The following is a 55,859-nucleotide window of genomic DNA, read 5'->3' on the forward strand; positions in this document are numbered from 1 at the left end:
AGCGCACGGAGTTCGTTGACGTGGGAAAGAGGCGTTTGCATGGGACGTATGGGAGTAAGCATGGCGTGCACTCAGCCGCGCAGCCCGTCGCGGGCGAGCGGCTTGTGCGTGTCGAAGCCCGCCTGCGCGCCGCTCGCCTCGATGTCTTCGAGCGAGCGATTGCGGGTTTCGATGCCAAGGAAGAACACCACGCACGCGCCCGCCAGCAGCACGGTGGTCGTCATGGCGAACACGCCGAAAAAGCCGAACGCCGGGTACACGAGCCCAACCAGAATGGGTGCGCTCACCGAGCCGATCCGACCGAACGACGACGAAGAGCCCGTGCCGGTCGTGCGCACGGCCGTAGGGAAGACCTCCGGCGTATAGGCATAGACGCCCGCAAAAGCGCCATTCATGAAGAACGAGAGGCACACGCCTGCCACCGTGATCTGCACGCCTGTATGCGAGAAAGCCAGCGCAATCGCGGCAAGGCCGCCGAGCGTCATGTAAGAGGCCACGACGCCTTTGCGGCCAATGCGTTCGTTGAGCCACGCCGCCGAGAAGTAGCCGGGAATCTGCGCACCGTAGATGGCGATCGAATAGCCAAAGCTCTTCGTGAGCGTCAACCCTTCCTTGACCAGCAGGCTCGGAATCCACGAGAAGAACGAGTAATACGCGAAGGCGACGGAAAACCACATCAGCCAGCTCACCGCCGTCGTGCCCACGAGCCGGCGCGAGAACAGCGTCAGCACGTTTTGCAGCGCACTGCCACTGCCCTGCGCCGCGGCCGGAATCGCGCCTGGCGAGCCAACCGGCGCCAGTGCAATGCCCTCTTGCTCGAAGCGCGACTCGATGGCCCGCACGATAGTGTCGGCCTCGGCGGAGCGTCCGCGGCTTTCGAGCCAGCGCGGCGACTCGGGCAGCGTTCTGCGCCACCAGAGCAGCATCACCACCGGCAGCGAGGTCAACACGGCGAGATAGCGCCAGCCGTCTGCGAAATTGCGCACGACGGTATAGCCGAGAATCGATGAACTTAGATATCCGAACGACATGAAGCCGACGAGCGCGCCACAGAACATGCCGCGATAGCGACGCGGTACGAATTCCGCGAGAAACGGCGCGATCACGACCGTTTCCGCGCCCGAACCAAAACCCGCGAGTATGCGCAGCGCGAAAAACGTGTGCCAGTCTTGCGCGGTGGCGCTCGCCATGGATGCCGCGCAATAGATGGCCAGCGCGCTCATCATGATGCGGCGTCGGCCGATCACGTCGGCCAGCACGCCGGAGAGGAACGCACCGAAAAAATAGCCGATATACGTGCTGCTGGCGACGAGTCCCGTTTCGGCGCTCGTCAAATGCCAGAGCTTGCTCACGACTGGCAGCAAGAAAGCAAGCGACGACGAGTCCAGCCCGTCGAACATATAGCCAAGCCCGCCGATCAGCAGCAGTTTGCGGTGGAAGCCAGCGAGCGGCAGTCTTTCGAGTCGGGCAGCGACGGTGGACATGGTCAGTCGGTTCCGGTTGAGCGTGGCACGTGTTTAGCGGCCAATCGCGTAGGCCTGCATCTGGCGCGGCGTGGCCGCGCTGCGCATCAGGCCGTTGCGGATGCCCACCGCGCAGACGCGCCCGAGCCCCCACGGCTCGGCCACGGTGAGGTCGTGGCCACGTGCGCGCAGTTCGGCGAGCGTGGCCTCGGGAAAGCGCGACTCGGCCGACATCTTGCCGAGCTGCATCGAGCGCGGATAGAACGAGCCGGGGAAATGCGCCGTCTGGAACGAAGGGGCGTCCACGGCGGCCTGCAGGTTCATGCCCGCATGCACGTGACGCAGGAACAGCTGCATCGACCACTGATCCTGCTGATCGCCGCCCGGCGTGCCGAACGCGGCATAGGGCTTGCCCTCGCGCGTGACGAGCGTGGGCGAGAGCGTCGTGCGCGGACGGCGGCCAGGACCGAGCGACGAAGGCAGGCCCGCTTCCATCCAGAACATCTGCGCGCGCGTGGTGATGTTAAAGCCGAGGCCGGGCACCGCGGGCGACGCCTGCAGCCACCCGCCCGATGGCGTGGCCGACACCATGTTGCCCCAGCGATCGACCACGTCGAGATGCACGGTGTCGCCGCGCAATTCGGGCAGCGGCGCGAACGTCGGCTCGCCCTGGCCGAAGCCGCCGGGCTGCTGCCGCCCCGCGTTCGCCAGAATGCGCGCCGCGCGCGCTTCGCTGTCGAGCAGCGCGCCCGGACGGAATTCGAATGAGGCCTTGTGCGGATCGACAAGACGGCGGCGCTCGTCGTTGTAGGCGTCGCTTAGCAGCGTCTCCATCGGGATGTTCGCAAAGCGCGGATCGCCGTAGAACACGTCGCGGTCGGCAAATGCGAGCTTCGACGTTTCGATGACGGTGTGGACGAAATCCGGACCGAACGGGTCCATCGCGTCCAGATCGAAGCCCTTGAGCAGCGCGAGCTGTTGCAGGAACATCGGCCCCTGACCCCACGGTCCGGTCTTGTGCACACGCAGGCCCTGATAGTCGTACGAGAGCGCTTCCTCGTAAGTGGGCTCCCAGCGCGCGAGATCGTCTGCATTGAGCAGGCCGCGATTGCGGCGGCCCGAAGTGTCGAGCACGTCGGTCGAGCGGAAATACTGGTCGATGGCGTCGGCCACGAAGCCGCGGTAGAACGCCGAACGCGCGAGTTCGCATTGTTCCGCGCGATCGCTTTTCGCGCTCGCCTCGCGCAGGATGCGGCGGTACGTGGCCGCAATGGCGGGATTCGCAAACAGCTCGTTCGGTGCAGGCGCGTCGCCGTTGCGCAGCCACTGCTCGGCGGAGGTCGTCCATTCGCTGAGAAAGAAGTCCTTGATCGCGAGAATCGACGCGCACATGCGCGGCAGCACCGGATAACCGTGCTCCGCGTAGCCGATCGCGTAGCTCAGCACGTCTTCGAGCGGCAGTTGCCCGTAGTCGCGCAGCATCGTCATCCATGCGCCGAACGCGCCCGGCACCACGGCGGGCAGCAAGCCGGTGCCCGGCACGACTTCGAGCCCGAGCGCGCGCATGCGCTCGATCGTCATGGCCGCGGGCGTCACACCCTGGCCGCACAACACGCGCACGCGGTCTTCCCGCGCGCTGTAGAACACGACCGGCAACTCGCCGCCGGGACCGTTGAGATGCGGCTCGACGATCTGCAGCACGAAGCCGGCTGCGGCGGCCGCGTCGAACGCGTTGCCGCCCTTCTCGAGCACCGCCATCGCCGACGCGCTGGCAAGCCAATGCGTGGAGGCCACCATCCCGAAGGTCCCGATCAGTTCCGGACGCGTTGTAAAAGACATCTTCCACTCCCTGTGCGAATGGTTCGATTTTTTCGAACCATTCACTATTGGTTCCAAAATCCTTCACGATCAGCTTACGAAGGAAGATTTTTGGCCGCACCCGGTGTTAACCCTTAAATTTGCCCGCCTACCCCAGCTTTCGTCAGTCCCTGAGACCTCGTTGCTTGCGCGCCGCAACCTGGCTGCTAGAATCGAACCAATCCTTAATGGTTCACATCGCATCATGGAAAGATCCGCGCTCGACAGCCTGCTTGCCTACATCGCACAACACCGGTTGAAAGACGGCGACGCGTTGCCGCCCGAGCGCAAGCTCGCCGAGGACCTGAGCGTGAGCCGCCGGGAACTGCGCGCGGCGCTTGCCTCGCTGGAGGCGTCGGGCCGAATCTGGCGCGGCGTGGGACGCGGCACCTACCTGGGCGCGCGGCCGCTGAAGTTCGCGCCCACGCTGCGCGGCCTGCGCTCGCGCACGAGCCCGGCCGACATCGCGGAGATGCGCCTCATGTTCGAACCGGCATTAGCCGGTCTTGCCGCGGCGAAGGCCACGCCCGAGGATCTGACCGAGCTGGAGAAGTGCGCGAAAAGAAACGCGACGGCGAAAAACGATGAGGAGTGGCAACTATGGGACCAGCGCTTTCACCTGCTGATCGCGCAGGCCTCGCGCAATCCCGCGATCATTGCCCTCATGGAAGTGATCAACGGCATGCGGGTCAAGCCAACCCAGCGTGAGAAGACCACGGACCAGGCTACGCGCCATCATTTCGCGCAGCAGCACCAGTCCATCGTCGATGCGATTCTCGAGCGCGACGGCGAAACCGCCGCGCGCTGCATGCGCGAGCATCTGCTGAACGTGCAGGGATACGGTTCGCCGCATTGACTGCGGAAATGCCAACGCGTCGAGCGCTCACTTCACCGTGGCCGCCGCGGCCTTGCATGTTACGGCGTCCTGATCTCCCGTGCCACCGCTGCAGCCGATCGCTCCGATCAACTTGCCGTCCTCGACCAGCGGGAAGCCACCGGGCGAAGCCACGAGCCCATGGTCGAGTGTGGCCACGTAGGCATGACCGCTCTCGAACTGGTTGTAGAAAACGCGCGTCTCGCGGCGAAAGCGCGCGGAGGTGCGCGCCTTGTTCTGGGAAACCTCGACGGAGGCGTATTGCGCGCCATCCATGCGTTCGAACGCGACGAGATCGCCATGTGGATCGACCACGGCGATATTCATTTTCCAGTCGTGCTTGCGCGCCTCGGCTTCTGCGAGCGCGAGCAGATGCTTCGCCGCATCGAGCCCGATAGGCAAACCGTAAGGAATATCGTAAGGCATGCGCTCCGGCACAGCGGCATCCGGCGGCGTGGAAGCTGACGTTTGAGCCTGCACGGTGGTTACAAAGACGAGACAGGCTGTGGCTGCGATCTGAACAGAGTGATGCATTGCCCCCTCCTACGTCGGCGGGCCCGGGGCGAAACGCGCGGCAAGCCCAAGCCAACCAACATACTCGCGCAACACGCTGTGTGCAAGGCCGAAGGATCAGCCCTCCTTACCATCGGCACGCGGCGCGATGAGCCAGCCGGCGTAGCGGTAGCAATAGGCCGCGAACGCAACGACCCAGCATGCACCTGAAGCTTCGATCCAGAACGTGAGCCACTGTGGCGCGAGCCATGGTCCCGCCACACGCATCAACGCGGCGATCACGAGCAACCCATAGGAGGCGATATCGAAGCCGCCAGCCACCAGCTTGCGGCCCGTATGTCCGCGCGCCGTGCGCGTGATCATCGCCATGATCGCGCAGCCGATAGCGCCCACTGTGAACGCGTGAATGGCAAGCGTATGCGCGACGAAACCCAATGCGGCGAGCGCAAGCAGCACGAAGCCAACAGGTATCCACGCATAGGCGATGTGCAAGATGGTCAGGATCGGCCGGTTGCCGACTTGCCACGAACGCCAGCCCCAGATGCGCGCGCCTTGTGCACACGCCGCCGCAAGCGCGGCTAGCGCGACGAGCACGCCGGAGCCGAACACCGCGTCGAGCACGAACGCCAGTGCGCTTAGCGGCAGCACCGCGCGCTCGACCCCATTCCAGCGCTGTGCCGTGTAACCCGGCACAGCGTTGGCCGTGAAAGACGGGATGATGCGCCCGCCGATGATCGTAATGAACAGCACCAGCATGCCCACGGCGAGATACGCGCTGTGCAGCGCCCAGTCCGCGCGGCCCGCCAGCATCGAGAGATGGAACGCCACGTTCAGCGCGGCGAGCATGCCGAGCGCGACCGGCAAGAAGATGTTGTGGCTGTTCTTTGCGCCGATAAGTACACGCAGCAGCACGATCGCGCACGCGGGAAGAAAGAGGCTATCCACCACGGCGGCCACGCCGGGCGTTGCGTAGGCAACGGTAATACGCCCGGCGAGCCACAGCAGCCAAAGCGCCGCCAGCGACTTGCCCTGTGCTGGCGTGACCGACGTCCACGCGCGCACGGCGGTCAGAAGAAACCCCGCTACGATCGCCGCGCCGAAGCCGTAAATCATCTCGTGCACGTGCCAGAACATGCCCGGCAGGTATGAAGCGAGGCCCGGCAACGGGTGGCCGGCGTAGGCGGCCATCCAGACCAGCACCGCCGCGCCGCCAAAGAGCGCACCGCCAAGATAGAACGGCCGGAAGCCGAGCGCCCACAGCGCGAAACCACCGCGAGCCGCGGGGGTGGGTTCTTCGATTCGAAAGACGGTCATGATCGCCCTCGCCAATACATACATTTTCAATGCATGTTATATGGACTGGCGAAGAAATGCCGCTGCAAAGCTGAAAACGCGATGTAATGCCGCAGGCGCGAGTCCGGCCGCTCCCTGCCGGCGCCACGCTCGACGAGAAAACGGGCGCGGCCCGCGCCGCGTCTCTCGCTCAGAACATATGGCGCAAGCCCACCATCATGCCGAGCTGCGTGGTGCTTGCCGCTGCACTGACGCCAACGAAGCCTTGCAGTTGCGCCCCGACCAGGCCGCCGCGGTACAGCGAATAATCGGCTTCCGCATAAACGCTCGTCGCACGCGAGAGATCGTAGTCGGCCAACAGCTGGAATTGCGTGGCGTTGCCATCGCCGCTTTGTTTCTTGCCTTCTTGCAGCGTGCGCCACACGTTGGCGGAAAGATGCGTATTGTCCCCAACCAGCTGCGAAACGCCGCCAAAGAACATCTCACGCGAAGAAAACGTATTGAACTTGAGCGCAGTGAGTTGCGCGGCTGTGAACGGGCCGTTCGGAAAATTCCCCATAAAGCCGGCGTCCTGCCGGTTCATCGCCCAGCCGAAGTTGACAGTCGTTTCCGCAAACGTGTACGCCGCGCCTGCGGTCCACGCCTTGAAGTGCGCGGAGCTGTTGATCGCGTCGCGCGTGTCCAGATAGCCTGCGGCGAGGCGCAACGGCCACTGCGGAATATAGGTGACCGAGGCGCCGATCTGGCTGCCGGCGCCGAATGCGCCGGCTTGTCCGCCGAAAGCGTATGAGAGTTCAAGCGTGATGTCCTGCCAGCGCGCAATGTATTTCGCCATGTTGCTGGCCCAGACGCCCTGGGCCATCGCGACTTCCGGGCGGAACTGGTAGACCGTCGGCAACCACTGCGCACTCACGTAGGTTTTCAGCACGGCATCCGCAAGCGGGTTGGTCTGGCGCCCCAGCGTCAGCCGGCCGAGCGTGGAAGACTGCAAACCCACATACGCCGTGTTGAAGAACGGATAACCGGGATCGCTCATGCCGGAGTTCGGGAAGAACCGGCTCTCCAGCTGGAAAACAACGCGATTGCCGCCGCCGAGATCCTCCGCGCCAAGCAGCCCCCAGTTGCTTTCGCTGAGACCGCCGTTGGCGAGTTGAACCTTGTCGTCCCCGGCAGCATTGGCATGGGTCGTATAGCGCACGGCGGTGTCGACGATTCCGTAAAGCGTCACCGACGATTGCGCGTGCGCCGCCGAACCAAACGCAGCCATCGCCACGGCAACGGCCATCCGCGCCGCCCCGCCGAACTTGAGCTGCATTGTGTTGCTTGATTGCATCGAGTCTCCTGTCGCAGTTATCACGTAGTTATCAATTGCTGGCCGAACGTCGACTTCAGTCGAGAACGACAATTCGGAATGCTTGACATCACGCCGCAATCCGGCGTGCGATGCGCTCGATCGACCGCTCAGGGTTGAGCACCACGAGGCCGCCCAACGCAAGCACCACGAGCAGCGCCCCGGTAAGCAGCAGGCCTTGCTCGAAGCCCACCGCTACGTTGTCGTGCGCGCCGCGAATCAGCCAGCCCACTACGGGCGGCGCGACGATGCCTGCTATCCACGCGACCGAATACTCGATGGCGAGCGCCGCGCCGCGTTGCGAGGCTGGCGCGATCTGCGCGACCATTGCGGGACCGAGCGAATAAATGATCGGCGTGGTGGCGATCGCCAATGCGATCAACGCGATCTTGACGAATGGGCCGAAATCGCAAACCGCAACCCCGAGCAGCAGAACGCCGCCAACGGCCAGACACCCGCAAACGAACGCACCGCGCGCAATACGTGATGGCACGCCACGCGTCATGAGCCGCTGCGACCAAGCGGAAAGCACGAGGCTCACCGGCGCACTCGTTACGAGCACCGCGGCGAAGAGTTGGCCGGCGCGCTGCGGCGCAAAGCCGAGCCCCTGATTCAGGTAGGCGGGCAGCCAGGTCAGGGCGAGCGCCAGCGTCAGGAAGGCCGCAAAGTGCAGTGCAATGATGCACACCACGGTGCGGTCGGTCAGGAGCGCACGATAGCGCACGCGCGGCGCGGGTTCATCCGCATCCGGGCCCGTTGCCACGTTCGTTGCGTGTGCATCGAGTTGCCCTTCGCGCCCGACGATCAGCCACAAGACAGCCCATGCCAAACCCAGCGCCGCCAGCACGATGAAGTTGGTGCGCCAGCCCCACCGCGCGTCGATCCAGGGCACGGCAATGCCCGCGACGACCATGCCGAACACGCCGCCCTGCTGGAACACCGAGACAGGCAGATTGCGCTTTGCATCGGGAAACCACTTGTAGCAAGCATGAATCGCGATGGGCTGCGCCGGCCCTTCGCCCGCGCCCAGCAGCACGCGGCAGGCGATCAAGGTGGCAAGCGACGCGCTGTACGCAATCGGAAGCTGCACAACGGCCCACAACACGGCCATCGCGAGCAGCAGCCAGCGCGTGGGCCAGCGGTTCGAGAGGAAACCGCCCACCACGCCTGTCACCGCGAACAGGAAGAAGAAGCTGCCCGCGAGCAGTCCGTATTGCGCCGGCGAAAGGCCAAGCTCTTTCATGAGCGGCGCCGCGACGAGACCGAGCACGACCTTGTCGATGAAATTGATCGCAACGAGCAGGAACAGCATGAGCGTCATGAACCAGGCGCGCGCGGGTTGATAGGTGGGTTGCATGCTTGTGTTTTCTGGAAGTGAGACGGCGCGGCTTAGCGGCCTGAGCCGAAGTACCAGCGCAAGACCGCACGCTGAACCGCACGGCCATAGGGCGGATGAAACAACTCGACCAGAAACCATCGATGCTCGGCGAACACGGCCTTGGCATGCGAAAGCTCGCGAAAGCCCTCTTCGCCGTGGTAATTGCCCATGCCCGACATGCCGGTGCCGCCGAAAGGCAGCGAGTGGTTCATCGCGTGCCATCCCCAGTCGTTGAGCGTGACACCGCCGGAGTGCGTTTCCTGCATCACGCGGGCGCGCTCGCGCGCATCGGAGCCGAACCAGTAAAGCGCGAGCGGACGCTCGCCCCGGCGCACGTAGTCGAGCGCATCGCCGAAGGTTTCATACGCGATCACCGGCAGCAGCGGGCCAAAGATCTCCTCGCGTGCAATGCGCATCTGCGGACGCACGCCGGTGACGATGTGCAGCGGAATCTGGCGTCCGGTCGTCGCGCACGACCCGCATACGGTGACCTTCGCGCCAAGCGCGCGTGCGTCCTCCAGCAGTTCGAGCATGCGGCTGTGTGCACGCGCATCGATCATCGACGTATAGTTCGCGCCGTCGCCCACCCATCCTTCGAAGGCCTGCGCGGCCGCTGCCACAAACGCTTCGACCGATTCGCGGGGAACCAGCGCATAGTCGGGCGCAACGCAGATCTGGCCCGCGTTCACCGTCTTGCCGTGAACGATGCGGCGCGCCGCACGCGCGAGATCGGCCGAGCGCGAGACGAGCGCCGGAGACTTGCCGCCCAGTTCCAGCGTAACGGGCGTCAAGTTGTCGGCGGCGGCACGCATCACCTCGCGCCCCACTGCCGGCGAGCCGGTAAACACGAGATGATCGAAAGGCAGTGCGCAAAAGCGCTTTGCGCACTGCGCGTCGCCCTCGATCACCTCGACTTCGTCCGGGCCGAGTGCGTCCGCAAGCAGCGCGCGCAGCGCACGTGAAGAGGCGGGTGCGTATTCCGATGTCTTGATCAGGCAGCGATTGCCCGCGGCGAGCGCGGTGGCGAGCGGCCCGAGCGCGAGATAGAACGGAAAATTCCAGGGCACCACAATGCCGACCACGCCCTTGGGCTGGTACTGGACCGCGGCGCGATTCGTGCTGAACAACAGTTCGGGCGAGCGCCGCGAAGGCCGCATCCAGCGCTTCATATGCCGCAACAGGTGGTCGATATGCAGCAGCGAAGGCAGCAGGTCGACGAGCATCGTCTCGCCCGCGGCGCGCACGCCGAAGTCCGCCGCTGCGGCTGCGGCGCAATCGGCGGCGTGACGGCGCAACGCGTGACGCAGGCGCTGGAGCGTGTCGCGCCGTTGCGCGTAGGCCGGATAAGGCGCGGCGGCGAAGGCCACGCGCAGCGCTGCGAAACGTGCCGCCAAATGGAACGCAACGGGATCGTCCGCGTTGTGCGGCGTGCGCCATGCCTGATCGATCAGCTTCATTGAACGAGTCTCCCGGGATTGTCAGTGGCCTGCGTTCAAACCGGCACGTCACCGATAATCGTCGCGCGCAGCATGCGCCGGCGAGCTGGGAAGTAGTCCTGAATAGCGTAGTGCTGCGTCGAGCGGTTGTCCCAGAACGCAATCGTGTTGGGGCGCCACTTCAAGCGCACCTGATACTCGGGCACAGCCGCCTGGCGATACAGGTATTGCAGCAAATCCATTTCGGCCAGGCGGAAATCGAAGCCAAAGCGCACCTCATTCTTTTCGATGAAATTCGCCAGGTGCGTTGTGAACGCTTCGTTCACGTACAGCACGCGCTCGCCTGTTTCCGGATGCGTACGCACGACGGGGTGCATGACCGGCGGAAATGCGGCGCGGCGCGACTCGCGCTCCTCGGGCGTCATGCGCGTGCCAAATGCGGGCAGCAGATCATGGACCGCGATAAGGCCTTCCAGCGCGTTGCGCGTGGCCTCAGGCAACCGCGCGTACGCTTCGGCCATGTTCACCCAGATCGTGTCGCCACCCACCTTCGGGCACTCGATACAGCGCAGCATCGAGCCCATCGAAGGACGCGCACGCCAACTCACATCCGAGTGATAGACGTTTTCGCGGCCGGGGATCTTGCTGTCGCCGCCCAGCACCACAAGCTCCGGATGATCGGGGTGATGCGGAAAAACCGGATGCACTTCCAGCTCGCCAAAACGCTGCGCCAGTGCCACCTGCTGTGCGGCGCTAATGTCCTGATCGCGGAACACGAGCAGCTTGTGCTTGAGCAGCGCGGCGCGCAATACGGCGTACTGGTCGTCGTCGAGCGGCTGCGTGAGGTCGATGTTGCCGACCTCCGCGCCAATCACAGGCGACATCGGCTCGATGCTGAACGACGTCTTGAGGGCGCCCGCACTGACAATCGCGGGACTTTCGGGGGTGGCGTGCATGACTCTCTCCATGGTGATTCGAACCCGGTGCACAAAAGATACTCACGGGTATCGTTTTGAAAGATACTATTGGGTATCATTTGACGGGTCAACCGAGGGTTTTCCCATGTCACACCACGATGAAAAGCCGTTGTCCGAGTCTCTGGAAAGCGGGGACGGGTTCGTCGCGCCGCGCTACCGCAGCGGCCAGCGCTCCGCCGACGCCCTGCTGGAAGCGGGCCGGGTCCTGCTTGCGGAGATCAGTTACGAGGCGCTGAGCATCAACGAACTGTGCAGTCAGGCGAACCTCACGAAGGGCGCGTTCTATCGACGCTTCGAAAGCAAAGACGCCTTCTTTCACGCGCTCCAGCGTCTCGCGCTCGACGACGCGGCGCGCGTGCAGCGCGCGCTCACAGTCGAGTTGGATCGGAGTGGCGCCAGCACGACGACTGCCGCCGAGTATCTGCGTCTCGTGGTCGATAGCGTGCGCGTGTGGCACTTGAGGCATCGCGGCATGATTCGGGCTTCGCTGCAGCGGCGCGACCATACGGCCGACGGCTGGCAACCCATCAAGCAGTTCGCGCGCGGTTTCGTCGACGAGATCGCGGCGCACCTCATCCGCATGCCGGAACTGCGGCGCAACAAGGAAGCGGTGGCGCGGCTGAAAATCGGCTTCCAGAGTGTTATCGCCACGATGATCAATGCGGCGCTGAACGACCCCGGCCCGCTGCGGCTGGAAGATACGGCCATGACCGACGCACTGAGCCGCATGCTCACGCTCTACGTGGTGACGCCCGAAACCGATACCGCGGCCTGAGCCGTTCCGCAGGCGGGCTTAAGAGGAGGTTCTTTGGGCTGAGCTTCCGGCGCGGCCAAGCCTCGCCACCCGCGGCTGCGGGTGAGGCGCACGCCCTCGCGCCACATCGAGCGACTCGCCGGCATAGGGCAGCCACACCGTGAAGGCCGTTCCGCCCCCTTCGCGCGACGCCACTTCGACGCTCCCATGATGGGCCTCTACGATCGAGCGGACGATAGACAGACCCAGCCCCATGCCGTGCGGCTTGGTCGTATAGAACGGCTCGAACAGGCGCTGCGCCGAAACGGCCCCGCAGCCGCTGCCGCGGTCGGCCACGGTGAATTCAACGCCGTCGGCAAGCCGTTGCGTGCTTATCGTGAGGATACGGGTGGCCTGGCCGGTATCCTGCATGGCGTCCATGGCGTTGATCGCGAGATTGAGTACGACTTGCTGGACCTGGACCGGGTCGCCCATGATCTCCGCATTGCCTGCGGCGTAATTCTCTTCCACGCTAATGTTGCGTCGTTTCGCTTCCGGCGCGATCAGCTTCAATGCGCATTGCAATGTGGCGTCGAGCGGCAGCGGACTGAACGCTACGCTCTGCTTCTGCAGCAAGCTGCGCAAACGCTGCACCACGTCATTGGCCCTCAATGCATCGCGCTTCACATCGGAGAGGATTTCCCTCAACTCGTCGGCATCGAGATGCGAGGACTTCATGAGCAGTTCCGCGGCATCCGCATTGCTCAGGATCGCGCCCAGCGGCTGCCCCACCTCATGCGCAATCGAGGCGCTCAGCTCGCCCACCGTCGCGAATCGCGCCGCCCGCGCGAGTTCGCCGCGCCGCGCAGTGACTTCGGCTTCCGCAAGCCGGCGGCTGCGGCGCTGCGCCAGCAACGCGACGATGGTGAGCGTCTGGGCCAGCAGCACCGCCAGCGCGATCAGCACCACCCCGCGGTATTCGCGGAAAATAGACTTGGGAAAGTCGATCAACCGGCACTCCGCTGGCAGCGCCGAGGCAGAAAGACCATAGCGTTCCAGTTGCGTGACGTTTGCCGTGCACCACGCGGGCAGCGCGGGGAACGCCGGCCCGTCGACGCGGCCTGGGCTGCGCAGGATCGACAACGCGGCTTGCGCGGTCAAGCGAGCGTTTTCTTCGAAGTCGTACATGGCGCCCGCCGTCACCCCACCGTCGAGATAGGTCGAATACCACGCGTAGATGGGCGCACGCGAAGCCGCGACCAGATTGGGCACGATTTGATACGGCAAATATCGGTGACCCTCGCTGTCCCGATACATGGTCGTATAGACCACGGCCGTTTGCCTGTCGAGGCGCGCGAGCCGCTGCTCGATCTCGCGCAACGGCAGCCCCCGCCATGTTTCGACGTTGCTCCAATGAGCGCCGTGCAACGTTGCCACTTGTGCGACGCGATCGATGAATGAGTAATCGGTGTCAGTTGCTCCCCCGATCACCACGAGTCGATGCGCGTCGGGTTGGAGGTCCTCCGCGATCGCCAGCGTTTTCGTGATGTCGATCCGAAACGGCACGCGATTGAAGCCTGCGGGCAGCGTGTGCTGCGCAAACCACTCTTCAGGCACGCTCGTCAGCAGTACGGGGGCGCCGGGCCATAGCTGCGCGTGATTCTTCAATGCGAAATCGGCGGCATGGTTGCCTATTCCCACCACGAGATCGATGCGCTGATCCGCATACTTCTTCTTCATTAGCGCCAGAAATTCGGGCGCGAGGTCGTCGGAGCCGAAGCGAAAGCCGTCGAGTGCGTCGAGATACACTTCCGCACCGTTTGCAGCGGACGTCTCCAGTATGCTTCTGAGCGCCTTGATCTGCACCAGGACAGCCGGCTGTATCGGGTCTGCGCCCGCGAGGATCTCCACGCGCGCGGGTTCCGCGGCGAGCGCGGCCGCCGCGCCAATGAGCAGCCACACGAGCGTAATTGTCCCTGTCACTTCGGCAAGCCCGCGCACCCGCGCCAAAGCACTCGAAAGCGCGGCGAGCACGCCAGCCCGCCGATGTCCGCAAACATGCATCGACAGGCTTCCATGAACGGTGCGTGGCAAAGCGCCTTTCTCCATTTCAGGCACGGCGTGAGATTATTCGCTGAAACATGGTCGTTCTTCGTCTTTAAATCCGGATATTCGCGAATGCCGACTAGTGCAATGCGTCAATTAGCAAGCCGGTAATTCATTCGTTTCACGCCATCCCTTAAAAAGGAAGATCTTCCACTCCGCCGATTGCCCCATTTGACCTTGAAAGCTGGATTTGGAGGCTTCAGGTTTGCAGCAAGCGACTGACGCAGCTCATCCACCCCTTCATGCAATGCGTTATAGCAATTTCCCCACTTTCCCGGCTCCTGACTGTACAGAAAGGTTGGCAACCGACGTTATCAGACACCTCATGTTTAGTATGGCGAATATTCAAAATGAATCGGAACAAGTGAAATGAGAGCCCGTATTGGCCTGCCCTTGCGGGCAATCCCGTTGCCCCTTCTACCGATAGCGAAACCGTGTGGCCGCTCCGATACTGAACGCCGGTACGTCAACGCTCCGGCTGACCATGGCCCATCCCGCACCTGAAGCGACCAGTGACATCCGTGACACCGCCTCGCCAACTGGATCGCCAGATATGGTCCACATTGCGGGCGGCACATTCCTGATGGGCTCGAATCAGCACTACCCGGAAGAAGCGCCGGCGCACAAAGTGCGCGTTCGCAGTTTCTGGATAGATCGTCATACGGTCACGAATGCCCAGTTCAGGCAATTCGTCGACGCGACCGGCTACATCACCTCAGCCGAGCGGCCGGCGAACCCCGACGATTATCCTGGCGCATTGCCCGAGATGCTGGAGCCCTCTTCGGTGACGTTCGCCAAACCCCCGCGCCGCGTTGATCTGCGCAATCACTACAACTGGTGGGCCTACACGCGGGGCGCGGACTGGCGGCATCCACGCGGCCCGGCCAGTTCGCTGGAAGGGCTCGAGGATCATCCCGTCGTGCACGTCTCCTATGAGGACGCCGCCGCTTACGCGCACTGGGCGGGCAAGGACCTGCCCACCGAAGCCGAATGGGAATTCGCCGCGCGCGGCGGCCTGGAGGGCGCCGAGTTCGTGTGGGGCGATGAGTTCACACCCGAAGGCCGGCAAATGGCCAATACGTGGCAAGGCGAGTTTCCGTGGCAGAACCTGCTCGAAGACGGCTACGAATGGACTGCGCCGGTTGGCTCGTTTGCGCCCAACGGCTACGGCCTCTACGACATGGCCGGCAACGTGTGGGAGTGGACGAGCGACTGGTACCAGGATCACGGCAAGATCGTTAAGGCGTGCTGCACACTGGACAATCCGCGCGGCGGAACCATCGAATCCAGCGTCGACCCGCGCACGCCGCAACTCACGATACCGCGCAAGGTCATGAAGGGTGGCTCGTACCTGTGCGCACCGAATTACTGCAGGCGTTATCGGCCCGCCTCGAGAATGGCTCAGCCTGTCGATACCTCCACGTGCCATGTGGGCTTTCGTTGCGTGGTCCGCGATAACGCTTCCGGTTGAATCCCACACCGCTACCGTCGACGGTAGCTCTACGACAAGGAGTGTTCCATGGCGGGCAAGAAGAAACCCAACTTCCTGATCCTCTGGGGCGACGACATCGGCCAGTCCAATCTCAGCATCTTCACGAAGGGGCTGATGGGCTACCGCACACCCAACATCGACAGCATCGGCGAGGCCGGCGCAGTGTTCACCGACTACTACGGCGAACAGAGCTGCACCGCAGGCCGCGCGTCGTTCATCACGGGACAGTGCGGCTTGCGCACGGGACTGACCAAGGTCGGCCTGCCCGGTGCGCCGCTCGGTATGCGCGCCGAGGATCCGAATATTCCGGAACTGCTGAAGGACCTTGGCTATAGCACCGGACAATTCGGCAAGAACCATTTCGGCGACCGCGACGAGCATCTCCCCACGATGCACGGCTTCGACGAGTTCTTCGGCAACCTCTATCACCTCAACGCCGAAGAAGAGCCGGAACTACCCGACTACCCCGATGCCAACGAGTTTCCCGACTTTCGCAAGAAGTACGGCCCGCGCGGCGTGCTGCACTGCTGGTCCGACGGCAAGGGCGGCCAGAAGATCGACAATACCGGCCCGCTCACCAGAGAGCGGATGAAAACGGTCGATACCGAATTTCTCGCGGCCGCGAAGGAGTTCATCCAGAAAGCGCATAAAGAAGACAAGCCGTTCTTCCTCTGGTTCAACACTTCACACATGCACTTCCGCACGCATATCGAGGACCGCATCCGTGGCCAGGCGGGTCGTTGGCAGTCCGAATATCACGACTGCATGGTCGAGCACGACAAGCATATCGGCGAGATGCTCGCGTTGCTCGACGAACTGGGCATTGCGGACGACACCATGGTCATGTACAGCACCGACAACGGTCCGCACATGAACTCCTGGCCCGACGCCGGCATGACGCCGTTTCGCAACGAGAAGAACTCCAACTGGGAAGGTGCATACCGCGTGCCCTGCCTCGTGCGCTGGCCGGGGGTAATCGAGCCGGGCACGGTGTGCAACGAGATCGTGAGCCACCTCGACTGGCTGCCCACCATCGTCGATGCAGCGGGCAACCCGGATATCAAGGAGGAACTCAAGAAGGGCTTCAAGGCCAACGGCAAGGACTTCAAGGTCCATCTCGACGGTTTCAGCCTGATACCCTACTTCACCGGCAAGGCGAAGAAGCCGGAGCGAAAAGGCTTTTTCTATTTCACCGACGACGGCGACCTCGCGTGCCTGCGCTTCGACAACTGGAAAGTGGTCTTCATGGAGCAGCGCACGACCGGCACACTGAGGATATGGGCCGAACCGCTCGTCACTTTGCGGGTGCCGAAGATATTCAACCTGCGAACAGACCCCTACGAACGGGCCGATATCACATCCAACACCTACTACGACTGGCTGCTTGATCACGTCTTCATTCTCGTGCCGGCACAAGCCGGCGTCGCCGAATTCCTGCAGACCTTCAAGGAATTCCCGCCACGCCAGAAAGCGGCGAGCTTCGGCGTGGACCAGGTGGTCGAGAAGATGATGGACGCCGCAGGCGGCGGTCACCGCTAGTCGCCGCTAGCCACCGCCAGTCAGCCCACGCGGCGCGTGTTTTCGCGCCAGTGCATTAGTGCAGCCCTCGGGTGGCGTTCGTCCGCACGCCGCCGAGGGCACGCCGTGCCAGGATATCCATGGACGCCAAGGCCCTGACTCTCCTCGCGCTCCAGTGCGCCATTGCAGGAACGGTCTTCACGTATGGCTTGCAGGCCACGCGCGACGACCTGCTCTACATCGCACGCCGGCCCGGCCTGCTCGTGCGCTCGCTCATCGCCATGCTGGTCATCATGCCGCTCATCGTGGTCGCGTGCGTGTATTACCTCCAGTTGCCGCAGCCGACCGCCGTCGTGCTGATCGCGCTCGCCATCTCGCCGGTGCCGCCGCTATTGCCCAGAAAACACAAGAAAGCAGGCGGCATCGCGCCCTACGGCCTGGGTTTGCTCGTGGTGCTTGCGCTGGTTTCCATCGTCACGGTTCCGCTCTCGGTGGCACTCCTGAACTGGCTCTTTGCCGAGGCGATAGCGGTCGGCCCCGTCGCGATCATGAAAATCGTGCTGACCATGATCATCGCCCCGCTCGTGGCGGGCGTGCTGGTCTCGAAGCTCGCTTCAGGCGCCGCGCAGCGCCTGCTCGCGCCCGTTCGGCTCGTGGCCACCGTACTGCTGTTTGCGGGCATACTCGCCCTGCTGGCAGGCACCTGGCATGGAATCTGGGCGGCCACCGGCCACTGGACGATATTCGCCATCGTTGCCTTCGTGCTTGCGGGGCTGATCGTCGGGCACTGGCTCGGCGGGCCCGAGCAGCAACACGCATCGGTGCTTGCGCTGTCCACCGCCTCGCGCCATCCCGCCATCGCGCTATCCATCTCCGCTGTCAACTTTCCCGGCGAGCAGTTCGCACCCACGCTGGTGCTCTATCTGATCCTATGCACGATGCTGGCCATTCCGTACGTGAAATGGCAACGTAGCCGCTCAGCGCTTTCATCCGGCACGCCTTAAAGGTCACGCCATGCCTACCTCACATGACCGCGACAGTCCTTTGATACCAGACACGGATTTATCGGCGCCCGTCAAACCCGACGAAGGCACGCTGCAAACGCGCGCGCGCACCTCGCTCGCGATCGAACGCACCTTTCTCGCGGCCGAACGCACGCTCATGGCCTGGCTGCGCACCGCGCTGTCGATGATCAGCTTCGGCTTTACGCTCGCGAAGTTTTTCGAATACGTGGAAAGCCAGAAGGGCGCGCCCATTGTCGGGCATTTCGGTACAACGTGGTCGCCGCGCGCGGTCGGCACGGCGATGGTCGTGATCGGGACGGTGGCCTTGCTGGTCGCGGTCGTGCAGCATAAGCGCCGCGTCAATGCGCTGCGACGAGAGGGCCTGTTGCCGCAATGGAATCTCGCCTACTGGGTTGGGATTGCGGTTGCCGCGCTCGGCGCATTTGCGCTCGGCACGTTGGTGCTGGACTGATCGCCGACGGGGACCGGCAACGCCGGCACCCGCGTCAAACCGCTTTTTCTTGACGACAACCACCTTATCTTTATTCAGGATGCCAAATAATTTTAATTTCAATCAGCGCGTCCTCCCTCTTTGATCAATCAACACCCCCACGTCACGTGCGAATTCAGTCCCTCACGCAATTCGCATAGAACCCATTATTTGGGACACCGGATGATCAGTGTTTACACGAATGGGTTAGGTGGCCGCTCTTTTCATAATATCAACGCACTAAAAGCGGCGGTACGAGACTACTCCACAGGAGGCACCGTGACGGGCATCCGACTGAGCGGCGTAACGAAGCGGTATGGCGAAACCGAGGTGATCACCGGCCTCGACCTCGACATTCAATCCGGTGAGTTCCTTGTCTTCCTTGGCCCCTCGGGCTGCGGAAAATCCACGTTGCTGCGCATGATCGCCGGGCTCGAAACCGTGAGCGACGGCCAGATCAGCATTGGCGAGCGGCGCGTGAACGAACAGCCTCCGGGCAAGCGCGGCGTGGCGATGGTGTTTCAGCACTACGCGCTCTACCCGCACATGACCGTGTACGACAACATGGCGTTCGGTCTGCGCAATACGGGTGTGAGCGCGGGCGAAGTCGACCAGCGCATCAACGAAGCCGCGCGCATGCTCGAACTCAGCCCGCTGCTGCAGCGCCGCCCCGCCCAGCTTTCGGGTGGCCAACGCCAGCGCGTTGCAATCGGGCGCGCCGTCGTCAAGGAACCCGACGCGTTCCTGTTCGACGAACCGCTTTCCAACCTCGACGCCGCGCTGCGCACCCGCACGCGCCTCGAACTGGCGCGCATTCATCAGCGCCTGCACTCGACCATGGTGTTCGTCACGCACGACCAGGTGGAAGCCATGACGCTCGCCACCCGCATCGTGGTGATGAACCGCGGGCGTATCGAGCAGATCGGCGCGCCGCTCGAGATCTACAAACGGCCCGCCACGCGCTTCGTCGCGGGTTTCATCGGCACGCCGGCCATGAACTTCATCAATGTCGAGCGCATGGGCGACAACGGCGGCCGGCTGATCGTCGGGCTGCCGTTCGACGGCGTGCAAGCGCCCACGGCCATTGCCACAGCGAGCCTGCCCGCGGGCAAGCTCACGCTGGGCGTGCGCGCCGAACACGTGCTGCTGGACCCGCAAGGGCCGCTGGTTGGCCGCGCCGAAGTCATCGAGCGTCTCGGTGACCGCTCGCTCGCCCACGTGAGCATGCCCAACGGTCAATTGCTCGTGGCCGAGTTGCCGCGTGCGCGCGAGCTCGATATCGAAACCGGAGACACGATCCGCATGAGTCTCGACGCGGCGCACCTGCATGTGTTCGATGAAACCGGGAAGGCGTGGCATGGCCTCTAACCGCTCGCTCGCCATCCCGCTGCCAAAAACGCGCGACGGCCGGCGGCGCAACCTGCGCGCGCCATGGTCCAACGCGCTGTTCGTGCTGCCGTTCGTGATCGTCTACGTGCTGTTGCTGATCGTGCCGTTATGCCTCGGCTGGTGGCTCAGCCTGCAGCGCGTGGACCTGCTCGCCGGCACGAGCGAGTTCATCGGCATGCGCAACTATCTCGACCTCACGCTCGATCCAATTTTTCGCGGCGCGTTGCGTAACACGTTCTACTTCGTCATCCTAACGGTCCCGATTTTCGTTCTGCTTGGCCTGGCGCTCGCGCTGGTGCTGAACCGCCCCGGCCGCTTCGGCGCAGCGCTGCGCGCGCTGTTTTTCGGGTCCTCGGTGTTATCGGTCACAATTGTCACGCTGGTCTGGAAGCTCGTGATGATGCCCGGCAACGGCCTGCTCGCCGACGTGAGCCACGCGCTCCATTTGCCGGAATTCGTTCCGCTGATGCACGAGGCCACCGCGCTGCCCGCCATCGCCGTCGTCACGGTCTGGTGGATCATGGGCCTGCCGATGATGCTGTTTCTCGCGGCGCTCCAGCAGATTCCGCAGGAGCTTTACGAAGCCGCGGCGCTCGACAGCGCTTCGCGCTGGCGCACGTTCACGAAAATCACACTGCCTTCCATCTGGCGCACTGTCGCGCTCGTGGCAGTGATCGAAGCGGTGCTGCAGTTCCAGTTGTTCGGCCAGGCCCAGCTGCTCACAGACGGCGGCCCGAACAACTCCACGCGCCCGCTCGTGCAATTCATCTACGAAACCGGCTTCCGCCAATGGTCGTTCGGCTATTCCGCAGCAGCGGCGCAAGTGCTTTTCGCGCTGATGCTGATCGGGGTGGTTGCGCAGGCCTGGCTTCTGCGCAAGAAGGAGAAGGCATGAGCACGCTGGCTTTCGAAACGCGCTCGCGCGGCTCGCTAACGGGCCGCATGGGCGACCGACTGATGCTCGGCGCCGTGGTGGTGCTCGCGCTGCTGTGGATCACGCCGCTCGTCTGGGTGCTGTGCCTCTCGTTCAAACCGAACGCGTTTCTCGAGCAGCACACCGACGTGCTCTTCTCGCCGCCCTTCACGCTGCGGAACTACACGAACATCCTCAACACCTCGGCGGTGGGTGGGTGGCTCGTCAACAGCCTCATCGTTTCGATCGGCCAGACGCTGCTCACGCTCGTCATCGCCTCGCTCGCGGGCTACGGCTTCGCGCGCACCGAGTTTCCCGGCAAGCGTTATCTCTACGTGCTCTGCCTTTGCGGACTCGCGGTGCCCGAGCAGGCGCTCGTGATTCCGCTACACCATATCTTCGCCTCGCTCGACTGGCACAACACCTATGGCGCGCTGATTCTGCCGCGTCTCGCCTCTCCGTTCGGCGTGTATCTCATGACGCAGTACTTCAAGGCGGTGCCCATCGAGATCGAAGAGGCCGCGTTGCTCGACAATGCTTCGCGTTTCAAGGTGTTCTGGCGCGTCGTGCTGCCGCTTTCGCTGCCGGCGCAAGCCACGCTCGCCATCTTCACGTTTCTCAGTGCGTGGAACGACTATCTCTGGCCGCTCGTGTCCGCATCGAAGCCCGAGATGTACACGCTGACCATCGGGCTCGCTTCCACGCAAGGCAATTTCGCCCAGTCCGAAGGCATTGGTTACCTCATGGCCCAAGCCGTCTTCGCCGGCTTGCCCATCTTCGTGCTGTATCTGTTCTTCCAGAAGTACATCGTGGCGGCCGTGGCAGGCACTGCGGTTCGGTAGACGACGCCCTCGAGTCACGCTTCGATCTGTTGCGCTTTATTTTCAATTAATTCGTAGTACAAACAACATGATCCACTGGGAGCGCGCAAGCAGCGCGCCAGCAGGATCTTCCACAGGAGAGAGACATGAGAAGATCGTTGGTGCGCGGCGTACTCACGCTCGCAGCGCTCGGCCTCGCGGCGGGTTTGACCGCGCCGGCCCAGGCCAAAACGGAAATCACGCTGTCGCGCTTCTTCGGCGCTTGCGACGCCGAATACGGCAAGGTCAACGACGTGAGCCAGGCCTCGGGCGAGTGCGGCATCATCACGACGCTCGTGAACCAGTTCAACGCGACGAACAAGGAAGACATCGTCGTCAAACCGCAGATCATCGAGTGGGCGCCCTACTATACGCAGCTCGACGCGCGCATTCTGAGCCGCGATGTGCCGACCATCTCGGTCATGCACGAAGCGGTGCTGGGCGACTACGTGAAGCGCAATCTGGTCGAACCGCTCGACGACGGCTTCAAGTCGGTCGGCGTGGACAAGAACGACTTCACGGCCCAGGCGCACCGCGCCGTGACGTTCGGTGACAAGACCTATGCGCTGCCGTTCGACACGCATTCGTGGCTCTGGCACATCAACGTGAACCTGTTCAAGAAGGCGGGGCTCGTCGACGCGAGCGGCAAACCCATCCTGCCGAAGACGCCCGACGAACTGCTCGCGCAGGCGAAGCAGTTCAAGGACAAGACGGGTCTGCCCTATTTTGCCGTGCCGATCGCCAATGAATCGGCCGCGCAAACGCGCACGTTCGACACCTGGGTCTATCAGCAAAACGGCACGCTGTTCCCCAATGGCCCCACGAAGATCGACATGCACACGCCGGCCGCCACCAACGCGCTCACGCTCTACGACAAGCTCATGAAGGCGGGCTCGATCACGCCGGGCCTTGACTACGGCGCAGCCAATCAGGCCTTCGAAAACGGCAAGGCGGGTGTGCTCATGTGCGGCACATGGATGATTGAGGACTTCACGAATCTTGCGAAGAAGCCCGACTCCCCGCTTGCGAACGGCTACGACGTGGTGCCGTTCCCGAACCTGTACCAGAAGAAGGCCGTGTGGGCCGACGGCCACTCGTGGGTCATGCTCAAGGGCGGCGCGAAGGACGAGAAGACCCGCCACGCCGCGCTCGTGTTTCTCAAGTTCCTCTACGACCATGACGGCGACTGGGCGCGTACCGGTCACCTGCCCGCACGGGAGTCGATCATTACGAGCGCCAGCTTCAACGCGCTGCCGCATCGCGCGGAGATCAAGGAGATCTCGGCCACGGGTTACGCGCTGCCGAACACGGTGCCGCGCCAGTTTGCAATCCAGCAGATCGTGGGCGAAGAGACCAGCAACATGCTCTCGACCGGCAAGTCGGTTGCCGACGTGCAGAAGGAAGCCGAACAGCGCACCAACGCCCTGCTCGCTCGATAACGTCACCGTGCGGTGCGCGCCTGCGCGGCGCTCACCGCCTCACTTCACACCGCTACAGCATGGATAGAGGAACACCATGATCGCTTCCCGCCTCATCGTCGATCGCGACTTCGTCATTTCCGAACTCGACCGGCGCCTGTTCGGCGCCTTTGTCGAGCACATGGGCCGCTGCGTCTATACCGGCATTTTCGAGCCCGGCCATCCGGACGCCGACGAGCGCGGCTACCGCAAGGACGTGATGGCACTTACGCGCGAACTCGGCCCGACGATCGTGCGCTATCCCGGCGGCAACTTTCTCTCGGGCTACAACTGGGAAGACGGCGTAGGCCCGCGAGAAAAGCGCCCGCGCCGCCTCGATCTTGCCTGGTACTCCACCGAAACCAACCAGTTTGGCACGAACGAATTTATCGAATGGTGCCGTTCGCTCGACATCGAACCAATGTACGGCGTGAACCTCGGCACGCGCGGCCCCGACGAGGCGCGCCGCTTCGTCGAGTATTGCAATCATCCGGGCGGCACGGCGCTTTCCGACCTGCGCCGCGAGCACGGCCATGAAAAGCCCCACGACATCAAGTTCTGGTGTCTCGGCAATGAAATGGACGGCCCGTGGCAAATCTGCCGCAAGACGGCCGAAGAATACGGGCGCGCCGCACTCGAAACGGCCAAGCTCATGCGCTCGGTCGACCCCACCATTCAGCTCGCCGCGTGCGGTTCCTCCACGCACGAAATGCCCACCTATGGCGCGTGGGAAGACCGCGTGCTCGACCATTGCTTCGAGCAGGTCGATTTCATTTCGCTACATACTTACTTCGAGAACCGTCGCGACTCGACCGCCGAATTCTTCGGCAATATCGAAGTGATGGATCTGTTCATCAAGGAAATCGTCTCGGTGGCCGACAGCGTGGCCGCGCGCAAGCATTCGTCCAAACGCATCATGCTTTCATTCGACGAGTGGAATGTCTGGTACAAGGCGCGCACCATCAACGATCTGCGCAAGCCGGGCTGGCCCGAGGCGCCGCGGCTCATCGAGGAGGTCTACAACCACGAAGACGCGCTGGTCGTGGGCGGCGCGCTCATCACGATGATGAACAACTCGGACCGCGTGAAGACCGCCTGTCTCGCACAGCTCGTCAACGTGATCGGGCCGATCATGACGGAGCCCGGCGGCCGCGCGTGGCGTCAAACCATCTTCCACCCGTTCGCACAGGCCTCGAAATTCGGCCATGGCCGCGTGCTCAAGCCGGTGATCGATTCGCCCACCTACGAAGCGGAAACCTTTCCGGAGATCCCTTATCTTTGCGCAGCGGTCGTGGACGATCGCGCTACGGGCACGACGACCCTCTTCGCGCTCAATCGTCACCTGAGCGAGGAGATGGAATTGAATGTCGAACTGCGTGGACTCGGCCGCGAACGTACGCTCGATCACGCGCTCGAGTTGTATCATGCCAACATGAAAGCGGTGAACACGGTGGAGGCGCCAACTACAGTGGCGCCGGCAGTCAACAACGCCGTGTCGGTCGAGGGGGAACGCGTGCGCGCGAAGCTCAAGCCGGGCTCGTGGAACGTGATTGTGACGACCGCCCGATAACACAGCACGCACACGCTGTGCACGACGTCCATGAAGGGGAAGTGATGTTCGAGCGCGAACCGATCGTTGGCAATATAACAACGCAGATCGCCAAGATTATCGGCATGCGCGTGGTCTCGGGCGAGTTCGCGCCCGGCGACGCGCTGCCGGTCGAAAGCGAACTGTGCAGCGCCTACGGCGTGAGCCGAACCACGCTGCGCGAAGCCATCAAACAGCTGGCGGCCAAACGGCTCATTGCCGTTTCGCCCAAAATCGGCACACGTGTCCTGCCCTTCTCCGACTGGAACCTGCTCGACCGCGACGTGCTCGCGTGGCGCCTCAACGCGCAGTTCGACTCGAAGATCGTCGAAGACATCTTCGAAATGCGCATCTGCTTCGAGCCGCGCGCGAGCTTTCTCGCCGCGCGCCACGGCAAGGAAGACACCTTCCAGATCATCGAGCGCCGGTACCTGGAACTGGCGAGCGCATACGGCCAGTCGGCCCAGCATGGCGCCTCCGACATTCGCGCAGCCGCCGACGCGAATCTCGAGTTTCATCTCGCCATCATCACGGCCTCGCAGAACGGCATGTTCATCACGATCGGCAATGCGATCAAGGCGGCGCTGCGCGTGTCGTCGGAGATGATGCAGCGCCAGGCCGCGAAGCCGAGCGAAGACCTCGAGTTGCATGACGCCGTGCGCCGGCATATCGTGGCGCGCGAAGCCGACGCGGCGGCGGCTGCCATGACGCGCCTGCTCGAACAGTCGCGCGACCGGATTCTGCGCTATACGATCGCGCCGTGACGACGGTGGGCACGCGTTCGTGCGCTGTGCCCGCATTGTGCTGATTGCGCCATCCGCCTGTACGCACGACTTGCGCGCCGCCGCTACCCGTGCGCACCCTGGTCCGCGGCCGCTTGCGGCCACTATGCCGAAATCGTCACGTGTCGAACCCCAATCGACCAAGACGTACCTATTTTCGCTACCTAGACTGGCTTCGCCGATCTCGCCACGCTTCTCGCGCGAGCGCGAAGCTCACAGGCGTGTTCGCAACAACTCAAGATCGCATTCGCCGGCACCGAAGCAGGCAATGTCCGGCATTGCCCACCATGCACCTGAGGGGAAGTGAAAAGTGAATTTGAAGGTAACGCACTCCGCACTTGTAGTCGCCTGGGTATTTTCATCCGCCGCCGCGCACGCCGATGTCGTCAAGATTGGCTTTGCCGCGCCGCTCACTGGCGCGCAGTCGAACTATGGCACCGACATGCAAAAGGGCGTGCAACTGGCCATCAACGATTTCAACGCCACGCATCCCACCATCGGCGGCAAGGCGGTATCGTTCGAACTGGACTCGCAGGACGACCAGGCTGACCCGCACACGGGAACCGTGGTGGCGCAACGCCTGATCGACGATGGCGTGAGCGGCATCATCGGCCACTTCAACTCGGGCACCAGCATCCCTGCATCCGATCTGTACAACCGCGCCGGCCTGCCGCAGATTTCGATGGCGACCTCGCCGGTGTATACGGCGCGCGGCTACAAAACGACGTTTCGCCTGTTGACGAGCGACGCGCAGGCCGGCCGCATTGTCGGCTCCTATGTCGTGAAGTCGCTGCACTACAAGCGCATTGCGATTATCGACGACCGCACCGCCTACGGTCAGGGCATTGCCGACGAGTTCGCGAAGGCAGTCGAGGCAGCCGGCGGCACCGTGGTCAAGCGTGACTACACGAACGACAAGGCGTTGGACTTCTCTGCAATCCTGACCAATCTGAAGGGCATGAATCCGGATGCGGTGTTCTATGGCGGCGGCGACGCGCAGTCGTCGCCGATGATCCGCAAGATGCGCCAACTCGGCATCAAGGCGGCGTTCGTGACCGGTGAAATGTCGCGCTCGCCCACCTTCCTGAAGATCGGCGGCAGCGCGGCCGAAGGGGCGATCGTCTACATGGGCGGTCTGCCGAAGGACAAGATGCCCGGCTTCGCCGGCTACGCTACGCGCTACAAGGCGCGCTTTGGCGAGGACCCCATCACGTACTCTCCATACTCGTACGACGGCACGATGGCGCTTCTCACCGCGATGAAAAACGCGGACTCGACTGATCCCAAGGTCTACGGCCCGTACCTCGACAAGCTGTCGATCAAGGGCGTTTCGGCGGCGACGATTTCGTATGACACGACCGGCGACCTGAAGGATGCGCCTGTGACCATCTACAAGGTCCAGCATGGCGACTTCAAGCCGGTCGATACGATCGCGGGCAGTTGATCTCTTCGCGGGTCCATGAATGACCCGCTGAATCCGCACTGTTTGGTCCTGGCCATCAGTGCGGATTCGTGCATCTCCCGCGCACCCACCGTTCGCACACCCTCGGGTGCCAGATCGCTGTACGCGATTGACCTGCGATGTGTCTTGCGTGCCTGTAGTCGGGCATGCCTGTTGCGCCCTTGCTCATACGTGGCGATACCGCCGCATGTCGAAAGCGAAGGGAGACAGTCATGAGGCAAACCGTATTGGGCGTCTACGACAGCTATGGGAGCGCACGTTCCGCGCAAAAAGCACTAGGCGAAGCAGGCGTTGCGCAGGCCGATATCGCCATTTACTCGATGTCGGTCGAGGCCCCGCTAGAAAAAGGGCCGCGTGTGTATGCGCCTGGCTTGAGTGATCCTGGGCAACACACACCGGTATTCGATCAACTCGAACGCCTGTTCGCGCGGCTCTTCACGCACGGCGCGTATCCACCGGAAACCGAAGACTACCGGGAGTTCGTTCGCCGCGGCGGATCGGTCGTCAGCGCGGACGTTTCCGAAATGCAGGTGAATCTGGCGCGCGAAGTCATGCGCAGCGCGGGCGCCGCGGACATCGAGGAGCGCAGCCAAGCCTGGCACAGCGCTTCCTCACACATCGCGCCCTCCGGAAGCACGACGCGAGCGCCCGGCAATTTGCACGCGACGTCGCCCGAGGCGGCGGCGCAGACACGGCGCGCTGCGTATGCTTCGGCAGTGCCAGCCGTGGTCAGCGGCATGCAGCAGGTCACCACGCGTGCCACAACCGCGCCCGAAGCGACCGCGAACGCAGCCAGAGCACAGCAGACATCGACGAGAGGCCTGGTGGGCGACCCTGTCATGGGCACGCCAATCGACGACGCCTCATACGAGACAGAAGTCCGCAAAGACTACGCCGCCAACTACGCCAACTCCGGCATGTCCTACGAAGAATATTGCGCAGCTTACGAGCACGGCGCAATGCTCGGGCAGGACGAACGGTATAGCGGACACGACTGGCAAGGCATTGAACCGAATGCTCGCGCGGATTGGGAATCGCGCTACCCGGAAAACGGCTGGGAAAGGTTCAAGGCTGCCGTTCGCCACGGCTGGGAGCGCATGAAGGGCGTTTGATGCGTTTGATGCCCTCGTGATCCCTTCTGCTTCCCACTGCTTACCGTCCCAGGCTGCTGAGTTGAGCAGCCTGGGGGCGCTCGCACTCAATTCACCTTCTTTTCCTCTCCCGCCCAAGACAGCGCACGCCAATCCGGCGTGCGCAAATCGCGCCTGAGGATCGTCCTCCGACCCGGCTCAAAGCATCGCGTATTCACGCCCCCCGGCTGCATGTGCGCCATTCAATCTTGCACATACGTATACCCCTGGAAGGACTCGTAAGCGATTGGCCAAACGCCACGCTGATTCTTGCTTCATGCAAGCGCTCTCGAAGCGAAGATTTGCCTCGCCGCTCGCCGATTGCCCCCCGATCGGCGTAAGGCGGGGCGCGCTTCCCCCCTCTCGGCGCGCCCCTTCTTTTTGTTCCATTGCGCCAAGGAGGCCCATCATGACCAGCCCTATCGGTTCGAGCAGTACTGCGCACACGTCCTCGTTGACGTCGTCGGGCGAAAACCGCAGCACCAGGAATTCCACCACGGGAAACACCGGCGGCAACCCGTTTCCGCAACAGGAAACCCTGCATCCGGCTGCTCCGGTCGGTCCGCTCGGCCACAACATCAATACCTCGGCATGACCACTTCGCCGTCACGGGAAACGCCGACGCAGCGCTCGCCCATGTGCCTGACGCCACGGTTGTCAACGCATCTGGTGCGCGCCGCGTCGGCCATTGCCCTCGCCTGCCTCGCCCTGCCGCTTGAAGGCTGTGCCGTGGTGGCCTTTCCATGCCGGGTCGCATCGGCCACGCTGAAGATCGTGCCGTTGGTCGGCCACCCGGCGGCCGTGCCGTTCGACGCTTGCGCGGCGGCGGTCGACTGATCGAGGTCCAGCCGATGAAACGGGCGCCATTGATCGCTTTCATTTTGAGCGCAGCATACCTGGCCGCGCCGCTCTCGCCCGCGCATGCGGACACGCATTTCGAAGGGCGCGTGCAAACGTACGTCGCACCGAAGGTGCCCGCCCCTGCGGCATCGGCGAGCGCGGTGAATGTTGCGAGCGTGGACTCTGCGGCGAGCGCGGCAAAACAGTCGGCAGCGCCCGCAAAAAAGCGGCGCGCAGCGCCCGTTGCATCGGCCACCCGGGCGCGCGTTGCACCGCCGGACGACTCGCCGTTCGCGTTTCGCGGCATTGCACTCGGCACGCCGCTGAGCGCGCTGCGGCAAACGGACATGGTGCGCGCGACGCCACACGAGAGCGAGCTGCTTTGCGAAACCGATATCGCGGGCAGCGACATCGGCATGATAGTCAAGAGCTACACGAGCCTTACCGTGGCTTGCCGATGGGCGCACCACACGGCGCAAGGCTGGACGCCTTCGCGAGCCGTGGTGGACGGCGTGCCCGCGGTCGACCATATCCTGCGCTTTGCGCACGCCACAGCCGGCGACCCGCTGCGTCTGTATGAAATGTCGTTCGTCGTGGATTCGACCACGGCCTTCGATCTGCGCAACCTGCTCGCCACGCGCTACGGTGCACCGCGCGTGCTCGGCGCGCCTTCGCTGCCGCTGCTCGTGTGGGAGAACGCGTCGAGCACGATCACCATCTGCCTGCTGCCCGACAGCCAGCGCGCGACGCTCACGTATCTGCTCAAGCCCGCCACGCTGCGCGGCAAAGGCAGCGAGAAGACGCTCAAGCTCAGCCAGTTCGACGAAGGTTGAATCGGAACGCGCCGAGCAGCCGCCCGGACGAACTCCGCCGATTTCGCTACATCCGATGAATCACTCTCGCACCCACTACTCCGCCATGCCATTCGTTCAATCGGAATCCTCAATTTCAAGCGCATGCCGCACGACTCGCTCGAAAGGCCTGCCGTACGTGTTGGTGTGCGCATCGCTCGCCACTGCGCTCGCTGGCTGCGCGACGCCGGAGTCGATCGTCAATACGCCCATGACGCCGCCGCTCGCGGAACCGCTGCTGAACGTCAACACCAGTGGCGCGATCTACCAGTCGGGCACCGCCATATCGTTGTACGAAACACCGCGTGCGCAGCGAATCGGCGACGTGCTCACGATCCGGCTTTCTGAAACGTATAGCGGCAACGACCTCACGAGCGCCGCCGCCAAGCGCGAGAGCAACATCACGGCCACGGCGGCCGATCAATCGACCGGCGCGGCGGCACGGCTCGCGCACCTGTTCAATATCGGCTCGGCTTCGACTACGTTCAACGGAAGCGGCAATCACTCGCTTTCGAGCGACATGACCGGCACCCTGGCCGTCACGGTCATCAGCAAGACGCCTACGGGCAATCTGGTGGTCTCGGGGGAGAAGATCATTGCGATGAGCGGCGAGCATCAACGCCTGCGGCTTTCCGGGATCGTCAATCCGAATGACGTGGAAGCCGATAATTACGTTGAGTCGGGAAAGATCGCCAACGCGCGGATCGAGCAGGTTGGGCGCGGATTGCTCAACGATGCGACTACCGTTGGCTGGTTGCAGCGTATGTTTCTTAGTGTGCTGACGTTCTGAGGCTTTCTGGTCATTCCCGGCCGCGTTGGCCTTTCCCTGGTTTCAAGGAAAGGCCAACAGTGTCAGACCGGTCACGAAGCCGGGCATAAAACGCTCAGTCTTCCTCATCATCAGGCATTTCGCCCTCAAACTCATTGGCGTACTCACCACCAGCTTCAGCCTCATGCTCGCGAGCATGTTCGCCGAAGCGCTCGGCGAAGCCAACTTCGCCATCGGGCACAAACACGTATCCGTGCCCCCAAACCGTCTGAAGATAGCGCGGCTCGGAAGGATCGGTTTCGATCAGCCGCCGCAAGCGCCAGATCGCCACGTCGAGACTACGATTGCGGTACCGCCCTGCTTCCCCGTACACGATTTCGATAATGCGCTCGCGTGAAAGAATCGTCATCGAGTGATTGACGAACAGCTTGAGAAACGCGAATTCGCTAGACCGCAGCGGCATGCGAACCTCATCGCGATACAACTCCCGCGAACGGAAATCGAGCTCAAAAGGGCCGAAGCGAAACGATTCGCGGCTCTCCGGCGCGCCCGTGAGGTTCGAAATGCTGCGTCGGCGCATGACTGACCGAATGCGCGCCACCAGCTCGCCCGGATCGAACGGTTTGCCAACATAGTCGTCGGCGCCGAATTCGAGGCCCAGCACGCGGTCGATGACTTCATTGCGCGCGGTGAGCATGATGACCGGCAGGTCGTCGCCGCTTTCGCGCAACGCTCGCAGCGCGCTGATGCCATCCACTTCCGGCATCATGATATCGAGCACGACGACCTGCGGCCGCTCGGAGCGCAGCCGCTCCTGCATCGCACGCACGGAAGGCAGCGTCGTGACGGTGAAGCCGCGCATCTGCAGATATTCGGCCGTGACGTCGCGCACGACCGGATCGTCGTCGACGAGAAAGATATTATTTGCCATGCGTAAATCGTAAGGGACGAGAACGAGCCGGTACAGGCCCGCAGCCTTACCAATCCTTTCCCGCGCGGCGCGCGGGCCACCAGATTTACTGGTCGCGTGAAGCGGACTGGAATGAATTGCTCAATTGCGTCTGGTCGACCACCATGCTGTCCACCAGCCCCTTGAGCTTTACCGCCGCACTCGAATAACGGTCGGTACCGAGACCGCGCACTTCGTAACGCCCCGTAACGGCAATGTGGTTGTGCATGAAGATCGTCAGATTGATCGTCGAAAGATAGGCCCGGCTTTCGTCGCTGAACGTCGGTTTGCCAAATTCGATCGATGCGTTATACACGAGACGTCCTTCGCAGCTCACCGGCTCGGTTCCGGCGCCGTACACGTCCGAAGTCACGCCGCGCTGCGAGAGCACGAGTTGCAGCGAAGGCACGAAGTCTCCCGACGTGACCATGGGATTGTTCTCGATACAGATCGAGCTGAGATTGACCGGCCGGCCCGTCACGAATTTAGGCGAGGAGTAATTCGACGCGACCGCGTAACCCGCCTGAATCACGGAGCCAGTCGCATCGGCCGCGGTGATGAGCGTCCATGCGCAGCCGTTGAGCGCGAGCGCCGCGGCACACGCGGCGCCGAGTTTCACCGTGCGTGCGCTCGCACGGCTGACATATGACACGATTTCATGTGGCATGGGAGCGGATACCCGATGCGTTGATGGGCTGCGCGGACCATGACGTGCCCCCGGCAGGACTCAGCACGCATGATCGTTGCTAAGCGACGCGCGCGATGGCCGGGACATCGGTCAATGTTGAATGCCACTTTCCACTTCTTCAAAATCCTCCCGCACGGTAAGGACCCGAACGCCCGCATTGCACGCCTTTTCAATGCACGGGTGCGCGCTACAGGCCGTCATCGCCCATTGGCGATTACCGCGCGCGGCGCTACATGTAATGTTTAGTAAGCGCTTCTGCATTCTCCCCGCTGAGTAAGACATTGCGGATTCATCGCCGCGCTATCTTTCTCACTGCAGTTCCCACTGCGGTTCTCACTGCGGCGCCTCGCGCCTTTGCGACGCCGCACGAGCCACACGCTGCTACCGTCTTTCCCCTATTTCAACATCATCATGGCTGCCATGAATCGAGAACCGAAAATCCGTCGCGCCCCCTTCTTCAAGCGCGGGCTGAACGCTGCTGCGATCGCGCTGTTCGCGTCGCTCGCTGGCTCGCCGTTCGCGCACGCTGCAAGTTTTCACTGCCCGCGCAACGCTTCGGCGTCCGAGCGGCTCGTGTGCAACGATCCGACACTCTCCGCGCTCGACGACAAACTGGCCGCGCTCTATCGCACCGCATTCGACGCGACCACCGATACGACCGCGCTCGAAGCCGACCGCGTGAGCCAGTGGCAATGGCGCCAGCACAACTGCAAGGACAAGGCGTGCGTGACGGACTGGTACGACCGCCGTATCGCCGAACTCGAAGGCGATCTCAAGCATGGCAAGCAGGCGTCCGTCCAACGCGTGAAGGAAGGCGTCGTGGACCAGCACCTCGCCCCCTCGGCGCAGGACGCCGTGCTCGAAATGCACGGCATCCCGCCCGCGCCGAAGGACGAAAACGCAGCAGCCGCCCCCGCTGCGGACAACGCGAAAAGTGTGAAGAAGGCGAGCGCGAAGGTCGCGTCGGCCGACGCGAACGCGCCGCTTCATCTGCAAAAAATGCCGAGCGGCGTGGCCGCCGATGCACGCCAGACGCGGCTCGCGCAAGCGCACGCTCATCGCCTGCCCCCCAAGGATGCCGCACCGGCCGGTGACGTCTCGGCGGCGACCGCGAAAATGGCCGGTGCGAACTCGGCATTCGCGAAGGCGGCCGGCATGGCGTCGATCGACGCGCCGCCCGTGCAGCCCGCGAACCCCGCGGCCAACGACACCGCAGCAAAGCCCGCGGAACAGACAAGCGCACAGCAGAGCGCGGGCGCGCTCAACTGCGCCACCGTTGCATCGACGGAGCATGCGCACGCTACGCAAACGTCCATTGAGCAAGGCACCGTCGCCCTGAAGTAAGAAACCATGTAAGCTGCGGCAAGAAATCTGCGGTCGCGCGCTGTTCTGCCGGTTGTCGATATCAAATAAAATACGGCGATGAGTCCACACGTTCTCATCGTCGACGACGATCCGGTCGTGCGCGATCTCCTCTCCGGCTTTCTTCGAGCCAACGGTTTCGAAGCCTCGGTTCTTCACGACGGCACGCATCTCGGCGCGCGGCTGGAGCGCGAGCGGCCATCGGTCGTCGTACTCGACGTCATGATGCCTCGCACCGACGGCCTGCGCGCCCTCGCCGCGCTGCGCGCGCAAGGCGACGATATTCCGGTGATCTTCGCCTCCGCGCGCAGCGCGGTGGGCGACCGCATTGCCGGCCTTACGCTGGGCGCCGACGACTATGTCGCGAAGCCTTTCGATCCCCAGGAATTGCTGCTGCGTATCCAGACCGTGCTGCGCAGGCGCGGCAACGGGCCCGCAGGCGCACCCGCGGCGCGCGAACGTTACCGCTTCGGCGCTTTCGAACTCGATTTCATGGCGCGCACGCTCGAACGCGACGGCAAGCGCGTGCCGTTGCGCAGCAGTGAGTTCGTGCTCCTGAAGATTTTCACGGAGCATCCCTATCGCGTGCTTTCGCGCGTGCTGATTCACGATCTGCTGCACGCGGACGGCATGGAATTTAACGAGCGCAGTCTCGACGTGCCGGTGTGGCGCTTGCGCCGCGTGATCGAAGACAATCCCGCACAGCCGCGTTACGTGCAGACGCTGCGCGGCAAGGGTTATGTGTTCGTGCCGCAGAGCGGGGTTGGCATCGAAGGCGACACCGAAGCCCCCACTGCGAATTCCACCGCAGACGACAGCGGCCATAGCACGAACGCGTAATTGCATGAACAATCCGTTGAATACGCTGTTCGGGCGCATGGCGCTGATGTCCGCGCTCCTGCTGTTCGCCATTCAGGCATGCTGGTTCATCGTGTTCGCGCCACAGCCGCGCCGTCACGAAGTGGAAGGCTTCGAGCGCGGTCTGCTGCTCATGCTGCATGCGGCGACAAGCGCGGCGCCCGGTATGGCGACGGGCGCGGCAACGAGCGCGCCCCCCAATGAAATGGACCTCGCGCCTGCCCTGCGCGTGCATCTCGTGCCCACCTGGAACATGCCCGCCGACGTGCGGCTCGAAGTCCCGAAGCGCGAGCCGCTCGCCGACTTGCGCAAGCAACTCCTGCGCGATCTGCCGCCCGGCACCGAGATCCTTGCCGACCTGCGCCACCGCGAAGCCCTGTGGGTGCGCTTCGCGGGCCAGCCTACGTGGATCGTCGCGCCTGTCGATCTGCCGCCGGCGCGCAATCTGCTGCCGCTGTTCGGTTCGATGCTCGCCATCTCGCTGCTTCTCGCACTGCTCGCCATGTGGCAAATGCAGCGGCCGCTTTCGCTCGTGGCCCAGGCCGCGCGCGCGTTCGGCACCGGCCATCGTCCCGCGCCGGTCAAACAACACGGGCCGCGCGAATTGCGCGAACTCATCGGCTCGTTCAACGGCATGATGAAGCAGCTCAACGAAGCCGACGACGATCAGGCCGTCATGCTCGCGGGCGTCGCGCACGATCTCAAGTCGCCGCTCACGCGCCTGAAGCTGCGCGCGAGCATGATGGGCTCGGAGCGCGAGCGCGAGCAACTCATACGCGAAGTCGATTCGCTCAACGATATCGTTCAGCAGTTTCTGGAATTTGCACGGCAGCGGCCCGAGTCGGGGCCCGAGGTGGAAGTCGACGCACTGCTGCGCGAGCAGTTCTTCTCCGATGACGGCGATGACGACGAGGCGCTCTTCAGGCTCGATCTGCGCGCAGGCTCGGCGTTCCGGCTGCCGCGCACGTTGCTCGACCGGCTCGTGTCGAATCTCGTCGACAACGCGCTCGAACATGGCGTGCCGCCCGTGGAAATCGCCACGCGCCGCGAAGGCGCGCAGTGGATCGTCGAAGTGCGCGATCATGGCCCGGGCATCCCCCCCGAACGCGTGGCCGCGGCGCTCAAACCGTTCGTACGCCTTGACGAAGCGCGCGGCGGCGAAGGCCATTGCGGGCTCGGCCTTGCCATCGTGACGCGCCTCACGCGCAATCAAGGGGGACGCTGCGAGTTGTCCAATCATCCCGAAGGCGGGCTGCGCGTGCGTATCGCGCTACCGGCCGATGCAAGGGCCGCTGCGTAAGTTCACGACTCGGTGAGCTGCTCGCTCAGCAGCGCTACGCAGCGCGCGCCGCTCAGACCACGAGCCGGCCGCGCAGACGATCCACCGTTTCGGACGCAATGCCGAGCCCCACGGTGAGATAGCGGTTGAGGTCCCCGTAGCTTCCCTGCACCGCGTCGAACGCGGCCTGCAAATAGCTGGCCTGCACGGGCGGCGCCACATTGACCGAATCCGCGCCGGTCGAGCGCCACGCGGCGGTCAGCATGAAATCCTTCACGATGATTTCGAGCGGCACGTTTGCGATCAACAGCAACAGCGCGCACGCCCAACCCACCACGTCCACGCCGGTCCCACCCGTGATCAGCAGCGGCCCCGGTGCATCTGCGATATGTTCGAGCAGCGCGCCGTAAATCGAAGATTGCATGCGGCCGGTCACGAGCGTGCGCCAATGCGATTGCATCGCCGCGTCGAGATCGCCGGCCTGCATGCCCGCAAACGACGGCGGCTCGAGCGTACCCACCACATTGAGCGCAAGGTAAGTGGCCGTGCTCGGCGTCATGTCGGGCGCCGCGTCGATTTCCGCCGGCGTGCGCAGATCGTAGACGTTGGAAAGCGCCATGCGCTCCAGCGTAGCGGCGTCGGCTGCATTCGGTGTGAGCGCGTCGGCGCGGTAAATCAAGGCGCGGCGCACATGCGCGCCGTCGCTCGTCGAATAGCCGGGCGCAGCGCCGCCCAGATCGCGGAAGTTCGCCACCGCACCGATGACGGGCGTCGGCGCATCCTGCGCGCCGTCGCCTCCCGTGTATTCGCCGCCACACGCACTCAGCAACGTGCTGGCGCAACCGCTCAGCGCCAGCAGGCTCACCGTGCCCTTGAGCAGCGCGCGGCGCGGCGGGTTGGCGAGCGTGGCGCGGTCGCTCCGGTTGAAGTTGCCGGTCGCGGCCACAGGCAAACGCTTACGCGCCTGCGCGAACGAAGAGGTGTAGGCGGAGAAAGGCAAAATCATCAGTCGGCAGCTTTTGTAGGGTACCCGCGCTTCGTGCGGGCCGCTGCAACGTCGCGCGTCGCATGCGTTCGGAAAGGGCGCAGTTTACCGGCAGATAAGCCTGAAAGGGTAAAAGCGCAAAACGCCGTAATAATTCTTCCCGATTTTCAGTGCATTGCGCACCGATATTTTCGCCGGTTTTTATTTATATTCTTACCGGACCTTTCCATTTACACACAACAGGTAATGATGGTGGTAAAGGGCGGTTAATTCCCGCTTCAAGCCATGCCTGAATATCGGCTCCACGACGCATTTTCTTTATAGTTCCTTCAACTCCTTTCCAAATATTATTCTTGACGCTCTTTGTCGCGCTTTTATAATCGCCCGTAAATTCAGGCATTCGCCTGGCCATCGTGGCCGTCACCGGCTGCCCCTGGGAGTACCACGTCATGTACAAAGGCAGTGTGACCGAGGAAGCGCGCGAAGTCCTGCGTGCAATCGAGCTGATCCAGCTGGGTGCACGCATGCCTGTGCTCGAAAAAGAGCTGACACTGTCGCGCAATCGTTTGATCAGGCTTTATCGGGAACTCAAGAACGCCTCGCCGCCCAAGGGTATGCTGCCGTTTTCGGCGGACTGGTATTTCACGTGGCTGCCGAACATTCACGCGTCGCTGTTCTACAACATCTATCTGTTCCTTACCGACAGAGCGAAATGCAGCCGGCTCGATGCACTCACGCGTGCGTATCGTCTCTATCTCGAACACTGCGAGAGCGCGGAGACCGAACGCGTGCTGAGCTTCACGCGGGCGTGGACACTGCTGCGCTTCTTCGATGGCGGCCTGCTCACGCTGTCGAGCTGCACCGTCTGCTCCGGCCGGTTCGTGCGCCACGTGCGCGACGCACACAAGCCCACAGCCTGCTGCATTTGCGTACCGCCCGCGCGCGCCGGCATGACGCGCGCAGCACGTGCGAGCCGCAATCCGGAAGCTGACGCCGCGCCCCCCGCCTCCTCCACGCGAGGACGCGCCGCAGCGGCACTGGGCGAACTCTCGGGCACCATGCGCGAAACCATGCGCGACACGCTCGCCGAAGTCACGCGCGCCCTCGATCCAAAGCGTTCCGCGAACCGCCTGCGCCTCGTCCCTTCAGTGCCTGCCTAGCCGACTCACGTCACATCTTCATCGCGCTCTGCATCCGCTTGCAGAGCGCGAATATCGCATGCACAAATCCGGCAGATTGCTTTGTAATCCTGATGGTCGTGCTGATGCTGAAGACGCTCGCATTGCTGCGCCGCCAACTCGATGGCGTGCGAGTGTGCCGCCTGCCAGATCTCCCATGCGATCTGCGCCCCGCTTTGCACGTAATCGTCGTTTTGATCGCGCTCCAGCGCATCGGGCAGCCGCGTGTGAGCTTGCAGATAATGCGTGCGATAAAGCGCCTCGAAAACCTCGCGGCGTGACGGGCGCTTCACGCTCGTCTCTTCACGAACGTTACGGGACTTGTGAGGCGCAAAGACTTCATCCACATGCGGCGTCGAGGCGTACTTCTTTTTGCGGGTAGGGGGTCCCGCGGTCGTCGCGCGAGCATACGCGCAAGACGTTACGGATACCGATATTGTCGCAGGCGGCGCAAAGGAATTGGCCGCGGAATATCGCGAATTTTTCTGCGTTATTCGTGGAGCGTTTCAGCGCCCGGACCTGCGATTATGTAGACATAAGAAAGTCGAAAGGAGTCGACCATGCAAATCGGGGCGGCGACACAGTTCGCCAACAGCAGCGCCAACACGAACACACTCCGTGCGGGCGCGGCTTCAGACCAGGCAGACCAGGACGGCACGCAGTCGAACAACGGTTCGACGAAGGTTGCATCGTCCTCATCGCAGGACGACGCCGTGCGGATTTCGCCGCAGGGCTATGCCGCCGCATCGACGGACGATAGCGCGGACAGCGACCTTGCCGCGAGCGAAGCGACGGATGCAACAGACGCGGCCGATGCGACCGATGCGACCGAATCGGCCGATGCGACGGACGCGGCCGATGTCAGCGATATGGCCGATACCAGCGATACCGGCGACACGGCCGACACGAGCGACGGAGGCTCTACGCCGACCAACGCGCAACCATGAAATCGCTCGTTTACGGCGCGCTAGGGCTCGAGCGTCCCGACGTGCCCGCCGACCCGAACCACACCTATACGATTGGACGCTGGATCGCAGCAGGCATTACGCTGGGCGGCATCATTTCCCTGTTCATCTGAGCGCTCGGCGTGTCAACCCGGCGCGCATAATGTTTCGGATAACAGAGGACACGGGCGGCAAGTCGGCTATCATCACCGCCGGCAAAACAATCAACCCGTCATGTACACGAGGTCCACCCGTGTCTCTCAGCGCTTCAGCCGCTCCGATCGCCGCTATCGCCGCTGCCGCCGTTGCGCTCGTGAAAGGCGGCCCGAAGCAGCCCGCGCCACTCGAGTCGATCAACGCGCCGTTCAAGGACGTCGACTTCTCAGACCTTCCCGCTTTGCGCCGTTTTAGCGCGCGAGACGGTGAGTCACTTGCCTGGCGCGCGTACCGGCCTCCTGCCGGCTCGCCGCAAGGCTGCGTCGTGCTCATCCACGGATCGTCGGCAAGCAGCGCGAGCCTCCACCCGCTCGCGCGCCAGTTCGCCGCCGCAGGCTACGCGGCTTGCGTGCCCGACATCCGCGGCCATGGCGAATCGGGCCGCAAGGGCACGATCGACTACATCGGCCAGCTCGAAGACGATCTCGAGGATCTGCTCGCCGCGCTGCCGGGCGAGCTGCGCGCGCTGCCCAAAACGCTGGTCGGTTTCTCGGCGGGCGGCGGCTTTGCGCTGCGCTTTGCGGGCAGCACGCGTCAACGTCTGTTCGATCGTTACGTGCTGCTCGCGCCCTTCCTGCATCACAAGGCGCGCACCACGCGCAACGAGGTCGGCGGCTGGGTGTCAGTCGGCTTGCCGCGTGTCGCCGTGCTCGCGATGCTGAACGGCCTGCGCATTCGCGCCTTCAATCATCTGCCGACGATCGCCTACGCACTGGCGCCCGAGGTACGCGAGCAGCTCACGCCGCAGTATTCGTTCAATCTGATGCAGAATTTCCGCCCGCACGCCAACTACCGCGCGGACATACGCGGCGTGCGGCAACCCCTGCATGTGCTGGCCGGCGCCGAAGACGAGGTTTTTCTCGCCCGCGAGTACGCAGCGGCGTTCGAGGAAGCCGGAGCTCACGTGCCGGTTACGCTCGTGCCACGCACGGGGCACATCGGCTTGACGCTGGATGCCGTTGCAATCGCCACGATCGTCGGCTGCGTGAAGCAATAAGGCAGGCGCGGCGTGCTGGCGCAATGCCTGTCCGTATCCGCCAGACTGGCGGAATCCGCCGATTGATCTTCGCGTCGAACTGGCCCATATTCAAATCGGTGCGCAAATCAGGCACCGATTTTGCGGCGATTTTGCGGCCATTCGTCAATCGAAGCGAAAGCGCACTGCTCCCATGTTCAATGCCCCTGGTCGCGACGATCCCGGTCCGTCGGAGTGCCCCTACTGTGGGACGAGATTCAATGCACTGCTAGCGCTGTGCCCCCAATGCGGAGCGAATCAACTGGCTGCGGCCGCCCGCATCGCAGCCGCGAGCGAGGGCGCGCTGGATGAACGCGAACGTGCGCATGGGGTCGCCGGGCGTCTGCGCGCGAACCTGGGGGGACTCTCGGGCGGACTTGGCGGCAATCGGGGCTACGACCGGGGCTACGACGGCGAATATTCATCGATCGACGAGGAGCACCTTGCCGAGCGCTCGCGGCTGCCGCGCTATGCATGGGCAGGCTTCGGCGCGCTTGCGATCGCGTTCGCCGGATATGCGTTCCTGCATCGCAGCGAGTGGGAGCCGAAATTCGGCGCACAGGTGGTCGTGGGGTCCGTGAGCGGCCCGAAGGGCACGCCTGGCAGGCCAGGCACATCGGGCTCGCCAGCCGCGCTGATCAGCCGGCCGCCCGCCGTCCTGCCGCGAGCGAACGCAGCTCAGCACAACCTCGTCCAGCAAAATGCGCCTGCGGTCGAGCGCGCGCCCGCCGCGCCACGTTATGCGAGTGCGCACCCCGGAGTCGCGAAAGATCTGGCCAGCGCACACGCGAGTCTCGACAGAAACAACCTCTGGCCCGCGCGCAGGGCGCTCACGAGTGCGCTCGCCGTCGAACCCGGCAACCGCGACGCACAGCAGATGCAAGCCGATCTCGTCGCGCGCGAGCACCAGCGCGACGCGTTGCTCGGTGAGGCACGGCAATGCGCGCACGAGCGCCAATGGGCTTGTGTGCGGCAAGACGCGGGACATGCGATGAATGTCGACGCATCGAGCCGCGAGGCGAAACGCCTGCTCGCGCTTGCCAGCGCCGAGCGCCGACCGGACGGCGGCAAGCGCAGCGGTTGGACCTTGCCATGGGAAAGCCCGTATGCGCAGGCGGCCGACACCCGTTCGCGCCAGGATTCCCTTTTCTGGCATCACTGATTCTTTGCGCCGAACCTCCCCCCGATCGATTTTGTTCAGGCATCCTACCTAGACGTGCCCGCTAAAAGCGGTCACGCACGGGCCGCCACAGGCCGCCACGGGTCTGTCCCTGCGTCTCGCCCCCCCGCGAGCGCAAACGTCACCACGGCGCGCAAACCGCTATGGCCACCTCGACGGTTGTGCAGCGATATCGTGCCGCCGTGCCGCTGCACGATGGCCCGCACGATCGCAAGCCCAAGCCCGCTTCCCTCGACGCCGTGATTGCAGCGGAAAAAGCGGTCGAATACGCGCGTGAGCAAGGCATCGGGAATGCCGGGCCCCGTATCGGTCACCTCGATGTGCGCGCGCCCATGTATGGTGAAGACGCTCAAATCGACGGAACCCCCTTCAGGCGTATAGCGCAGTGCATTGTCTACAAGATTCTTCACGAGCGCGCGCAGATCGGACTCCGGAATCCGCACCTTCGCCGCCGACAATTTCCCGGCGCCGATATCGATGCCTTTGGCCCGCGCGATTGGCAACAGGTCGGCGACGACCGAGGTCACCACGTGCGTCACCTCGGGCTCGTCCGTTGCGGTCTCGACGACCTGTGAGTCCGCGCGCGCAAGTTGCAGCAACTGCGCGACAAGCTGGCTCGTGCGATCGATGGTCTGGCGCAGCGCCCGAAACCGCTCCTCGCTGGGAGGCGCAATATCGCCTTCGAGGTTGTCGGCCTGGAGCTTGAGCGCCGTGAGCGGCGTACGCAACTCATGCGCGGCGTCGGCGATAAAGTCGCGCTCGAGCTTCATCGAAGCGTCGAGACGCCGGATCATGCGGTTGATCGAACACACGAACGGTATCAGTTCGACGGGCAGGCCTCGGGCCGACAACGGCACGAGATGCGCAGAGTCGATCGCGCGCGCCTGCTGGCCGAGCCGCTTGAGCACCCTGAACGACCGGCGCACGCACACATAAACGGCGAGCCATACGGCCGGAATCAGGATGAACACCGGCAGCAACCCTCTAAAGGCGCTCGCTTCGGCCATGCGCTGGCGCACCGATATGCGTTGCGCGACCTGGACCACGTCATTGTCGGGCGCGACCAGGGTATAGACTCGCCACGCCTCGCGATTGACAATCTGATCGGAAAAGCCGGGCGCGGCGTCGCGATCGAAAATGACCGCGCTGTCCGTCGTTCGGGCCGGCCGCTCGAGGCTGGGCTCCCAGACCAGCACCACGATGTCGTCCGCGTTCAGCGAGCCTGCTGAATGGCGCGGAATGGCGTCCTCGAACATGTCGCGCACACGCTGCGCGACATTCGACAAGCGGCTGTCGAGCACGGCGTTCACGCCAACGCGCGCGAGATCGTATGAGCTGATTGCCTGCGTGATGGTGAAGATCGAAAGCACGATCCCAAGCGAAAGCACGAGTTGCGTGCCAAGCGATCTGGCTTTGGATTTCATTCTGGATTCCTCTACGACTCGATCCATTGGCTGCATCAACGGCAAAAGCCATGGTTTTCCGGTCATGCATCGTGAAGATCGACGGTCCAGCCGAAGCCGCGCAGGTTGCGAATGACCCCGTACCCGAACTTCTTTCTGATCGAATAAATGAGCACCGCCACGGCGTTGCTTTCGACTTCCTCTCCCCAGCCGTAGAGGCGATCTTCGAGCTGCGCGCGCGACAGGATCGCACCGGGCCGTTCGAGCAGCGCCACCATCAGCGCGAACTCCCTCGCGGGCAGCATTTCGCGGCGGCCGCGAAACGTCAGCTCGCGCCGGTCGAGATCGAGCCCCAGCGTTGCGTTGCCGAGCACGGGAACGCTCGCGCCCGAGCGCCTGCGCAAAACAGCGCGAATGCGGGCCATGAGTTCCGACGTGTCGAACGGCTTGAGCAGATAGTCGTCGGCGCCGAGATCGAGGCTGCGAATGCGCGTGTCGATGTCGTCGCGCGCCGTAATGATCAGCACAGGTGCTGCGCAGCCCTTCGCACGCATGGTGGTGAGCACATCGATGCCGTCGGCGCCCGGCAAACCGAGGTCGAGCAGCACCACTGCATAAGCGTGATCGAACACGGCACGCCTCGCACTCCCGCCGTCGCGCAGCCAGTCCACGCTGTAGCCGGCGTCCTTCAATGCGCGCATGAGGCTTTGGCCGATATGGATGTCGTCTTCGACAATGAGGATACGCATGAGTCGACCTCCACGGGTCGCCGCCGTTAGCCGGCAGTTTGCTGATACGCAGCGCATGGTAGGCGCGCATGCTTAGCGCAAAGTTAGCAACGCGAACGCCGCGCGGCGCGTAGGCGCTCACTCGCCACTAACTTTGCGCGATCACTCTGTTTCTCCACGACAGCCCCATTCAATTACCTCGAGGATCGCCGCGCAGGCGGCGATGCTCCGGGACAACGCGATGAAGCAAGGTGACGCCATGAATCAAGACACGACAACGAGAGCGACAGGGACGTACCGGCCCTATGTCGATTGCCTGCTCGACGAATTCGAATCGCGGGCCGACCGGCCGGTTATCCGCTACGAAGGAACGAACGTGACGGGCCGCGCGCTGCGCAGCGCCATTTACCGCTACGCACGGGCGCTCGAGGCGCTCGGCGTCGACCGAGGCTCGCTCGTCGCGCTCTTCGCGCCCAACCGGCCCGAGGCGATCGCCATCCGTTACGCCGCCAACCTGATCGGCGCGGCAGCGATCTACCTGCCCGCGCTCGCGGATGCCGACCGGCGCGCGGCCCTGCTTGCGCGAATGGCGCCCACGTTGCTGGTGGTCTTCCCGGAGACCGCCCGCCTTTTACCCGACACGCCCGGCGCGACGCCGCTTCGCGTAATGCAGGTCGGCTTCGGCAACGCGGCGACGCGTCTGGACGTGCTCGCCAATGCGCAGCCCGACAGGCCACTGCAGGGACGCAACACGCCAGACGAACTCGCGGTGATCGTTTCCTCGGGCGGCACGACGGGCGTGCCCAAATGCAGCTGCCGTTCGTTCGCAGCCTGGTCGGCGCTCGTGAATGCGCCGCGCGATGAACAACGGCGTCAGCTCGTCAACGGCCCGCTCGCCTACCTGTCACAGGTGCTCGTCGATACCACGCTGGGCGCGGGCGGCACGGTCGTCCTCGAGCGCCGCTACAACCCTGCCGCCACCCTTGCCGCGATCGAAGTCGAACGCATCACCGATCTCCTGCTCGTCGAACCTCAGTTGTTCGAAACGATGGATCATCGCGACGTCCCCTTTCGCGACCTGTCTTCGCTGCGCTCGATCGCGCATGTGGGCGGATCGGCACCGGCCGTGCTTCGCCGCCGCGCGATCGAGCGGTTCGGCCCCGTGCTCACGCATTTTTACGGCGCGAGCGAGGCGGGGATCGTCAGCGCGCTGGCGCCTCATGAATCGGCATCGAAGCCGGCACTGCTCGACTGCGCGGGGCGCGTGCGCGCCGGCGTCGAGGTGCAATTTCGGCGTACTGACGGCACGCTCGCGGCGCCTGGCGAGCCGGGGAAGATCGAGGTGCGCTCCGCGGCGGTTGCGCAAGGCTACTGGAATCAGCCTGAAGAAGCGGCCTTGAAATTCCGCAACGGATGGTGCCTCACGGGCGATATGGGTTTCATCGACAAAGCGGGCTACCTCCACGTACTCGGGCGCGCGCAAGACATCAGGCGAATCGCCGGCCGCACGATCGCTCCCGTCGATATCGAAGATGTCCTCTGCCGCTTGCCCGACGTGCGCTTTGCGACCGCCTTTGCCAGCAGTGACGCATTCAGCGACGACCTGTGGCGTGCCGTCGTCGAGCCATGGGCCGGGCGTCGAGTAGACGTGGCGCGATGCCTGCGCGCGCTCGATGCGGCCTTCGGTGAAACGGTTGCGAGTCAGGTCCGTCTCACGCAAAGCCGCGCCATTGCGCAGACCGAACAGGGGAAGGTGGACCGTATGGCGATCATGCGGGCGGCGCCGTCGCACGCCTCGGAAGCGCTCTGCCACGCCGTCGTTCGGCTCCAGCCTTCTTGCTCCATCACTCTGGGCTAACTTTCGGCCCGTACGATGACAATCATCGACGCACCCGCAAGGATACGTTGCCTACTTTCCTCACCTTTGGAGAACTGCCATGAAAAACCTTATCTCTGCTGCAACGCTCAGTGCCGCCCTTGTTGCCGGTCTCTGCGCTTCCCCGCTCGCGCTTGCGGACACCGCAAAACCCGTCACTGCCGTTTCACCTGCAAAGATGACCTGCTCCGACTTTCTCGCCGTGGACGACGCCTACAAGCCGGCACTCGTCTACTGGGTCTCGGGCGTCGACAAGCTCGGCGTGAGCGAGACCGTGACGACGGTCGTGGATGTCGCGACACCGGTGGCCGCGGTGGTCGGCGAATGCCAGAAGGCGCCGCACGCACCGCTTGCAAACAAGGTGCACGACCTCTACAAGGGCGGCCGCCTCGCGCTGTTCCAGCATAGCTAAGCGTCTGCCGCACACCCGTTTTCGCTGGAGCCGTCATGAAGCTCAACGCTGACCAGAAAAGCGCCCTGATCCAGGCCTCGAAGCTTGGTATCGACTGTATCGACGCGACCATTCTCCAACTGAAGGCCGAATGTCCAGACGCCTTCCATTCACAGAGAACGTTGCGCAAGCGCCAGTTCCATCACCGGCCCGCCTCGGACGCGCCGCATTTCAGCTTCGTTGTAAACCGCAATGCGTAACTGCATAGTCGCGTTCGATCCCGGATTCTTTCCGTCGGCAGCACGATCGGACGCGAGTTTTTCCAACGCGAACGATTTCAAACATTTAGACTAACGAAGTATTACGCGTTCCGATCAAGCCGTAGCCGGCACTCATGCGCGAACGCTATCATTCGCGCGCCTCGCGCCCATCTGCTGAGGGCGTGCCCGCTTGCTCGTCGCGGGCGGCCAGGTCGATGGTCCAACCGAACCCCCGAATATTGCGTATCACGTCATGGCCGAACTTCTTGCGCACGCCGTGAATGAGCACCGCCACAGCATTGCTCTCTACTTCTTCGCCCCAGCCATACAGCCGGTCCTCCAGCTGGGCGCGCGAGAGGATCATGCCAGGGCGCTCGAGCAGCGCCGCCATGAGCGCAAACTCGCGCGCGGACAGTACGTCGCGCTGCCCCCTGTAGCAGAGTTCATGCTTATCCAGATTCAGACTCAACGTTTCGTCGCCGAGCACGGAAACCGCTGAGCCCGCGTGCCGGCGTATCACGGCGCGAATGCGCGCCAGCAGCTCGGAAGTGTTGAAGGGCTTGAGCAGGTAATCGTCGGCACCGATGTCTAGACCGCGAATACGGGTCTCGATGTCGTCGCGAGCCGTCACGATGAGCACCGGCGTCGTGCAACCGCGCCCTCGCGCGGCAGCGAGAACGTCGATCCCATCGGAGCCCGGCAGACCCAGGTCCAGCAACACGATCGAATACGCGTTGCCCACCACCGCCTCCCTCGCCTGCGCGCCGTCCCGGATCCAGTCCACGCTGTAGCCGGCGTCCTTCAATGCACGCATCAAGCTTTGGCCGATATCGACGTCGTCTTCAACGATGAGGATTCGCATGATCAATCATCCGCATGAATGGGCCGCGCCAAGGCGGGCGTTCGCCCGCGCACGCGCGATTGTGATCCGGCGACGCGGGCAAATGCAAGCGCCCGATAGCATCCAACCACGCGCTTCGCGGCGGCGTATCGTCCCCATAATCTGATATCGTTGGCGCACGAGCCGGCATTGCCGGCGCGGCGGCGGGCCGCACTGCGCCGCTGGCCAACGCGGGACGAACCGTCATGCTCATGAAAGCCAGATCTCTCAGCACCCAGCTGATCGTCTCGCTGGGCCTGCTGCTCTCCGTCTTCGGCATCGTGCAAGGCGTGACCTCCTACCGGCTCGCTCTCGTCGGCGTGAACGCTCTGCTCGACGATCGGCTCTCGAACGTCGCGGGGCGCATACGCGACGTGTACGAGGCCGCCATTCCGCGCCGCTCCCCTGGCTCCAGCAACGCCGACGACATCGTCGTCGTCGTTTGGACTGCTGAACACAAGTCCTCGCCCACCCGTACCACCGACAGCGCCGTCGAGTTCGACCGCAATTCGCCCACGGGCTTCTCGGAGCAATACGCCGCCAACGAAGCGTGGCGCGTGTATACGCTCGTCACCTATAACGAGGTGATACAAGTCGGCCAACGCATGTCGGTGCGCGTGCGCATGGCACAAGACAGCGCCGCACGCGCGCTGACGCCTGTTTACGTGCTGATTCCGGCCGTGTGGATCGCGGTGTACCTTTGCGTGCGCCGTGCATTCCGGGTACTCGACCGGCTCGGACGCCGCGCCCAGGCAATCGATTCGACGAGTCTCGAGGCCCTGCCGGACGAAGGCCTGCCCATCGAGTTGCGTCCGTTCGTCAGCTCGATCAACCGCATGATCGAGCGGCTCGACGGATCGATGCGGCTCGAACGCGATTTCATTTCCGATGCCGCACATGAGTTGCGTACCCCGCTCACCGCGCTGAAATTGCAGGCCGACAATCTGCAAGGCGACATTGCTCCGCAAAACCGCGAGCGCTTCCAGGCACTGCGGCGGGGCATCGAACGCACGAGCACACTCGTCGCCCAGCTGTTGCAGCTGGCGCGCGCGGATGCGCAGATGACGTCTGCGCCGAGCGCTTCGATCGACGTGACGGAAGTCGTTGCTTCAGTCGTCTCCGAGCTGCTGCCCATCGCCAACCAGAAGCGGATCGATATCGGCGCGAGCGAATTGACGCCGGCGCGCATCTGCGCAACCGAGTCGGACCTGCGCGCCGTGGTCAAGAACCTGATTGGCAACGCGCTGCGCTATACGCCCGACGGCGGCTCCGTCGATTTGCGCGTGCTCGCCGCGAATGGGCAGGCACGCATCGAAATTGCCGACACGGGCCCCGGCATTCCCGAAGCGGCGCTTCCTCGTGTATTCGACCGGTTCTTTCGCGTGAACCATGGCGTAGAGGGCAGCGGTCTCGGGCTCGCGATCGTACTCGCGATCGTGACACGCTACGGCGGTCGCGTGACCCTCGAGAATCGCCATGACGGCGTGACGGGGCTGCGAGCCATCGTGCAAATTCCGCTTCTCGCCAAGGATGGCGCGCACTGCGCCGAGGCGCCCTGACGCCCTGACGCGTCGAGCTTGCGCAACGGGCCGACCGGCCGGGACGCCTCGCATCGGGTCTTCGGTTTGGCTCCTGCTAACTCACGACTCATTCTGCTTCGCGATGATGCTTCTCATCGACGGCTCGCCGTCCCTGTTCAAGGAGAAACATCATGTTCGCCAAACTCGTCAGCAAGCTCGAAGCGCACTTCGCCGCTGTGGAAGCTCGACAACGCGAGGCTTACCTCGCCTCGTCCACTGATCTTGCAGAGCTCGAGCGCCGCAACCGGTATTTCGATGCGCACCACAATCCGTTCGCGCCTTACTACGTCGATGAGCAAATCGACTGGCGGCATTGACACGCGACGAGTCATAACTCACGTCTAACTTTCGCGCGTCAGCATGCTATCCGTGCACTGACTGGACACTCCGATCATGAAACCCTCACGAACCGCCTGCCTCGTCTTATCCGCCTGCATCGTCGCCCTCGGACTGGGCGGGTGCGCCGTCATTCCTCCAACGGGCCCAACCGTGGTCGCATTGCCGCCAAAGGGCAAGCCGCTGGGCGAATTCCAGCAGGAGGACTATGCATGCAGGAATTACGCCTTCCGTACGGACGGCGCAGCCCAGCCCTCGGCGAGCCACGACGCGCTGGGTAGTACTGCGATCGGCACGGCAGGCGGCGCGGCGGCTGGAGCGCTGTTAGGCGCTGCGGCGGGAAATGCCGGTGTTGGCGCAGCGATTGGCGCCGGCGCGGGTTTGCTGCTTGGGAGCGCCGTAGGCGCCAATAACACCCAGGCGAGTTCCGCGAGTTTGCAGGCCGGTTACGACGCGGCCTACTCGCAATGCATGGCGTCCAAGGGCAACAGCATTTCGCAGCCGGCCGTCTATGCAACTGCGCCCGTGTATGCGCCGCCCCCCATGCTGGCACCGGCGCCGGTTGTCTATGGCTACCCGCGCTCCTTCACCTACTGGGCGTACTGAGGGCCATCACAATGTCCAAGACCATCGTTGTTGCAGTCAGCCAGAATTCGACCGATGCGTTCCTCGCGGCGGCGCTCGACATAGCCAGAAATTGCGATGCGCATATTGTCGCCGTGCATATCGTCGATTTGACGCCCTGCTTCAAGGGGATGGGCGACCACCTGGACTACGGCCTGATCGCGGGCGCAATGGAAGAAGGCGGCCGCGAGACGCTGGCCCGCGCGATGCGGATACTGGAATGCAATCGACACGGTGCGCAAGCGCGCATGGTGACGTCACCGATGTCCGGTTCGACCATCGGCCGCCAGATCGCCGCGGTTTGTGACGCAGCCGGTGCCGAGCGCGTACTTCTGGGAATTCGCAAACCGGGTTGGTGGCGCTTCATGAATGAAGATGTCGCCGCGACCGTGCAGCGCCAAACGAGCACACCCGTACAAATCGTCATCACATCACGCTCCGCGCCCGCTGTTCATCGCTCGCTCCGGCACAGCCATCAACACCCACAATCAGGATGGGTTCGCTGACCGAGGTTGCAGAGGCGGATCGGTTTGGCGACACTACGCCTGCCGTTGCGAAACGCTGCAGGTAACGGCACGCAGTGCACATCCCGCACAAGCCGTCCGGAACGCACAACGAACGCAGCGCCGCAAGCACGGAAAAAGGCCTCATGAAGCTACTAGTCGCGACCTATGGCACCGAAGGCGATGCGCGCCCGTTCGCCGCGCTGTGCCGTGGCTTGATGGACGCCGGGCACGACGCGCACCTGCTCGCCGATGCGGCCACGCTGGGCAGCGCCCACGCACTCGGCGTGCCGGCCACCGCGCTCGCCGGCGACATTCGCGGCATGCTGCGCCCGGACCACGCCATCGCCGGCGTCGTCGAGAAAGGCGGCGGCTTCAACGAGACCGCACGCGCGCTCGCGAAAATCGCCAACGAAAACGCGCAGTCGTGGATGCGCACCCTCGTCGAGGCCGGCGAGGGTTGCGACGCCATTCTGGTTGCGGGCCTGGCCGCGTTCGTGGGGCTTTCCGCGGCGGAACATCTGGGCGCGAAAGGCATCGGCGCAGGCATGATCCCGCTCACGCCCACGGCGGCCTTCCCCTCGGCGTTCTTGCCGCCCAGATGGGTGCCGCGCGTGTTCAACCGCGCGAGCCACGGCCTGGTGAACGGCTTGCTCTGGAAGGCGTTCCGCGACCAGACCAACGCCGCGCGCGCGATGTTCGGCCTGCCGCCGCGCAAGGCGGTCTGGAAGGACCACCCGATGGTTTATGGCATCTCGCCAAGCCTGCTCGCCGCGCCCGCCGACTGGCCCGCCAACGCGCATCTCTGCGGGCAGTGGCTGGCGCCGAGCCCGGCCTGGACGCCGCCGCCCGCGTTGGCGCACTTCCTCGCTGCGGGCGAAGCGCCCGTCTATATCGGCTTTGGCAGCATGACGGGTTTCGACACTGCGCGCTTGCTGGCCGCGCTGATCGAAGCCATGCAGGGCCGGCGCGCACTCTTCTACCCGGGCTGGAGCGGCATCGATCCCAACGCGCTGCCCGAAAGCTTCTTCGTTGTCGGCGACACGCCGCACGACTGCCTGTTCCCGCGCACCGCTGTCGTCATTCATCACGGCGGCTCCGGCACTTCGCACTCCGCAACGCGTGCGGGCGTGCCTTCCATCGTGACGCCGTTCGCGGGCGACCAGTTCTTCTGGGCGCAGCGCCTGCGCGAGGCGGGCGTCGCACCGGTGGCCGTCGATGGGCGCAAGCCCAGCGCCAAAGCGTTCGCGAGCGCGCTCGACTTTGCCGCCAGCGAAACGGTGCGAAGCCGCGCCCGCGCATTAGGCAAAACGATGCGTGCGGAAAACGGCGTGGAGAATGCGGTAGCGACCCTCGAGCGCATCGTTGCCGTCGACGTGCGCGAGGGAGCCTGAAGCTAGCCGGTCAGCGAGGCCGCAATCGCCTTCCTGAACGGCATGAGCCGGGAAGCGGCGCGCAGCATGAAGTCGCGCGCCAGTTTGGCGGGCGCGGTGTTGTTCGTATAGACATCAGTGATGAAGCGGGTCGCGAGATAGAGCGGCCGGGTCGCGCGGCGATGCTGCGTTTCGTAGCGTTGCAAGACCTGTAAGGCACCGATGTCGAAGCCGCTATTTTTCGCCTCGATAATTCGGTTACCTAAGGTTTCCACACCGAGCAGACCGAAATTGAAACCATGCGCGGTCACCGGATGCATGCCGACCGCGGCGTCGCCCACGACCGCGAAGCGTGTCCCGACAAAGCGCTCCGGATAGACGGCCACGAGCGGATAGACATGCCGCGTGCTTGCCAGCTTCATCGCGCCTAGCCTGTGCATGAAACGTTGCTCGACATGCCGCGCGAATTCGTCGGGCTCGAGCGCTGCGATCTCATTGACCTGGCCCACGGGCAGCGTAAGCACGACCGACGACTGATGCGCGTTTGTCGAGCGCTGCGCGTTCATGGGAAGCAACGCGAGCGTTTGCTCGTACCCGAACCATTCCCACGCCGCGTGCTCGTGCGGCGCTTCATGCGTCATGCGGCAAACCAGCATGGCCTTGCCGAAATCGTGCATGTTGGCGGCAATGCCCATCATCTTGCGCGTGGCCGAAAAGCGGCTGTCCGCGGCGACGATCAACTTCGCCGTGAGCGTCTCGCCGCTCTCCAATGTCACGCTCGCCAGATCCTCGCCGGCTTTCACGCCGCTGACCTTTTGCGCCGCGAGCAGCGTCACGTCGCCGTGCTCTGCCGTGCTTTGGCGCAGCGCCTCATAGGCAGCCTTGCGAATCAGGTGATTGGAGACCAGCCAGCCCAGCTCCGTGTGCCCGCTCAGTTCGTGCCCGATCTCGAGCGCCCCCGGCGAGGGACCGTTGAACACCTTGGCGCTGCACAGCGGAGCACGCGCGTGCGCTTCAATGCGATCCCAAAGCCCGAGCTTGCGCATCAAGCGCACCGACTTCTGCGTCAGCGCGATCTCGCGCCCGTCGAACTGCGGCTCGCTGATGTCGGCGAGACACTGCTGCTCGACCATGACGATCTTGAGGCCAGAACCACTGAACGAGCGCGCAAGACATAGCCCCACCGGCCCGGCGCCCACAATAACGATATCTGCTTGCATGAATCGAACGAATTGAAACTGACTCAAACGACCTGATCAATCTTTGCGATGCCGCGTTCGCGCAACCCTTCGACCATGAGCGCGTCCATCGACTTCACATGCCAGGCGAACCATTCGCGCAGTTCTCCCACCAGTTGCCGGCCTGTGTCGAAGCGCCCCTCGTCGGCAACTTGCCTGCGCACTTCGCCGGCCACGTTCAGCACGTGCCGATGCTGGCCCGCATGGCAATGGCGCGGACCGAAGTGCATTTCCTGCATCCACGCTTCTTCCTGCGCGAAATGCTGCTTCGTATGCGCGACCCACGCGTCGAGTGCACCGAGCCATGTTTCGTCGCTCGCGTGCGCGAGCGCGTCGAGCAGCACGACGAACTCGGCATGCATCGTATCGGTCATGGGTTCGCCCAGTTGCAGATCGGGCGTAAGCGTTGGCGAAGGGCGCGACGCGTGTGAGGTCATATAGGAAGGTGGCGGCATCCAGCAGCGCTCTGAAATGCCCTCGTGGGCAAATTTTCACGATACCGGGGCACAGGGGATCGCGCGCTGATTTTTGGCAAATGTCGCACGATCGGTCACTGAGGCGGATGGACGCGGCGTGCCCGCATGGAAGCGGTCAGACGAAGGAGATGTCGTTTCCGGCTCAGCGCGGATTGCGCGGACCGCAAATATCGAAGGATGCGAGGAGAAGTGCCGCAGGCGTAAAAACATGAAGCCGCGCGGCGCGCGGCTCAAACCAGTTCAGCGAGATTGACGAGGGCGCGGTCGCCGTCGGATTGTGCTTCGTTTTCGGCGCGGAACGTCTTTTCGCTATAAGCGATGACCTTGAACCCGCCGCCTGCCGAACGCTCGATGGTGATACCCCAGTGCCAGCCGCCTTCCTGTTCGAATACGTGCAGCCTCGGACTCGATGGTTGGCTCGGCGATTGAAAAATATTCATGTGAAGCCTCCCGTAGTGGGAATATCGTCTCGGACGATTGCCTGGATACGAATCAGTCTAAAAACGTCCGTGCTGCGACGCAATACGGAATTACGTGGACGTGAGAACCCTGATGCGCGGCGCTTTATTCGAGAATTACCCTGGTTATGATTCGACGCTTGGCAACCGCGAATGCCGCCATCCCGAACTCCGAGACAGCAATGACTACCGTAACGAATGCCGCGCCTCCTTATCAGCTCGATCTTTCGCGGCATGCTCGCCGCGCGCTGCTGGAAGGTCCCACGCCGATCCAGTTATTGCCGCGGCTAAGCCAGCAACTTGGGGGCGTGAATGTCTATGTCAAGCGCGACGATCTGGCTGGCCTGGGTGGTGGCGGCAACAAGCTGCGCAAGCTCGAGTTTCTAATGGGCGAAGCACTGGCTGCGGGCGCGGACACCATCGTTACCGTGGGCGCGCGCCAGTCGAACCATGCGCGCCTGACGGCAGCTGCGGCCGCGCAAGCGGGCCTGCAGTGCGAACTCGTGCTCACGCGGGCCGTGCCGCGCGACGACTTCGAGTATCTGGAGAACGGCAACATCCTGCTCGACGACCTGCTCGGCGCACGCGTGCACGATCTGCCCGGCACGGCCAATGCGCTGGAGTTCGCGCAGGCGCGCGCCGACGCGTTGCGCGCCCAGGGCCGCAAGGTCTACGTCTGCCCGCTGGGCGGGTCGAGCCCGGTGGGATGTCTGGGCTATGCAGCGTGCGCCGCCGAAATCATGACGCAGGCGCAGGCGCTGGGATTGAGCTTCGCGCGCATCGTCGTGCCCAACGGCAGCGGCGGCATGCACGCGGGGCTCGCCGCCGGTTTTTCGACGCTCGGCATCGACCCGAGCCTCGTGCTCGCGTATACCGTTCTCGCGAAGGCTGAGCAGGCCTATGCGACAACGCTCGAGAAAGCCGGCAAAACACTTGAACTGATCGATCCGGCGCGGCGCATCGAGGGCGCATCGATCGTGATCGACGGCGCACAGCTCGGCGACGGATACGGCATGCCGACCGACGCCATGCGCGAAGCCGTGCGCCTCGTGGCTTCGAAAGAAGGCCTGCTGCTCGACCCCGTGTACAGCGGCAAGGCGTTCGCGGGTCTCTTGCAAGCCGTGCGCTCGGGACGCTTTGCACGCGGCGAGAACGTGCTCTTCATCATGACGGGCGGCTTGCCGGGCCTGTTCGCTTATCGCAGCGCGTTTTAAGGCGCGCTTGCTGGAATCGTCGAACTGAACGACATGGGAGACGCGACTATGACCGATGACGAACGCGCCATTCGCGAGCTGGTGCAGACCTGGATGGACGCCAGCCGCGCGGGCGACACAGCCAAAGTGCTAAGCCTGATGACCGACGACGTGGTGTTCACGGTGCCCGGCCAGGAGCCATTCGGCAAAGCCGGGTTCGCTGCGGCCTCCGAGGCGCAGCAAGCCATGCGCATAGAGGGCACGGCCGAGATCGTGGAGCTTCAGGTGCTGGGGGACTGGGCTTTTCTGCGCAATCGCATCGACATTTCCATCACGCCGCCGGGTGCAACCGAGCCGATGCGGCGTGCGGGCTACACGCTCACGCTCGTGCGCAAGGATGCGAGCGGGCGCTGGCTGCTCGCGCGCGACGCCAATCTTGTGGCGCCGAAGCCATAAATCCGCTTGAGCGCGCCAGGTCGCCGGTCTTGCGCACACGCACTTGCTTTCATCACTGAAAGAAAATAATCCCGCCCGACAGGCCTCGCGGCGTTGCGCCCCTTTTTTCAATCAGAAAACCTTATCGATTCCTTCAGTTTATTGAGTTTCCCTTAATCGTGCGCTTGCGGCAAAGTGACGCTCATACGCTCGGAGCCCCTCCTTGAACCAACGCATCGATCCCTCCCTACTAGCTGCGCCCGACCTGTCGTACGCCACGTTGCACTCGGGCATTGCCCTGCCGTTCCTCGAGCGGGGCGAAGGCGAGCCGCTGCTGTTCGTCCACGGATCGCTCTGTGATTACCGTTACTGGATGCCGCAGCTCAATGGCCTCTCTGAACATTTCCGCTGCATCGCGCCGAGCCTGAGCCACTACTGGCCCGCCGCCGACGCCTGCATCCAGGGCGACTTCGGCTGGGAAAGCCACGTCACCGAGCTGGCCGATTTCATCACCGCGCTCGGCCTGGAATCGGTGCACCTCGTGGGTCACTCGCGCGGCGGCTGCGTGGCGTGGCATCTCGCGCGCCGCTATCCGCGCCTCGTGCGCACGCTGGTGCTGGCCGACCCGGGCGGCCCGCTCTCGCGCGTGGACAACGACGACGCCGCGCTGCCGCCCGCCACCAACGCGCTGCGCACGCGCGCTGCCGACCTCATCCATTCCGGCGACGTCGAAGCGGGGCTCGAGTTGTTCGTCGACTCCGTGAGCGTGCCGGGCGCCTGGAAGAAGGGCTCGGCGGCGTTTCGCCAGATGGCCATCGCCAACGCCACGACCCTGCCCAAGCAGCTGCAGGACCCGCTGCCGCCGTATGCGCCGCGCGCCGCCGGCGAGATCAAGTGCCGCACGCTGCTCATCGACGGCCAGCGC

General features: G+C 63.8%; 58 protein-coding genes (2 of these 58 only partly in view). 37 read left to right on the top strand and 21 right to left on the bottom strand.

All coding sequences use genetic code 11. From position 1 onward, the window contains the following. The 3 genes in view from U5A58_RS06270 to U5A58_RS06280 are tightly spaced (at most 33 nt apart) and all read right to left on the bottom strand, a layout consistent with a single transcriptional unit that may run on beyond the window. Positions 1–41: the start of a GAF domain-containing protein gene (locus U5A58_RS06270; protein WP_321960746.1), read on the bottom strand. The gene continues 511 nt to the left of window position 1, outside the view; only the first 41 of its 552 coding nucleotides appear in the window; its start codon is at positions 39–41; the stop codon falls past the left edge of the window. 30 nt (positions 42–71) lie between these two features. Further along, complete coding sequence (locus U5A58_RS06275; protein ID WP_321960747.1) at positions 72–1,484, bottom strand: MFS transporter; 1,413 nt, start codon at positions 1,482–1,484, stop codon at positions 72–74. A 33-nt stretch (positions 1,485–1,517) separates the two neighbouring features. Then, positions 1,518–3,302 (bottom strand): gamma-glutamyltransferase family protein, encoded by a 1,785-nt coding sequence (locus U5A58_RS06280; RefSeq protein ID WP_321960748.1) that lies wholly within the window; start codon positions 3,300–3,302, stop codon positions 1,518–1,520. Here U5A58_RS06280 and U5A58_RS06285 point away from each other — a divergent pair. Next, positions 3,247–4,176 carry a FadR/GntR family transcriptional regulator gene (locus tag U5A58_RS06285; protein WP_321960749.1) on the top strand — a complete coding sequence of 310 codons (930 nt, stop codon included), beginning with the start codon at positions 3,247–3,249 and terminating at the stop codon, positions 4,174–4,176. The two genes, U5A58_RS06280 and U5A58_RS06285, sit on opposite strands and share 56 nt — an antisense overlap. A gap of 27 nt (positions 4,177–4,203) precedes the next feature. Here the strand turns inward: U5A58_RS06285 and U5A58_RS06290 are convergent, their stop codons facing one another. From U5A58_RS06290 to U5A58_RS06315, 6 genes are all read right to left on the bottom strand, one after another. Then, the gene (locus U5A58_RS06290) at positions 4,204–4,728 is read right to left on the bottom strand and encodes a heme-binding protein (protein ID WP_321960750.1); all 525 of its coding nucleotides are present in this window, start codon (positions 4,726–4,728) and stop codon (positions 4,204–4,206) included. A gap of 96 nt (positions 4,729–4,824) precedes the next feature. Then, positions 4,825–6,021 carry an NnrS family protein gene (locus U5A58_RS06295; RefSeq protein WP_321960751.1) on the bottom strand — a complete coding sequence of 399 codons (1,197 nt, stop codon included), beginning with the start codon at positions 6,019–6,021 and terminating at the stop codon, positions 4,825–4,827. A 169-nt stretch (positions 6,022–6,190) separates the two neighbouring features. After that, a complete protein-coding gene (locus U5A58_RS06300) occupies positions 6,191–7,333 on the bottom strand; it encodes a porin (protein WP_321960752.1) in 1,143 nt (380 codons plus the stop codon). A gap of 88 nt (positions 7,334–7,421) precedes the next feature. Continuing rightward, positions 7,422–8,708, bottom strand: coding sequence for an MFS transporter (locus U5A58_RS06305; protein WP_321960753.1), 1,287 nt, complete (start codon positions 8,706–8,708; stop codon positions 7,422–7,424). A gap of 32 nt (positions 8,709–8,740) precedes the next feature. Continuing rightward, a complete protein-coding gene (locus U5A58_RS06310; protein WP_321960754.1) occupies positions 8,741–10,186 on the bottom strand; it encodes an aldehyde dehydrogenase family protein in 1,446 nt (481 codons plus the stop codon). Positions 10,187–10,221: 35 nt separating this feature from the next. Next, positions 10,222–11,121 carry a TauD/TfdA dioxygenase family protein gene (locus U5A58_RS06315; protein WP_321960755.1) on the bottom strand — a complete coding sequence of 300 codons (900 nt, stop codon included), beginning with the start codon at positions 11,119–11,121 and terminating at the stop codon, positions 10,222–10,224. A 106-nt stretch (positions 11,122–11,227) separates the two neighbouring features. On the opposite strand from U5A58_RS06315, the gene U5A58_RS06320 reads away from it, so the two are divergent. After that, positions 11,228–11,917, top strand: a complete 690-nt coding sequence (locus tag U5A58_RS06320; protein WP_321960756.1) for a helix-turn-helix domain-containing protein — start codon at positions 11,228–11,230, stop codon at positions 11,915–11,917. Positions 11,918–11,935: 18 nt separating this feature from the next. Here the strand turns inward: U5A58_RS06320 and U5A58_RS06325 are convergent, their stop codons facing one another. Then, the gene (locus U5A58_RS06325) at positions 11,936–13,858 is read right to left on the bottom strand and encodes an ATP-binding protein (protein ID WP_321960757.1); all 1,923 of its coding nucleotides are present in this window, start codon (positions 13,856–13,858) and stop codon (positions 11,936–11,938) included. A gap of 676 nt (positions 13,859–14,534) precedes the next feature. Here U5A58_RS06325 and U5A58_RS06330 point away from each other — a divergent pair. From U5A58_RS06330 to U5A58_RS06405, 16 genes are all read left to right on the top strand, one after another. Continuing rightward, positions 14,535–15,452, top strand: coding sequence for a formylglycine-generating enzyme family protein (locus U5A58_RS06330; RefSeq protein ID WP_321960758.1), 918 nt, complete (start codon positions 14,535–14,537; stop codon positions 15,450–15,452). A 48-nt stretch (positions 15,453–15,500) separates the two neighbouring features. Then, a complete protein-coding gene (locus tag U5A58_RS06335) occupies positions 15,501–17,012 on the top strand; it encodes an arylsulfatase (protein WP_321960759.1) in 1,512 nt (503 codons plus the stop codon). A gap of 119 nt (positions 17,013–17,131) precedes the next feature. After that, a complete protein-coding gene (locus U5A58_RS06340; protein ID WP_321960760.1) occupies positions 17,132–17,995 on the top strand; it encodes a hypothetical protein in 864 nt (287 codons plus the stop codon). A 10-nt stretch (positions 17,996–18,005) separates the two neighbouring features. Next, positions 18,006–18,467, top strand: a complete 462-nt coding sequence (locus tag U5A58_RS06345; RefSeq protein ID WP_321960761.1) for a DUF202 domain-containing protein — start codon at positions 18,006–18,008, stop codon at positions 18,465–18,467. Between the two features lie 297 nt (positions 18,468–18,764). Then, positions 18,765–19,853 carry a sn-glycerol-3-phosphate ABC transporter ATP-binding protein UgpC gene (locus tag U5A58_RS06350; protein ID WP_321960762.1) on the top strand — a complete coding sequence of 363 codons (1,089 nt, stop codon included), beginning with the start codon at positions 18,765–18,767 and terminating at the stop codon, positions 19,851–19,853. After that, positions 19,843–20,769, top strand: coding sequence for a sugar ABC transporter permease (locus U5A58_RS06355; protein WP_321960763.1), 927 nt, complete (start codon positions 19,843–19,845; stop codon positions 20,767–20,769). Before U5A58_RS06350 ends, U5A58_RS06355 begins: the two co-directional genes overlap by 11 nt. Then, on the top strand, positions 20,766–21,629 hold the full coding sequence (locus U5A58_RS06360; RefSeq protein WP_321936520.1) for a carbohydrate ABC transporter permease: 864 nt from the start codon (positions 20,766–20,768) through the stop codon (positions 21,627–21,629). The genes U5A58_RS06355 and U5A58_RS06360 overlap by 4 nt, the downstream gene beginning before the upstream one ends. A 125-nt stretch (positions 21,630–21,754) precedes the next feature. Then, the gene (locus tag U5A58_RS06365; RefSeq protein WP_321960764.1) at positions 21,755–23,086 is read left to right on the top strand and encodes an extracellular solute-binding protein; all 1,332 of its coding nucleotides are present in this window, start codon (positions 21,755–21,757) and stop codon (positions 23,084–23,086) included. A 76-nt stretch (positions 23,087–23,162) separates the two neighbouring features. Beyond that, positions 23,163–24,674: an alpha-N-arabinofuranosidase gene (locus U5A58_RS06370; RefSeq protein ID WP_321960765.1), complete on the top strand. Its 1,512-nt coding sequence runs from the start codon at positions 23,163–23,165 to the stop codon at positions 24,672–24,674. Between the two features lie 44 nt (positions 24,675–24,718). After that, positions 24,719–25,456: a FadR/GntR family transcriptional regulator gene (locus U5A58_RS06375; RefSeq protein WP_321910047.1), complete on the top strand. Its 738-nt coding sequence runs from the start codon at positions 24,719–24,721 to the stop codon at positions 25,454–25,456. Between the two features lie 328 nt (positions 25,457–25,784). Beyond that, positions 25,785–26,918: a branched-chain amino acid ABC transporter substrate-binding protein gene (locus U5A58_RS06380; protein ID WP_321960766.1), complete on the top strand. Its 1,134-nt coding sequence runs from the start codon at positions 25,785–25,787 to the stop codon at positions 26,916–26,918. 230 nt (positions 26,919–27,148) lie between these two features. Further along, on the top strand, positions 27,149–28,048 hold the full coding sequence (locus U5A58_RS06385; RefSeq protein WP_321960767.1) for a hypothetical protein: 900 nt from the start codon (positions 27,149–27,151) through the stop codon (positions 28,046–28,048). Between the two features lie 427 nt (positions 28,049–28,475). Beyond that, positions 28,476–28,661 (top strand): hypothetical protein, encoded by a 186-nt coding sequence (locus U5A58_RS06390; protein WP_321960768.1) that lies wholly within the window; start codon positions 28,476–28,478, stop codon positions 28,659–28,661. Then, positions 28,658–28,903, top strand: a complete 246-nt coding sequence (locus U5A58_RS06395; protein ID WP_415774178.1) for a DUF6726 family protein — start codon at positions 28,658–28,660, stop codon at positions 28,901–28,903. The genes U5A58_RS06390 and U5A58_RS06395 overlap by 4 nt, the downstream gene beginning before the upstream one ends. A gap of 14 nt (positions 28,904–28,917) precedes the next feature. After that, entirely contained in the window at positions 28,918–29,739 is an 822-nt protein-coding gene (locus tag U5A58_RS06400; RefSeq protein ID WP_321960769.1) for a hypothetical protein, read from the top strand. Between the two features lie 148 nt (positions 29,740–29,887). Then, positions 29,888–30,547, top strand: coding sequence for a flagellar basal body L-ring protein FlgH (locus U5A58_RS06405; RefSeq protein ID WP_415774186.1), 660 nt, complete (start codon positions 29,888–29,890; stop codon positions 30,545–30,547). A 94-nt stretch (positions 30,548–30,641) separates the two neighbouring features. Here U5A58_RS06405 and U5A58_RS06410 read toward each other — a convergent pair whose 3' ends face one another. Further along, a complete protein-coding gene (locus U5A58_RS06410) occupies positions 30,642–31,457 on the bottom strand; it encodes a response regulator (RefSeq protein ID WP_321960771.1) in 816 nt (271 codons plus the stop codon). A gap of 85 nt (positions 31,458–31,542) precedes the next feature. Continuing rightward, positions 31,543–32,127: a hypothetical protein gene (locus tag U5A58_RS06415; RefSeq protein WP_415774179.1), complete on the bottom strand. Its 585-nt coding sequence runs from the start codon at positions 32,125–32,127 to the stop codon at positions 31,543–31,545. A gap of 456 nt (positions 32,128–32,583) precedes the next feature. Here U5A58_RS06415 and U5A58_RS06420 point away from each other — a divergent pair, with 456 nt between their 5' ends. The 3 genes from U5A58_RS06420 to U5A58_RS06430 all read left to right on the top strand — a co-directional run bounded on the left by U5A58_RS06420 (position 32,584) and on the right by U5A58_RS06430 (position 35,683). Beyond that, positions 32,584–33,507, top strand: coding sequence for a hypothetical protein (locus tag U5A58_RS06420; protein WP_321960772.1), 924 nt, complete (start codon positions 32,584–32,586; stop codon positions 33,505–33,507). Positions 33,508–33,585: 78 nt separating this feature from the next. Further along, a complete protein-coding gene (locus tag U5A58_RS06425) occupies positions 33,586–34,365 on the top strand; it encodes a response regulator (protein WP_321910058.1) in 780 nt (259 codons plus the stop codon). Positions 34,366–34,369: 4 nt separating this feature from the next. Continuing rightward, the gene (locus U5A58_RS06430) at positions 34,370–35,683 is read left to right on the top strand and encodes an ATP-binding protein (RefSeq protein WP_321910059.1); all 1,314 of its coding nucleotides are present in this window, start codon (positions 34,370–34,372) and stop codon (positions 35,681–35,683) included. Positions 35,684–35,735: 52 nt separating this feature from the next. Here U5A58_RS06430 and U5A58_RS06435 read toward each other — a convergent pair whose 3' ends face one another. Together U5A58_RS06435 and U5A58_RS06440 are read right to left on the bottom strand one after the other, a co-directional pair. Beyond that, entirely contained in the window at positions 35,736–36,668 is a 933-nt protein-coding gene (locus tag U5A58_RS06435; protein ID WP_321960773.1) for a tyrosine-protein phosphatase, read from the bottom strand. Between the two features lie 184 nt (positions 36,669–36,852). Beyond that, positions 36,853–37,047, bottom strand: coding sequence for a hypothetical protein (locus U5A58_RS06440; protein ID WP_321960774.1), 195 nt, complete (start codon positions 37,045–37,047; stop codon positions 36,853–36,855). 49 nt (positions 37,048–37,096) lie between these two features. Here U5A58_RS06440 and flhC point away from each other — a divergent pair, with 49 nt between their 5' ends. Further along, positions 37,097–37,807: a flagellar transcriptional regulator FlhC gene (gene flhC / locus U5A58_RS06445; RefSeq protein WP_321960775.1), complete on the top strand. Its 711-nt coding sequence runs from the start codon at positions 37,097–37,099 to the stop codon at positions 37,805–37,807. 5 nt (positions 37,808–37,812) lie between these two features. Here flhC and U5A58_RS06450 read toward each other — a convergent pair whose 3' ends face one another. Then, a complete protein-coding gene (locus U5A58_RS06450; protein WP_321960776.1) occupies positions 37,813–38,118 on the bottom strand; it encodes a hypothetical protein in 306 nt (101 codons plus the stop codon). Positions 38,119–38,385: 267 nt separating this feature from the next. Here U5A58_RS06450 and U5A58_RS06455 point away from each other — a divergent pair, with 267 nt between their 5' ends. The 4 genes from U5A58_RS06455 (at position 38,386) to U5A58_RS06470 (ending at position 41,162) form a co-directional block, all read left to right on the top strand. After that, positions 38,386–38,772 carry a hypothetical protein gene (locus tag U5A58_RS06455; protein WP_321960777.1) on the top strand — a complete coding sequence of 129 codons (387 nt, stop codon included), beginning with the start codon at positions 38,386–38,388 and terminating at the stop codon, positions 38,770–38,772. Further along, positions 38,769–38,903, top strand: coding sequence for a hypothetical protein (locus tag U5A58_RS06460; RefSeq protein WP_321960778.1), 135 nt, complete (start codon positions 38,769–38,771; stop codon positions 38,901–38,903). Before U5A58_RS06455 ends, U5A58_RS06460 begins: the two co-directional genes overlap by 4 nt. 119 nt (positions 38,904–39,022) lie before the next feature. Next, the gene (locus U5A58_RS06465) at positions 39,023–39,982 is read left to right on the top strand and encodes an alpha/beta hydrolase (RefSeq protein ID WP_321960779.1); all 960 of its coding nucleotides are present in this window, start codon (positions 39,023–39,025) and stop codon (positions 39,980–39,982) included. A gap of 172 nt (positions 39,983–40,154) precedes the next feature. Continuing rightward, the gene (locus U5A58_RS06470; RefSeq protein ID WP_321960780.1) at positions 40,155–41,162 is read left to right on the top strand and encodes a hypothetical protein; all 1,008 of its coding nucleotides are present in this window, start codon (positions 40,155–40,157) and stop codon (positions 41,160–41,162) included. 71 nt (positions 41,163–41,233) lie between these two features. On the opposite strand, the gene U5A58_RS06475 is transcribed toward U5A58_RS06470, so the two are convergent. Next, a complete protein-coding gene (locus U5A58_RS06475) occupies positions 41,234–42,604 on the bottom strand; it encodes a sensor histidine kinase (protein ID WP_321960781.1) in 1,371 nt (456 codons plus the stop codon). A gap of 62 nt (positions 42,605–42,666) precedes the next feature. Beyond that, positions 42,667–43,332 carry a response regulator transcription factor gene (locus U5A58_RS06480; RefSeq protein WP_321960782.1) on the bottom strand — a complete coding sequence of 222 codons (666 nt, stop codon included), beginning with the start codon at positions 43,330–43,332 and terminating at the stop codon, positions 42,667–42,669. A gap of 238 nt (positions 43,333–43,570) precedes the next feature. Here U5A58_RS06480 and U5A58_RS06485 point away from each other — a divergent pair, with 238 nt between their 5' ends. The 3 genes from U5A58_RS06485 (at position 43,571) to U5A58_RS06495 (ending at position 45,838) form a co-directional block, all read left to right on the top strand. Beyond that, a complete protein-coding gene (locus tag U5A58_RS06485; protein ID WP_321960783.1) occupies positions 43,571–45,169 on the top strand; it encodes an AMP-binding protein in 1,599 nt (532 codons plus the stop codon). A 79-nt stretch (positions 45,170–45,248) separates the two neighbouring features. Beyond that, the gene (locus U5A58_RS06490) at positions 45,249–45,599 is read left to right on the top strand and encodes an HdeA/HdeB family chaperone (protein WP_321960784.1); all 351 of its coding nucleotides are present in this window, start codon (positions 45,249–45,251) and stop codon (positions 45,597–45,599) included. 35 nt (positions 45,600–45,634) lie between these two features. After that, entirely contained in the window at positions 45,635–45,838 is a 204-nt protein-coding gene (locus tag U5A58_RS06495) for a hypothetical protein (protein ID WP_321960785.1), read from the top strand. A 148-nt stretch (positions 45,839–45,986) separates the two neighbouring features. On the opposite strand, the gene U5A58_RS06500 is transcribed toward U5A58_RS06495, so the two are convergent. Beyond that, positions 45,987–46,700: a response regulator gene (locus U5A58_RS06500; protein WP_321960786.1), complete on the bottom strand. Its 714-nt coding sequence runs from the start codon at positions 46,698–46,700 to the stop codon at positions 45,987–45,989. 230 nt (positions 46,701–46,930) lie between these two features. Between U5A58_RS06500 and U5A58_RS06505 the strand changes: the two genes are divergently transcribed. The 5 genes from U5A58_RS06505 to U5A58_RS06525 all read left to right on the top strand — a co-directional run bounded on the left by U5A58_RS06505 (position 46,931) and on the right by U5A58_RS06525 (position 51,155). Beyond that, positions 46,931–48,277, top strand: a complete 1,347-nt coding sequence (locus tag U5A58_RS06505; RefSeq protein WP_321960787.1) for a HAMP domain-containing sensor histidine kinase — start codon at positions 46,931–46,933, stop codon at positions 48,275–48,277. 152 nt (positions 48,278–48,429) lie between these two features. Beyond that, positions 48,430–48,615 (top strand): DUF3563 family protein, encoded by a 186-nt coding sequence (locus tag U5A58_RS06510; RefSeq protein WP_321910081.1) that lies wholly within the window; start codon positions 48,430–48,432, stop codon positions 48,613–48,615. A gap of 76 nt (positions 48,616–48,691) precedes the next feature. Next, positions 48,692–49,240 (top strand): glycine zipper domain-containing protein, encoded by a 549-nt coding sequence (locus U5A58_RS06515; protein ID WP_321960788.1) that lies wholly within the window; start codon positions 48,692–48,694, stop codon positions 49,238–49,240. A gap of 11 nt (positions 49,241–49,251) precedes the next feature. Further along, the gene (locus U5A58_RS06520) at positions 49,252–49,764 is read left to right on the top strand and encodes a universal stress protein (RefSeq protein ID WP_321960789.1); all 513 of its coding nucleotides are present in this window, start codon (positions 49,252–49,254) and stop codon (positions 49,762–49,764) included. A 143-nt stretch (positions 49,765–49,907) separates the two neighbouring features. Continuing rightward, positions 49,908–51,155, top strand: coding sequence for a glycosyltransferase (locus U5A58_RS06525; RefSeq protein ID WP_321960790.1), 1,248 nt, complete (start codon positions 49,908–49,910; stop codon positions 51,153–51,155). A 2-nt stretch (positions 51,156–51,157) separates the two neighbouring features. Here U5A58_RS06525 and ubiM read toward each other — a convergent pair whose 3' ends face one another. From ubiM to U5A58_RS06540, 3 genes are all read right to left on the bottom strand, one after another. Continuing rightward, on the bottom strand, positions 51,158–52,381 hold the full coding sequence (gene ubiM / locus U5A58_RS06530) for a 5-demethoxyubiquinol-8 5-hydroxylase UbiM (protein ID WP_415774180.1): 1,224 nt from the start codon (positions 52,379–52,381) through the stop codon (positions 51,158–51,160). Then, positions 52,378–52,827 carry a hemerythrin domain-containing protein gene (locus U5A58_RS06535; protein ID WP_321960792.1) on the bottom strand — a complete coding sequence of 150 codons (450 nt, stop codon included), beginning with the start codon at positions 52,825–52,827 and terminating at the stop codon, positions 52,378–52,380. The genes ubiM and U5A58_RS06535 overlap by 4 nt, the downstream gene beginning before the upstream one ends. 251 nt (positions 52,828–53,078) lie before the next feature. Further along, positions 53,079–53,288, bottom strand: coding sequence for a hypothetical protein (locus tag U5A58_RS06540; RefSeq protein WP_035514678.1), 210 nt, complete (start codon positions 53,286–53,288; stop codon positions 53,079–53,081). Between the two features lie 200 nt (positions 53,289–53,488). On the opposite strand from U5A58_RS06540, the gene U5A58_RS06545 reads away from it, so the two are divergent. The 3 genes from U5A58_RS06545 to U5A58_RS06555 all read left to right on the top strand — a co-directional run. Beyond that, positions 53,489–54,520 (top strand): D-cysteine desulfhydrase family protein, encoded by a 1,032-nt coding sequence (locus tag U5A58_RS06545; protein ID WP_321960793.1) that lies wholly within the window; start codon positions 53,489–53,491, stop codon positions 54,518–54,520. Between the two features lie 48 nt (positions 54,521–54,568). Beyond that, on the top strand, positions 54,569–54,955 hold the full coding sequence (locus tag U5A58_RS06550) for an SgcJ/EcaC family oxidoreductase (protein ID WP_321960794.1): 387 nt from the start codon (positions 54,569–54,571) through the stop codon (positions 54,953–54,955). A 202-nt stretch (positions 54,956–55,157) separates the two neighbouring features. Continuing rightward, on the top strand, positions 55,158–55,859 hold the 5' portion of the coding sequence (locus U5A58_RS06555) for an alpha/beta hydrolase (protein WP_321960795.1). 153 nt of this gene lie beyond the right edge of the window; 702 of the gene's 855 nt are visible here — the first part of the coding sequence; it begins with the start codon at positions 55,158–55,160; its stop codon lies off the right edge, out of view.

It is taken from the genome of Paraburkholderia sp. J7 (genome assembly GCF_905220155.1).
GTDB lineage: Bacteria > Pseudomonadota > Gammaproteobacteria > Burkholderiales > Burkholderiaceae > Paraburkholderia.

Coding starts and splice junctions, on each gene's coding strand:
- U5A58_RS06500 (WP_321960786.1), bottom strand. CDS start 46,700: ATGCGAATCCTCATCGTTGAAGACGACGTCGATATCGGCCAAAGCTTG.
- U5A58_RS06375 (WP_321910047.1), top strand. CDS start 24,719: ATGTTCGAGCGCGAACCGATCGTTGGCAATATAACAACGCAGATCGCC.
- U5A58_RS06320 (WP_321960756.1), top strand. CDS start 11,228: ATGTCACACCACGATGAAAAGCCGTTGTCCGAGTCTCTGGAAAGCGGG.
- U5A58_RS06385 (WP_321960767.1), top strand. CDS start 27,149: ATGAGGCAAACCGTATTGGGCGTCTACGACAGCTATGGGAGCGCACGT.
- U5A58_RS06455 (WP_321960777.1), top strand. CDS start 38,386: ATGCAAATCGGGGCGGCGACACAGTTCGCCAACAGCAGCGCCAACACG.
- U5A58_RS06275 (WP_321960747.1), bottom strand. CDS start 1,484: ATGTCCACCGTCGCTGCCCGACTCGAAAGACTGCCGCTCGCTGGCTTC.
- U5A58_RS06425 (WP_321910058.1), top strand. CDS start 33,586: ATGAGTCCACACGTTCTCATCGTCGACGACGATCCGGTCGTGCGCGAT.
- U5A58_RS06420 (WP_321960772.1), top strand. CDS start 32,584: ATGAATCGAGAACCGAAAATCCGTCGCGCCCCCTTCTTCAAGCGCGGG.
- U5A58_RS06435 (WP_321960773.1), bottom strand. CDS start 36,668: ATGATTTTGCCTTTCTCCGCCTACACCTCTTCGTTCGCGCAGGCGCGT.
- U5A58_RS06540 (WP_035514678.1), bottom strand. CDS start 53,288: ATGAATATTTTTCAATCGCCGAGCCAACCATCGAGTCCGAGGCTGCAC.
- U5A58_RS06470 (WP_321960780.1), top strand. CDS start 40,155: ATGTTCAATGCCCCTGGTCGCGACGATCCCGGTCCGTCGGAGTGCCCC.
- U5A58_RS06520 (WP_321960789.1), top strand. CDS start 49,252: ATGTCCAAGACCATCGTTGTTGCAGTCAGCCAGAATTCGACCGATGCG.
- U5A58_RS06525 (WP_321960790.1), top strand. CDS start 49,908: ATGAAGCTACTAGTCGCGACCTATGGCACCGAAGGCGATGCGCGCCCG.
- U5A58_RS06480 (WP_321960782.1), bottom strand. CDS start 43,332: ATGCGTATCCTCATTGTCGAAGACGACATCCATATCGGCCAAAGCCTC.
- U5A58_RS06290 (WP_321960750.1), bottom strand. CDS start 4,728: ATGCATCACTCTGTTCAGATCGCAGCCACAGCCTGTCTCGTCTTTGTA.
- U5A58_RS06340 (WP_321960760.1), top strand. CDS start 17,132: ATGGACGCCAAGGCCCTGACTCTCCTCGCGCTCCAGTGCGCCATTGCA.
- U5A58_RS06430 (WP_321910059.1), top strand. CDS start 34,370: ATGAACAATCCGTTGAATACGCTGTTCGGGCGCATGGCGCTGATGTCC.
- U5A58_RS06280 (WP_321960748.1), bottom strand. CDS start 3,302: ATGTCTTTTACAACGCGTCCGGAACTGATCGGGACCTTCGGGATGGTG.
- U5A58_RS06365 (WP_321960764.1), top strand. CDS start 21,755: ATGAGAAGATCGTTGGTGCGCGGCGTACTCACGCTCGCAGCGCTCGGC.
- U5A58_RS06485 (WP_321960783.1), top strand. CDS start 43,571: ATGAATCAAGACACGACAACGAGAGCGACAGGGACGTACCGGCCCTAT.
- U5A58_RS06410 (WP_321960771.1), bottom strand. CDS start 31,457: ATGGCAAATAATATCTTTCTCGTCGACGACGATCCGGTCGTGCGCGAC.
- U5A58_RS06505 (WP_321960787.1), top strand. CDS start 46,931: ATGAAAGCCAGATCTCTCAGCACCCAGCTGATCGTCTCGCTGGGCCTG.
- U5A58_RS06315 (WP_321960755.1), bottom strand. CDS start 11,121: ATGCACGCCACCCCCGAAAGTCCCGCGATTGTCAGTGCGGGCGCCCTC.
- U5A58_RS06345 (WP_321960761.1), top strand. CDS start 18,006: ATGCCTACCTCACATGACCGCGACAGTCCTTTGATACCAGACACGGAT.
- U5A58_RS06395 (WP_415774178.1), top strand. CDS start 28,658: ATGACCACTTCGCCGTCACGGGAAACGCCGACGCAGCGCTCGCCCATG.
- U5A58_RS06545 (WP_321960793.1), top strand. CDS start 53,489: ATGACTACCGTAACGAATGCCGCGCCTCCTTATCAGCTCGATCTTTCG.
- U5A58_RS06300 (WP_321960752.1), bottom strand. CDS start 7,333: ATGCAATCAAGCAACACAATGCAGCTCAAGTTCGGCGGGGCGGCGCGG.
- U5A58_RS06330 (WP_321960758.1), top strand. CDS start 14,535: ATGGTCCACATTGCGGGCGGCACATTCCTGATGGGCTCGAATCAGCAC.
- U5A58_RS06475 (WP_321960781.1), bottom strand. CDS start 42,604: ATGAAATCCAAAGCCAGATCGCTTGGCACGCAACTCGTGCTTTCGCTT.
- U5A58_RS06305 (WP_321960753.1), bottom strand. CDS start 8,708: ATGCAACCCACCTATCAACCCGCGCGCGCCTGGTTCATGACGCTCATG.
- U5A58_RS06360 (WP_321936520.1), top strand. CDS start 20,766: ATGAGCACGCTGGCTTTCGAAACGCGCTCGCGCGGCTCGCTAACGGGC.
- U5A58_RS06460 (WP_321960778.1), top strand. CDS start 38,769: ATGAAATCGCTCGTTTACGGCGCGCTAGGGCTCGAGCGTCCCGACGTG.
- U5A58_RS06550 (WP_321960794.1), top strand. CDS start 54,569: ATGACCGATGACGAACGCGCCATTCGCGAGCTGGTGCAGACCTGGATG.
- U5A58_RS06400 (WP_321960769.1), top strand. CDS start 28,918: ATGAAACGGGCGCCATTGATCGCTTTCATTTTGAGCGCAGCATACCTG.
- U5A58_RS06355 (WP_321960763.1), top strand. CDS start 19,843: ATGGCCTCTAACCGCTCGCTCGCCATCCCGCTGCCAAAAACGCGCGAC.
- U5A58_RS06535 (WP_321960792.1), bottom strand. CDS start 52,827: ATGCCGCCACCTTCCTATATGACCTCACACGCGTCGCGCCCTTCGCCA.
- U5A58_RS06515 (WP_321960788.1), top strand. CDS start 48,692: ATGAAACCCTCACGAACCGCCTGCCTCGTCTTATCCGCCTGCATCGTC.
- U5A58_RS06495 (WP_321960785.1), top strand. CDS start 45,635: ATGAAGCTCAACGCTGACCAGAAAAGCGCCCTGATCCAGGCCTCGAAG.
- U5A58_RS06390 (WP_321960768.1), top strand. CDS start 28,476: ATGACCAGCCCTATCGGTTCGAGCAGTACTGCGCACACGTCCTCGTTG.
- U5A58_RS06370 (WP_321960765.1), top strand. CDS start 23,163: ATGATCGCTTCCCGCCTCATCGTCGATCGCGACTTCGTCATTTCCGAA.
- U5A58_RS06310 (WP_321960754.1), bottom strand. CDS start 10,186: ATGAAGCTGATCGATCAGGCATGGCGCACGCCGCACAACGCGGACGAT.
- U5A58_RS06490 (WP_321960784.1), top strand. CDS start 45,249: ATGAAAAACCTTATCTCTGCTGCAACGCTCAGTGCCGCCCTTGTTGCC.
- U5A58_RS06440 (WP_321960774.1), bottom strand. CDS start 37,047: ATGCCTGAATTTACGGGCGATTATAAAAGCGCGACAAAGAGCGTCAAG.
- U5A58_RS06510 (WP_321910081.1), top strand. CDS start 48,430: ATGTTCGCCAAACTCGTCAGCAAGCTCGAAGCGCACTTCGCCGCTGTG.
- flhC (WP_321960775.1), top strand. CDS start 37,097: ATGTACAAAGGCAGTGTGACCGAGGAAGCGCGCGAAGTCCTGCGTGCA.
- U5A58_RS06335 (WP_321960759.1), top strand. CDS start 15,501: ATGGCGGGCAAGAAGAAACCCAACTTCCTGATCCTCTGGGGCGACGAC.
- U5A58_RS06295 (WP_321960751.1), bottom strand. CDS start 6,021: ATGACCGTCTTTCGAATCGAAGAACCCACCCCCGCGGCTCGCGGTGGT.